Genomic DNA, 57,671 nt, shown 5'->3' on the forward strand with positions numbered 1-57,671 from the left:
TTGAGTGGCTGGTGGTAGATGACAATGAACGTTCGGTGCTGGCTTTCGTGCGTCGTGACAAGGTCGGCAATGAAATCATCGTGGTCAGTAACTTTACGCCTGTGCCCCGCCACGGCTATCGCTTCGGTATCAATCAGCCAGGCAAATGGCGTGAGATCCTCAATACCGACTCGATGCATTACCACGGCAGCAATACCGGTAACGGCGGTGCGGTGCACAGCGATGAAATCGCCAGCCATGGTCGTCAGCACTCACTGAGCCTCACGTTACCGCCGTTGGCAACGATTTGGCTGGTCCGGGAGGGGTAATGACGCAACTGGCAACCGGCAACGCCACCCCCCATGGTGCAACGTATGACGGCCATGGTGTCAATTTCACACTCTTCTCGGCCCACGCTGAACGCGTTGAATTATGCGTATTCGATGAGCAAGGGTGCGAACTTCGCTATGACCTGCCGGGGCGTAGCGGTGATGTCTGGCATGGCTATCTGGCCAACGCCCGGCCCGGTCTGCGCTATGGCTATCGTGTTCATGGCCCATGGCAACCGCAGCAGGGCCACCGGTTTAATCCGGCCAAGCTGCTGCTTGACCCTTGCGCCCGTCGGGTGGATGGCGAGTTAAAAGATAACCCGCTGCTGCACGGTGGGCTAAATGAACCGGATCATCATGATAATGCCACCATCGCGCTGAAGGGCGTGGTGGTGTCCGATCATTATGACTGGGAGGATGATGCCCCGCCGCGCACGCCGTGGGGCAATACCGTGATTTACGAAGCGCATGTCAAAGGGTTGACGTATTTGCATCCTGAGCTGCCGGAAGAGATTCGCGGAACCTACAAAGCGCTGGGCCATCCAGTGATGATCGATTACTTCAAGCGCCTCGGCATTACCGCGCTGGAGCTGCTGCCGGTGGCGCATTTTGCCAGCGAACCACGGCTTCAACGGCTGGGGCTGTCGAACTATTGGGGCTACAACCCGGTAGCGATGTTCGCGCTGCATCCGGCCTATGCCTGTTCGCCGGAGAGTGCGCTTGATGAGTTTCGCGACGCGGTAAAAGCGCTGCACAAAGCGGGGATTGAGGTCATTCTCGATATCGTTTTGAACCACAGCGCCGAGCTGGATCTCGAAGGCCCCGTCTTCTCGCTGCGCGGAATTGATAACCGTAGCTATTATTGGATCAGGGACGATGGTGATTACTACAACTGGACCGGTTGTGGGAACACCCTCAATCTGAGCCATCCCGGCGTTGTGGAATACGCATGTGAATGCCTGCGCTACTGGGTTGAAACCTGCCATGTGGATGGTTTTCGTTTTGATTTGGCTTCCGTCATGGGGCGTACACCTGCGTTTCGTCAGGATGCGCCGCTGTTTACCGCGATCCAAAACTGTCCGCAGCTCTCACGCGTTAAGCTGATTGCGGAACCGTGGGATATTGGTGAAGGCGGCTATCAGGTGGGGAATTTCCCTCCGCCGTTTGCCGAGTGGAATGACCATTTCCGCGATGCGACCCGACGCTTCTGGCTCCAGCGTAATCTCTCGTTGGGTGAGTTTGCCGGGCGTTTTGCCGCATCAAGCGACGTGTTTAAACGCAATGGTCGCAAACCCAGCGCGACGGTCAATCTGGTGACTGCGCACGACGGTTTTACGCTACGCGACTGTGTGTGCTTCACAAATAAGCACAATGAAGCGAATGGTGAGGAAAATCGCGACGGCACTAGCAATAACTACAGCGACAATCATGGTAAAGAAGGATTAGGCGGCACGCTGGACCTGATTGAGCGGCGGCGCGACAGCATTCATGCGCTGTTAACCACGCTGTTGCTCTCCCAGGGGACGCCGATGTTGCTGGCGGGCGATGAGCATGGTCATAGCCAGCACGGCAACAATAACGCTTACTGCCAGGATAACGTCCTAACCTGGCTGGACTGGCAGCAGGCAAACAGCGGACTAACCACATTTACCGCAGCCCTGATCCATCTTCGTCAGCAAATTCCTGCATTAACGGGTGATCGCTGGTGGGAAGAGGGCGATGGCAATGTTCGTTGGCTGAATAAGTACGCACAACCCTTAAGTGCGGATGAGTGGCAAAACGGCCCGAGGCAGATGCAAATCCTGCTTTCAGACCGTTTTCTGATTGCAATAAATGCCACGCTTGAGGTGACAGATATCGTTTTACCTGAAGGGGGATGGTGCGCCGTTCCCCCATTTGCCGGAGAGGATAATCCGGTGCTTACGGCTGTCTGGCAGGGACCTGCGCACGGACTGTGTGTGTTCCAGAGAAGATAAAAAAGGAGTTAGTCATGGTGAGTTTAGAGAAGAACGATCGTGTAATGTTGGCGCGCCAGCTGCCATTAAAATCTGTTGCCCTGATCCTGGCCGGTGGCCGCGGTACCCGCTTAAAAGATTTAACCAACAAACGTGCCAAACCTGCTGTGCACTTTGGCGGTAAGTTCCGCATTATCGATTTTGCCTTATCCAACTGTATTAACTCCGGGATCCGCCGTATTGGCGTGATCACTCAGTACCAGTCCCACACGCTGGTGCAGCATATTCAGCGCGGCTGGTCGTTCTTTAGCGAAGAGATGAACGAGTTCGTCGATCTGCTACCTGCCCAGCAGAGAATGCAGGGTGAAAACTGGTATCGCGGCACGGCGGATGCGGTGACCCAAAACCTGGACATCATTCGACGCTATAAAGCGGAATATGTGGTGATCCTCGCGGGCGATCATATCTACAAGCAGGACTACTCACGCATGCTGATCGACCACGTCGAGAAAGGCGCGCGTTGCACCGTGGCCTGTATGCCAGTGCCTATTGAAGAGGCCAGCGCGTTTGGCGTGATGGACGTGGACGACACCGATAAAATTATCGAGTTCGTTGAAAAACCCGCCAACCCGCCAGCGATGCCTGGCGACCCGACCAAATCTCTTGCCAGTATGGGGATCTACGTTTTCAACGCCGATTATCTGTATGAATTGCTGGCAGAAGATGACCTTGATGAAAACTCCAGTCACGATTTCGGTAAAGACATTATCCCGAAAATCACCGAAGCTGGCATGGCGTATGCGCATCCATTCCCGTTGTCCTGCGTGCAGTCTGACCCGGAATCCGAGCCGTACTGGCGTGACGTGGGTACGCTGGAGGCCTACTGGAAGGCGAACCTCGATCTGGCTTCGGTGACGCCTGAACTGGACATGTACGACCAGGACTGGCCAATCCGTACGCACATGGAATCGCTGCCACCGGCGAAATTTGTTCAGGACCGTTCCGGCAGCCACGGAATGACGCTGAACTCGCTGGTTTCTGGCGGATGCATAATTTCAGGTTCGGTGGTGGTGCAGTCCGTTCTGTTCCCGCGAGTGCGGGTGAATTCATTCTGTAACATTGATTCGGCAGTGTTGTTACCTGAAGTGTGGGTGGGACGTTCGTGCCGCTTACGTCGTTGCATTATCGACCGCGCCTGCGTTATTCCCGAAGGCATGGTGATTGGTGAAAACGCGGAAGAAGATGCGCGTCGTTTCTACCGTTCAGAGGAAGGTATTGTGCTGGTCACGCGTGAAATGCTACGCAAACTGCAGATCAAACAGGAGCGATAATGCAGGTTTTACACGTTTGTTCAGAGATGTTCCCCCTGTTAAAAACCGGGGGACTGGCGGATGTTATTGGGGCGTTACCCGCAGCGCAAATAGCGGACGGCGTGGATGCCCGCGTGCTGCTCCCGGCGTTTCCTGATATTCGTCGCGGCATTCCCGATGCGCAGGTAGTGACGCGTCGGGATACCTTCGCCGGACGTATCACGCTGCTGTTCGGGCATTTCAACGGCGTGGGTATTTACCTGATTGACGCGCCGCATCTCTATGACCGCCCCGGTAGCCCGTATCACGACACTAACCTGTTTGCTTATACCGATAACGTGCAGCGTTTTGCATTGCTGGGCTGGGTTGGCTGTGAAATGGCCTGTGGCCTTGACCCATTCTGGCGCCCGGATGTGGTGCATGCGCACGACTGGCATGCGGGTCTGGCTCCGGCGTATCTGGCGGCGCGCGGCCATCCGGCGAAATCGGTGTTCACCGTCCACAACCTGGCGTATCAAGGCATGTTTTATGCAAAGCATATGGATGACATCCAATTGCCATGGTCGTTCTTTAATGTGCACGGACTGGAGTTTAACGGGCAGATTTCGTTTCTGAAGGCAGGGTTGTACTACGCCGACCACATTACGGCGGTCAGTCCGACCTACGCGCGGGAAATTACCGAGCCGCAGTTTGCCTACGGCATGGAAGGTCTGTTGCAGCAACGTCATCGCGAAGGGCGCCTTTCCGGCGTGCTGAACGGCGTTGATGAAAAAATCTGGAGCCCGGAAACCGATCTCCTGCTGGCATCGCGATATACGCGCGACACGCTGGAGGAGAAGGCAGAAAACAAACGTCAGCTTCAGATAGCGATGGGACTTAAGGTCAACGATAAAGTACCGCTGTTTGCTGTGGTGAGCCGTCTGACCAGTCAAAAAGGGCTGGATCTGGTGCTGGAAGCGCTGCCGGGGTTGTTAGAGCAGGGTGGACAGCTGGCATTGCTAGGCGCGGGCGATCCGGTATTACAGGAAGGATTCCTCGCCGCAGCGGCGGAACATCCAGGACAGGTGGGTGTGCAGATCGGCTATCACGAAGCCTTCTCGCACCGCATCATGGGTGGGGCCGATGTGATATTGGTTCCCAGCCGTTTTGAGCCGTGTGGCTTAACGCAGTTGTATGGACTGAAGTACGGCACGCTGCCGCTGGTGCGGCGCACCGGTGGGCTGGCTGATACAGTCGCTGACAGTTCGCTGGAAAACCTGGCGGACGGTATCGCCAGTGGGTTTGTATTTGAAGATAGTAATGCCTGGTCGCTGTTACGCGCGATCCGGCGTGCTTTCGTATTGTGGTCCCGGCCTTCGCTTTGGCGGTTTGTACAACGTCAGGCCATGACCATGGATTTTAGCTGGCAAGTCGCGGCGAAGTCATACCGTGAGCTTTACTATCGCTTGAAATAGATATCCAGGAATCACCTATATGAATGCTCCATTTACTTATGCATCGCCCACACTCAGCGTAGAGGCACTTAAGCATTCTATTGCCTATAAGCTGATGTTCACGATTGGTAAGGACCCGGTCATTGCCAATAAACATGAGTGGCTGAACGCCACGTTGTTCGCGGTGCGCGACCGTCTCGTGGAGCGCTGGCTGCGTTCTAACCGTGCGCAATTATCTCAGGAAACTCGTCAGGTCTATTACCTGTCTATGGAGTTTCTGATTGGCCGCACGCTTTCCAATGCACTGTTATCGCTGGGCATTTATGACGATGTCAAAAATGCGCTGGAAGGAATGGGGTTGGATCTTGAAGATCTGATCGACGAAGAAAACGACCCGGGTCTTGGCAATGGCGGTCTCGGGCGCCTGGCGGCCTGCTTTCTGGACTCTCTGGCAACGCTGGGATTGCCGGGACGCGGCTACGGTATTCGTTATGACTACGGCATGTTCAAGCAGAACATTGTTGATGGCCGCCAGAAAGAGTCGCCGGACTACTGGCTGGAATACGGTAACCCGTGGGAATTCAAACGCCACAACACGCGCTACAAAGTGCGTTTTGGCGGGCGTATTCAGCAGGAAGGTAAGAAAACGCGCTGGATAGAAACCGAAGAGATCCTCGCGGTCGCCTACGACCAGATTATCCCCGGCTACGACACCGACGCCACCAACACGCTGCGTCTGTGGAATGCCCAGGCCAGTAGCGAGATTAATCTCGGTAAATTTAACCAGGGCGACTACTTTGCGGCGGTGGAAGATAAAAACCACTCCGAGAACGTCTCCCGCGTACTGTACCCGGACGACTCCACCTATTCAGGACGTGAACTGCGGCTGCGCCAGGAGTATTTCCTGGTCTCCTCCACGGTGCAGGACATTCTGAGCCGTCATTACCAGTTGCACAAAACCTACGACAACCTGGCGGATAAAATTGCCATTCACCTCAACGACACCCATCCGGTGCTGTCGATCCCAGAGCTAATGCGTTTGCTGATCGATGAGCATAAGTTCAGCTGGGACGATGCGTTTGAGGTCTGCTGCCAGGTCTTCTCGTATACCAACCACACTTTGATGAGCGAAGCGCTGGAGACCTGGCCTGTCGATATGCTGGGCAAAATTTTGCCGCGCCATCTGCAAATCATCTTTGAAATCAACGACTACTTCCTGAAAACGTTACAGGAACAGTATCCGAACGATACCGCTCTGCTGGGGCGGACGTCGATTATCGATGAATCTAACGGCCGTCGTGTGCGTATGGCATGGCTGGCGGTGGTGGTGAGCCACAAGGTTAACGGCGTTTCCGAGCTGCACTCCAACCTGATGGTGCAGTCACTGTTTGCTGATTTTGCGAAGATTTTCCCGACTCGTTTTTGCAACGTCACCAATGGCGTGACGCCGCGTCGCTGGCTGGCGCTGGCCAACCCGTCGCTCTCTGAAGTGCTGGATGAGAACATTGGACGCACCTGGCGAACCGATCTCAGCCAGCTCAGTGAGCTTGAGCAGCACTGCGATTACCCGCTGGTAAATCAGGCGGTGCGCCGCGCGAAGCTGGAGAATAAAAAGCGTCTGGCCACGCTTATTGCCCAGCAGCTGAACGTGGTGGTGAACCCGAAATCGCTGTTTGATGTGCAGATAAAGCGTATTCACGAATACAAACGTCAGTTGATGAACGTGCTGCATGTGATTACCCGCTACAACCGCATTAAGGCCGATCCTGACGCTGAGTGGGTACCGCGTGTGAATATCTTCGCAGGTAAAGCGGCTTCTGCTTATTACATGGCGAAACACATCATTCACCTGATCAACGACGTCGCGAAAGTGATCAACAACGATCCGCAAATTGGCGACAAGCTGAAAGTGGTGTTTATCCCCAACTACAGCGTCAGCCTGGCGCAGGTGATTATTCCTGCTGCCGATCTGTCTGAGCAGATTTCTCTGGCCGGGACCGAAGCCTCCGGTACCAGTAATATGAAATTTGCTCTTAACGGCGCGCTGACCATCGGGACGCTGGACGGTGCCAACGTTGAGATGCTGGAGCATGTGGGCGCAGAAAATATCTTTATCTTTGGTAATACGGCGGAAGAGGTCGAGGCTTTACGCAGCCAGGGCTACAAGCCGCGTGAGTATTATGAGAAAGACGAAGAGCTGCACCAGGTGCTGACGCAGATTGGCAGCGGGGTGTTCAGCCCTGAGGAGCCGGGACGCTATCGTGACCTGGTGGATTCGCTGATTAACTTTGGCGACCACTATCAGGTTCTGGCGGATTATCGCAGCTACGTTGATTGCCAGGATAAGGTTGATGAACTGTATCGTCACCCGGAAGAGTGGACCACCAAGTCGATGATTAATATCGCCAACATGGGGTACTTCTCGTCGGACAGGACGATCAAAGAGTACGCCGAAAACATCTGGCATATTGATTCGGTGCGGTTGTAATAAGGGATAGGACTACCTGTAGGCCGGATAAGGCGCTAGCCGCCATCCGGCAAAAGGCCCGATAGCGATGACGCTTACCGGGCCTACAGGGCGCTCGTTGCCGGGGGCGCTTCGCTTGCCCGGCCTACGTTCGTGTACTTGCTTACGACGCCAGCGACAGCTGGTGTTTCTCGATATACTCCGCCAGCCACTGGGTCATGCGTGACTGCTGCTCAGCGTTCAGCCACATACCTTCTTTCGTGCGACGCCACAGCGCATCTTCCGCGCGACGAACCCATTCGTGATCGACCAGATATTTCAGCTCGGCCTCATAAAACTCATGGCCAAAGTCTTCACCTAACTCGGCAAGCGAGGTGGCTTCGCCGATGACCCATTCGGTGTTGCTGCCGTAGGTGCGAGAATAATGGCGTGCCAGCGACTCGGTCAGGAACGGGTATCGACGGCGCAGTTTGGCTGCGTAATCTTCGCGATCGCCGCCAATGTCGCCGCCAGGCAGAATGCACTCTTTCGTCCACGCCGGACCAATTCCCTGATAGTACGATGCCAGTTTTTCCATCGCGTGCTCAGCCAGCTTACGATAGGTGGTCAGCTTACCGCCAAAGACCGACAGCAGCGGCGCTTTGCCGTTTTCGTCGTGGATATCCAGCGTGTAATCACGGGTGATCGCCTGCGGTGAGTCAGACTCGTCATCGCACAGCGGACGCACGCCCGAGTAAGTCCAGACGATATCATCACGACCCAGTTGTTTCTTAAAGTGCGCGTTGTAGACCTTCAGCAGGTAATTGATTTCGCTTTCATCAATTTTCACTGCTTTCGGATCGCCTTTGTATTCAACGTCTGTCGTCCCGATGATCGAGAATTCGTCCATCCATGGGATAACAAACACGATACGCTTATCTTCGTTCTGCAGAATATAAGCTTGCTTCTGGGTATGTACGCGCGGCACTACGATGTGGCTGCCTTTAATCAGGCGAATGCCGTACGGCGATGGCAGGTGCATACCGTCGTCGAAGAACTCTTTCACCCACGGACCGGTGGCGTTGACCAGGCCACGCGCCTGCCAGGTGTATTTTTTGCCGGTATCGATATCTTCAGCTTCAACAATCCACAGACCGTTTTCACGGCGAGCAGAAGTGGCGCGAGTGCGGGTTAATACTTCTCCGCCTTTGCGTACGACCATTTGGGCGTTTGCCAAAACCAGTCGCGCATCGTCTACCCAGCAGTCAGAATATTCGAAACCGCGCACAATCTCAGGTTTCATTACGGAATCTGCGCCAAAACGCAAACCGGTAGAACCTGGCAAACTGGTGCGTTTGCCCAGATGATCGTACATAAACAAACCAATGCGGATCATCCACGCCGGACGCAGGTGCGGGCGGTGGGGCAGACGAAAGCGCATCGGGAAGGCGATATGCGGTGCCATTTTCAACAGCACTTCACGTTCGGCCAGCGCTTCGCTTACCAGACGAAATTCGTAGTGTTCCAGGTAGCGCAGGCCACCGTGGATGAGTTTGGAGCTAGCGGAAGAGGTGGCGCAGGCTAAATCCTGCGCTTCCAGCATCAGCACGGATAAACCGCGTCCAGCGGCATCTGCCGCGATACCGGCACCGTTGATGCCTCCACCTATCACAATCAGATCTTTGGTTTCCATGCTGGCCTCTCGCACTTTCGTTATAGCTCATTAATGTTCGTTATCGAGCATAATAGCAAAGAATCGCGCCATTGGTAACATCGGATAAACAATTTACAGTGATACATATAACATTATGGCGTTTAACTGCCGTCGGGACGTACACTAAGCAGTAACATGTCCGAAAAGCGTCACCTGCCATATAAAGAAGAGAGAGCAATGGATCAGTTTGAATGTATTAATGTCGAAGAAGCGCATCAGAAGCTGCATCAGGGTAGCGCGGTGTTAGTGGATATCCGTGATCCGCAAAGCTATGCCATGGGTCATGCCCCGCAGGCGTTTCATCTGACGAACGACACGCTGGGGTCATTTATGCGCGAGCATGATTTCGACACCGCCGTGTTGGTGATGTGTTATCACGGCAACAGCAGTAAAGGCGCGGCGCAATATCTTCTTCAGCAGGGCTATGACGCGGTTTACAGCGTTGACGGCGGCTTCGACGCCTGGCATCGACATTTTCCGGCAGAAGTGGCATACGGTTCGTAAGGCTATACCCAAATTAATTCGAGTTGCATCGCGACGGCGACGCAGCGAATCTCCGGGAGCGTACGAACAGTACGTGACCGGAGTGAGCGAGGAAAGCCAACAAAGATGCAGCTCGAAGTAAGAAGGGTATATATACTGTCCTCTTTTGTGTGGATGAAGCGACAGCAACCATGTTGATGATTACCTCTTTTGCTAACCCCCGCGTGGCGCAGGCATTTGTTGATTATATGGCGACACAAGGCGTTATCCTGACGATTCAACAACATCAGCAAACGGATGTCTGGCTGGCGGATGAGTCCCAGGCCGAGCGCGTGCATGCTGAACTGGCGCGATTTCTGGAGAATCCGGGCGATCCGCGCTACCTCGCGGCAAGCTGGCAGTCGGGTCAGACCGACAGCGGTCTGCACTACCAACGTTATCCGTTCCTGGCCACATTGCGCGAACGCGCAGGTCCGGTAACCTGGTTGGTGATGGCCGCGTGTGTGCTGGTGTTTATTGCGATGAACGTGCTGGGCGACCAGGCGGTGATGCTCTGGTTGGCATGGCCGTTTGATCCTTCGCTGAAATTTGAATTCTGGCGTTATTTCACCCACGCTTTTATGCACTTCTCGCTGATGCATATTCTGTTCAACCTGTTGTGGTGGTGGTATCTCGGCGGTGCGGTTGAAAAGCGTCTGGGCAGTGGAAAACTGATTGTAATTACCGTGATCAGCGCCCTGTTGAGCGGCTATGTTCAGCAGAAATTTAGCGGCCCGTGGTTTGGTGGACTGTCTGGCGTGGTATATGCGCTGATGGGCTACGTGTGGTTGCGCGGCGAGCGCGATCCGCAAAGCGGTATTTTCCTGCAGCGTGGTTTGATTATCTTTGCTTTGATCTGGATTGTTGCCGGCTGGTTTGATCTATTCGGCATGTCGATGGCGAATGGCGCTCATATCGCCGGATTGGCCGTGGGTCTGGCAATGGCGTTTGCCGATACTATAAATGTACGAAAACGAACTTGACTCAAGTTTTGTGGTGCCGGAAGGCGGTGTGCGTTTGGACCAATTTGTAGGCCGGATAAGCGTCAGCGCATCCGGCAAAATTTCAGGGAACCATAATGAAGCAAACACAACGACATGACGCGATCATCGAGCTGGTAAAAAAACAGGGATACGTCAGTACTGAAGAGCTGGTGGAGCATTTCTCCGTCAGCCCGCAGACGATTCGCCGCGATCTTAACGATCTGGCCGATCAGAACATGATTTTGCGCCATCACGGCGGCGCGGCGCTGCCATCCAGCTCGGTCAACACCCCGTGGCATGACCGTAAAGCGACGCAGACTGCGGAAAAAGAGCGCATTGCCCGCAAAGTTGCCACGCAAATCCCGAACGGCTCAACGCTGTTTATTGATATCGGAACTACGCCGGAAGCGGTGGCTCACGCGCTGCTTAATCACAGCAATTTACGCATTGTGACCAACAACCTCAATGTGGCGAACACGCTGATGGCGAAAGAGGATTTCCGCATAATACTCGCCGGTGGTGAACTGCGTAGCCGCGACGGCGGTATTATGGGCGAAGCGACCCTCGACTTTATTTCTCAGTTCCGTCTGGACTTCGGCATCTTAGGGATCAGCGGCATCGACAGCGACGGTTCCCTGCTGGAGTTTGATTATCACGAAGTTCGCACCAAGCGCGCGATCATTGAGAATTCACGGCATGTGATGCTGGTGGTGGACCACTCGAAGTTTGGGCGTAACGCGATGGTTAATATGGGCAGCATCAGCATGGTGGATGCGGTGTATACCGACACGCTGCCGCCTGCTGGTGTGATGCAGGTGATTGCTGACCATCATATCCAGTTAGAGCTGTGCTAAGGTAATTCCAGGCCTGATAAGCGTTGCGTATCAGGCATTAACTAAACGCCGTACCCCATCATCTTCAGCAGCTTCTGCGCATGTTGCACCGCATCCTGGCGATGTGCGACACCGAGCTTTTGGTACAAATTGCGGATGTGCGTCTTGATGGTCGTTGCCGCGACGGCCAGCTCTCCGGCGATCTGCTCGTTGCTGTAGCCCGAATAAATCAGTCCCAGAACCTGCCATTCGCGCTGGGTCAGCGGGCTGGTGCGGATAAGCTCCGGCACTTCCGGGTGAGTAAGCAGACGCTCAACGAACCCTTCATCGAAGTGGGCAAATTTATGGCGGTGGTGCTGGTTAATCTCACGCAAAATGCGCTGGGCGCGGTGCTGATCGAGTTCCGGTAAGGTATTGAGCTGAATCAGCTGACGCAGTTGTTGCGCCATGGCCTCGCCTTCGATAACAAAGTGGCTGATGAATCCGGTGCGGTTCGCCAGCTGTAGGGCGTCGAGTAACACACGCTGGGCGTCATTTTTGTGCCCTGCCTGCCAGTAGAGCTGATTAAGCAGCAACAGGTTACGGTTCAGATCGCTCATCAGGCGCAGATTGCGCGCATTTTCATTCAACTCTTCCAGCACAATCTCAGCCGGTTCAAACTCGCCGAGCAGGATTTGCGCGCGAGCGATGTTGCGCCACTGGCTTTGCAGGAAGTGGTTATTGGCGAATTCTGGTTTTGGCGTGTGGCGCAGCCAGTTGGCGGCCGAGTTTTTGTCGCCCACCATTTGCCAGTAAATCACCCGCACCTTATCGGCGTTGGAGATCCAGTCGCTGTGATAGTGACCGTTACCCAGCAGGTTTTCCAGGCGGTTGAGCAGGCTGCGAGCGTTATCGAGATCGCCCCGTGCCAGTGAACACTGAACCAGCAGCGCCAGACACTGTAGCTGTTGCTGCGGCTGGAAAGTGGAAAGCAGTTCAATACCGCTACGGGCAGAGGCTTCTGATTCGTCCAGACGCGCCCATGCCCACAGTAGTTGTGCGCGAATACGTACCAGGAATTCGTGCATCGGCAGCTGTTCCAGGTGCTGCTCTTTGATCAGCTGGAATGCTTTTTCCTGAGTTTCCCAGGCGGCCTGTAAAAAGCCCTGGGCAAACAAAATTTCGCTTTGCTGGATAAGACTCCACAGCGCGTAATGCCAGACGTCATGATGACGCGCCATTTGCTCGGTTTGCTGCATTAACGCCAGAGAGCGCGTGAGATCGCCCTTACAGTGCAGGACTTCGCCGTGCACCGAGGTGGCGACGATCCGGCTATAGAACCAGGCGATGGGTAACTCATCCAGGGCCAGTTTCGCCAGGCGTTCGGCTTCGTCAGGGTTGCCGTCGTTAATCGCTACCTGCGCCCGTAAAGCGTTGAATTCGGCGTGCAGTGTCGGCTCCATGTCGCCTTTCATTTCCTGCTCTGCGCGCGCCAGCAAGGTGTTAACCTCTCCGTAGCGGTGCTGGCTTTGCATCAGCCAGGCTTGCAACAGAACCAGACGCGGATTTTCCAGCAGACTTTCCCACGGCAGGGCTTTCAGCGACTCTTCCAGTAACGTCAGCTCGCTATGGTTAAACAGTCCCCACGCATGATTAAGCAGGATATCGCGTAGCATATGGGCGTCGCCGGCTGCCAGCGCGTGGTGGATAGCTTCGCTGGGGAAGCCTTGCGCCATCCAGCTTTCGGCGGCGGCGCGGTGTATTTCGGGCAGTTCGTTCGCCAGCTCCCATTGGCAGCGCTGGCGTAAAAAGCTGCCAAACAGCGGGTGATAGCTGAACCACTCGCCAACGTCATCCATCCGCTGCAGGAATAACCCCTGGCGCTCAATTTCTTCCAGCCGCATCTGGCCGTTTTCTTCCCCGGTAACGCGGACGATTAGCGCATCGTTCATGGAACGCAGAATGGCGCTTTTCAGCAGGAAGTGACGGGTGCCGAGGTCGACGCTGTCCAGCACTTCATCAACCAGATAATCGGACAAATGGCTGGCGTTGATCCCCGCGAGGCGTCGTGCTGACTGGTGCGCGGAATGATTGTTCTGGCGGGCGGAAAGGGCGATCAGTTGTAACGCCGTGGCCCAGCCAGCAACGTCATCGCACATCCGGCTGCTTTCTGCCGCTTCAATGGGAGAGGACAAACGGCGGTCGAAAAATTGTTTGGCTTCCTGATGGTTAAAGGCCAGCTGTTGGCTGCCTATCTCCAGCAGTTGATCGCGCACCCGCAGGTTGGCAATACCCAGTTGCGGCAGATTGCGCGACAGCACGACCAGCGTGAGGTTCTCAGGCTGGTGACGCAGGAAGAAACGCATCGCTTCGTGAATGGCCGGGTTAGAGATCAGATGATAATCATCTACTACCAGGTAGAGCGGGCGGTGCCACTCGGCCAGTTCGATAAATAGCTGGGCAAACAGTGACGTCAGGCTGGCGTACTGACGTTTTTGCACCATTGCTTCACTGGTGGTGCAGTGTCCACCTGTTGCCTGTTGGATAGCGGCGATCAGATAACTGGCAAAGCGCTCTTGCTGATTATCGCCCTCATCCAGAGAATACCAGCCTAAATCATTTTTCCCTGCCGCCCATTGTGAAACCAGCGTCGTTTTTCCATAACCAGCAGGACTTGTTATCAGGGCAAGCCTGAAATTGTTCGCGCCGGAAAGTTTAGCCAACAGGCGCTCACGAACCACCGTATGGTCGAGTCGAACCGGACGACTTAATTTAGACGGAATCAACATAAGTTAGTCACTTCACTGTGTGAAAATAGGGAAGAATGATTTTTTTTGCGCTTCGTAATTAATAGATATAAGGTCGGCCAGATTGGTGTTTTATGCAAGCTAAGCGGACTTTTTGTGTGTCTGATTTTGCACTATGTCACAAATCTATACATCTATTGCAATAAATGCTTTAAAGAGTCGCAACAGGCGTGGCGACTGGATCCGTTGTAATTTTGACTGTGTCGAAAAATCCCTCTCTTTTTATATGGTTACTCAAATAGCTAATGAATATCACCGAATTTTGTGGCCGACTTAAAAGTTTTATGTGAATTATCTTATCGGGCACAGATATTTCAGGTTAGAAACTATTTCCCTATTTACACATTGTTTCTCATCGTCATATCGCTATTTGATATTGTCGATTAATCCTTTGTTACTAATGCGTCATTCGAAGAGCGTTATGCGGGGTTTGCGCGAATTTACGGGCAATTACCTCCCCTTTAAGTGGCGGCGATCACACTTTTATGCTCATCCCCGCTCCTCCTCCCTCCCTAATCCGTGCCAGGATGAGGAATGTCAACAACGAGCCAGGCAAACTAGCGATAACGTTGTTTTATTACCTAAGGATCTGGAACCCCTATGTCACAGCCTACTTTCAACAAAGATCAATTTCAGGCTGCCCTGACGCGTCAGTGGCAGCGCTTCGGTTTACTGTCGGCTCAAGAAATGACGTCGCGCCAGTGGTGGCAGGCAGTGAGTGGGGCGTTGGCTGAGTTACTCAGCGCCCAGCCTGCGGCAAAACCGGCAAAAAATCAGCGTCACGTTAACTACATCTCGATGGAGTTTTTGATTGGTCGCCTGACCGGCAACAATTTACTCAACCTCGGCTGGTATCAGGTGGTGAGCGATGAGCTGAAAGCGCATGACGTCAACCTGACAGACCTGCTGGAAGAAGAGATCGATCCGGCGTTGGGTAACGGTGGATTGGGACGCCTGGCGGCTTGCTTCCTTGATTCGATGGCGACAGTCGGCCAGTCGGCGACGGGCTATGGCCTCAACTACCAGTACGGCCTGTTCCGTCAGTCGTTTGCCGATGGCCAACAGATGGAAGCCCCGGATGACTGGCATCGTGGCAGCTACCCGTGGTTCCGTCACAACGAGGCGCTGGATGTGCAGGTTGGGATTGGTGGCAAGGTCACCAAAGAAGGGCACTGGGAGCCAGGGTTTACCATCACCGGCCAGGCATGGGATCTGCCGGTTCTCGGCTACCGTAACGGCGTAGCGCAACCGCTGCGTCTGTGGCAGGCCAGCCATGCGCACCCGTTTAACCTGACCAAATTTAATGACGGCGATTTCCTGCGCGCAGAGCAGCAGGGCATCGACGCTGAAAAACTGACGAAAGTGCTGTACCCGAACGATAACCACACCGCGGGTAAAAAGCTGCGCCTGATGCAGCAGTACTTCCAGTGCGCCTGCTCCGTAGCCGACATTCTGCGCCGCCATCATCTGGCAGGGCGTAACCTGCACGAACTGGCTGATTACGAAGTCATTCAACTTAACGATACTCACCCGACTATCGCGATCCCTGAACTGCTGCGCGTGCTGATTGATGAGCACCAGATGAGCTGGGACGATGCGTGGGCGATTACCAGCAAGACCTTCGCTTACACCAACCACACCCTGATGCCGGAAGCGTTAGAGTGCTGGGATGAGAAACTGGTGAAAGCACTCCTGCCGCGCCACATGCAAATCATCAAAGAGATTAACGACCGCTTTAAGACGTTGGTTGATAAAACCTGGCCGGGTGATGCTGAAGTCTGGGCGAAGCTGGCAGTGGTGCACAGTAAACAGGTGCGTATGGCCAACATGTGCGTGGTCAGCGGTTTTGCGGTCAACGGTGTGGCGGCGCTGCACTCCGATCTGGTAGTGAAAGATCTGTTCCCGGAATATCACCAGCTCTGGCCGAACAAATTCCATAACGTCACCAACGGGATTACTCCGCGTCGCTGGATTAAGCAATGCAACCCGGCGCTTGCCGCACTGCTGGATAAATCGCTGAAAAAAGAGTGGGCTAACGATCTCGATCAGCTGATCAATCTGGAAAAATACGCCGACGACGCGAAGTTCCGCCAGCAGTATCGTGACATCAAACTGGCGAACAAAGAGCGCCTGGTGAAGTTTATTAAAGCGCGTACCGGTATTGAAATAACGACTAACGCTATCTTTGATATTCAGATTAAACGTCTGCATGAGTACAAGCGCCAGCACCTGAATCTGCTGCATATTCTGGCGTTGTACAAAGAAATCCGTGAGAACCCGCAGGCAGATCGCGTGCCGCGCGTATTCCTGTTTGGCGCAAAAGCTGCTCCGGGTTACTACCTGGCGAAAAATATCATCTTCGCCATCAACCAGGTTGCACAAACCATCAATAACGACCCGAAAGTCGGCGACAAGCTGAAGGTCGTCTTCTTGCCGGATTATTGTGTCTCGGCGGCGGAAATGCTGATTCCGGCGGCGGATATCTCTGAACAGATTTCAACCGCAGGGAAAGAGGCTTCCGGCACCGGTAACATGAAGCTGGCGCTGAACGGTGCGTTAACCGTAGGTACGCTGGATGGCGCAAACGTCGAAATCGCCGAGAAGGTGGGGGACGAAAATATCTTCATCTTTGGTCATACCGTGGAAGAGGTGAAGGCGCTCAAAGCCAAAGGCTACGATCCGGTGAAATGGCGTAAGAAAGATAAAGTGCTGGATGCTGTCCTGAAAGAGCTGGAAAGCGGGAAATACAGCGATGGCGACAAACATGCCTTCGACCAGATGTTGCACAGTATTGGCAAGCAGGGCGGTGACCCGTATCTGGTGATGGCGGACTTCGCGGCCTACGTTGAAGCTCAGAAGCAGGTTGACGTGTTGTATCGTGACCAGGAAGCCTGGACCCGGGCGGCGATTCTGAATACCGCGCGTTGCGGCATGTTCAGTTCGGATCGCTCCATCCGCGATTATCAGGCTCGTATCTGGCAGGCGAAACGTTAAGGGATCGCGATGGAAAGCAAACGTCTGGATAATGCCGCGCTGGCGGCGGGGATCAGCCCCAATTACATTAATGCCCACGGTAAACCGCAGTCTATTGGCGCCGAAACCAAGCGGCGTTTGCTTGATGCCATGCATCGCACCTCCGCCGCCGTTCAGGTGGCGGTGACGCCGGTGCCGAATGTCATGGTTTATACCGCTGGTAAGAAAATGCCGCTGGCGGTTGAGGGAAGCGGGGAGTTTAACTGGCTGCTGACTACCGAAGAGGGCGTGCAGCACAAAGGGCATGCCGTCGGCGGTAAATCTTTTAACCTTCCGGCGAAGCTGCCGGAGGGGTATCACACGTTGACCCTGACCCAGGGCGAGCTGCGTTCCCATTGTCGTATCATCGTGGCACCAAAGCGCTGCTATGAACCGCAGGCGTTGTTAGCCGGGCAGAAGCTATGGGGTGCATGTGTTCAGCTCTACACCTTGCGATCGGAAAAGAACTGGGGGATTGGCGACTTCGGCGATCTCCGCACCATGCTGGTGGATGTAGCGCAACGCGGCGGCGCGTTTATCGGGCTTAATCCGATTCACGCGCTGTATCCGGCGAATCCGGAGAGCGCCAGCCCGTACAGCCCGTCGTCACGTCGCTGGTTGAACGTTATTTATATTGATGTAAACGCCGTAGATGATTTCCGTCTGAGTAAAGAGGCGCAGGCGTGGTGGCAGAAACCCGCGACTCAGCAAGCTCTGCAACGCGCCCGCGATGCCGAGTGGGTTGATTATTCTGCTGTTACCGCACTGAAGATGACGGCGCTACGTATGGCGTGGAAAAGCTTCTCTGCGCGTGATGATGAGCAGATGGCGGCATTTCGCCAGTTTGTGGCTCAGGAAGGGGATAGCCTCTACTGGCAGGCGGCCTTTGATGCGCTGCATGCGCATCAGGTGAAAGAGGACGCATTGCGCTGGGGCTGGCCGGTGTGGCCAGAAGCTTTCCAGTCAGTGGACTCGCCAGAGGTAAAACGCTTCTGCGAAGAACATCGTGATGACGTAGATTTCTACCTGTGGTTACAGTGGCTGGCGTATACCCAGTTTGCTGACTGCTGGAAAACCAGCCAGGGCTTTGCAATGCCGATAGGGCTGTATCGCGACCTGGCCGTTGGCGTGGCCGAAGGCGGGGCGGAAACCTGGTGTGACCGCGAGTTGTATTGCCTGAAAGCTTCAGTTGGCGCACCGCCGGATATTCTCGGTCCGCTTGGGCAAAACTGGGGACTGCCGCCGATGGATCCGCACATCATCGCGGCACGTGCTTACGAACCGTTTATCGAACTGCTGCGCGCCAATATGCAGAACTGCGGCGCGTTGCGTATCGACCATGTCATGTCGATGCTGCGTCTGTGGTGGATCCCTTACGGTGAAACTGCCGATCACGGTGCCTACGTGCATTATCCGGTCGACGATCTGCTGTCAATTCTGGCGCTGGAGAGTAAACGTCATCACTGCATGGTGATTGGTGAAGATCTGGGTACCGTGCCGGTGGAGATCGTCAGCAAGCTGCGTGACAGTGGCGTCTACTCCTACAAAGTGCTTTATTTTGAGAATGACCATGAGAAAAACTTCCGTGCGCCGAAAGCGTACCCGGAACAATCAATGGCAGTCGCGGCGACGCATGACCTTCCTACGCTTAAAGGTTATTGGGATAGCGGCGATCTGACGCTGGGTAAAGCACTGGGCCTGTATCCGGATGAAGTCGTGCTGCGCGGGTTGTATCAGGACCGGGAACTGGCGAAACAGGGGCTGCTGGACGCGCTGCACAAATACGGCTGCCTGCCAAAACGTGCCGGTCACAAGGCTTCCCTGATGTCGATGACGCCGATTCTGAATCGCGGCATGCAACGCTATATCGCTGACAGCAACAGTGCGTTGCTGGGCCTGCAACCGGAAGACTGGCTGGATATGGCTGAGCCGGTCAACATTCCGGGGACCAGCGATCAGTACAAAAACTGGCGGCGTAAGCTCACCGCCACGCTGGAACAGATGTTTGCTGATGAAGGCGTGAATAAGCTGATTAAGGATTTGGATAAGCGGCGAAAAGCGGCCGCGAAGAAGAAGTAAAAAAGCCGGGGAATTCCCCGGCTTTCTTATGGTGATGGCTCGTAGTACGTAGGCCTGATAAGCGTAGCGCCATCAGGCACAGTTTTATCAGACCACCATACCCAGCAGCAGACACCCTACCAGACCGCAGACGGAGATAATGGTTTCCAGCATTGACCATGACTTGATGGTTTCACCGATGGTCAGGTTGAAATACTCCTTGAACAGCCAGAACCCAGGATCGTTCACGTGGGAGAAGATGACGGAACCGGAGCCAACCGCAATAACCATCAGCTCAGGGCTTACGCCGGTCGTTGCAATCAGCGGTGCCACAATCCCACCTGCAGTAATCGCTGCAACGGTTGCGGAACCCAGTGCGATACGCAGTACTGCAGCGATAGACCATGCCATCAGCAGCGGAGAAACGTTAGAGCCGTGCATCATTGAGGCGATGTATTTGTCCACGCCGCTATCAACCAGGACCTGTTTAAAGGCACCGCCACCACCGATGATCAACAGCATCATCGCGATGATTTTGATTGAGGACACCAGCGTGTCGTTAATCTGATCCATCGAACGTCCGCGGTTCAGACCAAAAGTGAACATCGCAATCAGCACCGCAATCAGCGTTGCCATGACCGGGTCACCGAGGAATTCTGCAACCGTCAGGAAAGCATGGCCTTTCGGCAGAATCATCTCCGCCACGGCGCGCATTGCCATCAGGATAACCGGGACCAGAGAGGTCCAGACGCTGACGCCAAAGCCTGGCATCTCTTCTTCAGTGAAGGTTTTTGCGCTGTACAGACCTTCCGGGATTGGCTTATCGATGCCTTTCAGGAAACGTGCGTATACCGGACCGGCGAGAATAACGGTCGGGATTGCCAGAATCGTACCAAACAGCAGAGTTTTACCCATATCTGCGTGGAAAATGGTGGCAATAGCGGTTGGACCCGGGTGCGGTGGCAGGAAGCCGTGAGTAACGGACAGCGCAGCCGCCATCGGCACACCAACGTACAGCAGCGGGATGTTAGCAGCGGCAGCAATGGTGAATACCAGCGGCAGCATCAGCACGAAGCCAACTTCGTAGAACAGGGCAAAACCGACGGTGAAGCCGGTTAATACCACCGCCCACTGAATGTGTTTTTTGCCGAATTTAGCAATCAGAGTGGTTGCGATGCGCTGTGCGCCACCGCAGTCCGCCAGCATTTTGCCCAGCATGGCGCCAAAACCCATAATCAGGGCGAGGCTGCCAAGGGTTCCGCCGACGCCGGCTTTAATCGAACCGATGACTTTATCCAGTGGCATCCCTTGCATCAATCCGACAGCAAGCGCCACCAGGACGAGAGCGATGAAGCCGTTCATTTTGAAACGGATCATCAGGAGGAGTAACAAGATTACACCGATAGCAACGATGACTAATGGCATGATTTACCTGGCCTTTACTTTGTTATGGGTAACGTCAGTGTTTAGATGACAAATTCCGATTGTCCCGACCGGGAACAGAGTATTCTCAGCACCAATGCTGGTTGCCTTCAAAACTAATCAGTTTAACTGGCTATTATGTGTGTGTTAGGTGCTGATACGAATGATACGGGTAACATGCTGCGCTTGAAAATCACCTGGACAGGCAAAATTTAAAATATGAGAGGCTGGTCAAATTATGCGGGGGATTGTTGCAGGATAAATGCGAAAAAATGTTGGGACGTAAGCCGGAGTCAGCGATTACGCTACCACCCGGCATTAATGCCCGATAGCGACGCGGGGGCGTCTTATCGGGCCTACGGATACTCTACAGGTTCAGGCGTTAGTAGTAAGAGTGCTCGCCGCGCTGGTGTTCGGTTAAATCGCGAACGCCTTTCAGTTCAGGGAATTCAGCCAGCAGCTGCTTCTCGATACCTTCTTTCAGCGTTACATCTACCATTGAACAGCCGTTACAGCCGCCGCCAAACTGCAGAATGGCGTAGCCTTCATCGGTGATTTCCATCAGAGAGACACGACCACCGTGGCCAGCCAGCTGTGGGTTGATCTGCGATTGCAGCATGTACTCCACGCGTTCCATCAGCGGCGCATCATCGGCAACTTTACGCATTTTGGCGTTTGGTGCTTTCAGGGTCAGTTGGGAGCCTAACTGGTCGGTAACGAAATCGATTTCTGCATCTTCCAGATACGGTGCGCTCAGTTCATCAACATATGCGGTCAGCAGGTCAAATTTAATGGCGGTGTCGGTTGCTTCCACGGCGTCCGGCGGACAATAAGAAACGCCGCATTCAGCGTTAGGCGTGCCGGGATTAATCACAAATACGCGGATTTGTGTCCCTTCTTCCTGATTTGCCAGCAGTTTGGCAAAGTGCGCTTGTGCAGCATCGGAAATATGGATCATAGTAATGGCCTAATAGTTGACTATTTTACTTGGTTATAATACGCCCATCATCGAGGCTCTACAAGGTTCGACACAGGCACCATACCTGGACAGTCGCCGCGCCGTTGCGTAAAAGCAGCTGCGCGATTTCCGCGACGGTACTTCCGGTAGTGACGACATCATCCACAATAACCATATGGAGTCCCTGCACCGGCAATTCAAGGCGAAAGGCATTTTTCAGGTTTTGTTTACGTAATCGGGCGCTGAGATGGTGCTGTGTGGCGGTTGCCCGAACTCGTGAGATGGTCCGGCTGTCCCAGTCGCAACCCAGCCAGCGCGCCAGCGGACGGCACAATAAATCGCTCTGATTAAACCCTCTGCGCCAGTGTCGGCGTTGCCATAGCGGGACGCTGACCAGCCTGTCCGGTAGAGGAAGATAGCAGACACGCCGAACTTGTAATACCTCCAGCAATAGCAAACGCGAAAGAGCTGAGGCTGTTTCGCTGCGTCGTGAAAACTTGAGCTGGCGGATAAGCCCGCTCAACGGCGGAACATAGTCGCTGACGGTAACCAGTCTCTGCCACGGCGGCGGTTTTTGCAGGCAGCGCCCACAGGGAATGACGGTATGAGCGGCAGGGAGTCCACATTGAGGGCACAGGCTGGCGTGTTGACGCGTTGCCCGCGTACAGACTGAGCAGATCCCCCAATGCCCTAACGTCAGGGGCATTCGGCATAGCCAGCACAATCCCGGTACTGTTAGCATAGATGCATCCTTTCAGGCTAAAAGAGAACAATAACTGATGAATGACATCTGGTGGCAGACCCAGGGTTCGGGAAATTGCCATCTTGTGCTGCTGCACGGATGGGGACTGAATGCGCAAGTGTGGCATTGCATAAGCGAGGAACTGAGCTCGCATTTTACGCTGCATCTTGTCGACTTACCGGGATTTGGTCGTAGCCAGGGTTTCGGTGCAATGTCACTGGAAGAGATGGCTGAGCGGGTATTGAAACAGGCACCGGAGAAAGCTATTTGGCTCGGCTGGAGTCTGGGTGGGCTGGTTGCGAGTCAGGTAGCGTTAACGCATCCTGAGCGTGTTCAGGCGTTGGTGACCGTCGCGTCTTCCCCTTGCTTTAGCGCGCGGGATGAGTGGCCGGGAATCAAGCCAGAGGTGCTGGCAGGTTTCCAGCAGCAGCTGAGCGAAGATTTCCAGCGTACGGTGGAGCGTTTTCTGGCGTTGCAAACGATGGGCACAGAAACTGCGCGTCAGGATGCGCGAGCGTTGAAGAAAACGGTGCTGGCTTTACCCATGCCGGACGTCGAGGTGCTCAATGGCGGGCTGGAGATCCTGAAAACGGTCGATCTGCGAGAACCGCTGTGCGCGGTGGCAATGCCTTTCCTGCGGTTGTACGGCTATCTTGACGGGCTGGTTCCGCGCAAAGTCGTCCCGATGCTGGATGCACTGTGGCCGCAGAGCGAGTCTTTGGTGTTTGCCAAAGCGGCGCATGCGCCGTTTATCTCGCATCCAGCCGAGTTTTGCGCAGCGCTGCTGGCGTTAAAACAGCGGCTATAAATCCGTTGCGTTGCCCGGTGGTGCCATGCTCGCCGGGCCTGAGATTAATGGCTGCGCGTAGCCAGATCCTCAGCGGTCAGGCCAGTAATTCTGAAGATGGTTAGTGGGTCTATACCATCAGCCTGCATAGTTGATGCAATACGTAATGCTTCCTCTCGTTTGCCTTGTTGCAGACCCGTTTGTAACCCTTCTTGCAACCCTTCTTGCAACCCTTTCCTATGGCCTTCCTGAAGACCATTAAGGTGCCCTTCCTGTCGTAATCTTTCGGCGATAGTCATCAACTTGTCCTTATGTTGGGGTAAACGTTCGGCGACTTCATGAAGAAACTCGCCAAAATGTGTGGTGTTACCGGCCTGCATTAAATAATTAAACAAGGCTTTCAACTGGTTGTCATTAGCGTGTCCTTTAACAAGCAGGATGGCCAGTTTTTCTACCAGCCCCATCAAATCGCGTTTACGAATATGCTTTTGGATGAGCTCCAACAGCGCCACCCGGCGATGCTGCATAATCTCGTCATCGGGCACAACAGTGATATCGATCAGTGGAAACGCGGTGCTATACCTGAGAAAAAAGATGACGAGACTCTACTTCCCAGGTTACCAGTAATCATCCACGAATTAATAACGATGCGTGGCTGGCTGGAGGATAGATCTTTTTTGCTGAAATAATGAAATCTGTGTGGAATCCATTACGCAAAAAAGCCGGATATCAGCGTAAACGCGTTATCCGGCCTGGATGTTTGCATCATTTGTAGGCCGGATAAGCGTAGCGCCATCCGGCAAAGAGCATCTGATTAGCGTAAAGCCCACCACTCGCGCAGGCAGGCTTTACCTTCTGGGCAACTTTTGCAGCTTCCGGAAAGACACCCGTCGGCATCTTCCTGAATCCGCACCGCTTTGCCCATCTTTTCTAACTGATTCAGCATGGCGTCAATCATGGGCTGCGGGGTATGCAGCGTGTGGCTAATTTGTGTCGCCTCCATGCGCCCCCGCAAAGCCAGTAAATCACGAACCTGAATAAGCGATGCCATTGTCGATAACCTTAGTGGCAATCGCCAGTCGTGCTGGAACAGCAGGAACTCGCCGTTCTGTTGGTTGCCAGCAGTGCGAGGTCCACGCGGCTGCGAGCTCGACGCAGAAGGCCCAGCAACACGATGTTAAACAGGATGACCGCTAAAATGCACACCAGGCTGTAGGTCGGGTGTTCTTTGTAGCTGACCGTCTGATAAAACAGCGTCGACAGAGAGTAGGCGATATTCAGGCCCCACAGAATCGAGAAGCTCATCCAGCCACGGCTGGATTCACGTGCGATAGCGCCCATCACTGAAATGCATGGTACATACAGCAGAACAAAGATCAGATAGCTGTACGCGGCGGCGGCGCTGCCAAATTTCTCGCCCATCACGCCCATTGCACCGGTAGCCATTTCACCGTCGCCCTTGCTGGCTTCGATAGGGTTAGCCAGTACGCTCAGGCTGAAAGTGTCTTTCAGGCTTTGCCAGGTTTCATCTACCGCGCCGAGCAGCTCGTCACCGAGGTGGAAATCTGCCGGGTTGAACTCTTCTTCCTGAATGTTTTCTGCGGTATAGAGCGTGTTCAGCGTACCGACAACCACTTCTTTCGCCATCGCGCCGGTGAACAGACCTACGGTTGCCTGCCAGTTATCTTCGTGAACACCAATCGGCTTAAAGACTGGGGTAATGACGCGGCTAACTGAAGCCAGAGCAGAGTCGTTGATGTTGTCGACGATTTTTCCGCTCAGTGAGAAGCTGTTAAACGCGCTGAGGAAAATGCTGACGATGATGATGACTTTACCTGCACGCAGAACGAAGCCTTTCAGACGTTGCCAGGTTTGAATGATCAGACTCTTAATGTGCGGTACGTGATATACCGGCAGCTCCATCACGAACGGCGTTGCTTCGCCACGCATGATGGTGTGTTTGAGCATCAGGCCGGTCAACACCGCCATAACGATACCCAGCACGTACAGCGAGAAGACCGCCAGCGCGCCGTTCTGACCAAAGAACGCGGCGGCAAAGACGGCGAAAATCGCCAGACGTGCGCCACAGGACATAAACGGCGCCATCATGATGGTCATCAGACGCTCACGCGGGGCGTCCAGCGTACGCGCGCCCATCACTGACGGTACGTTACAACCAAAGCCGACGATCAGCGGGACAAATGATTTCCCCGGCAGTCCCAGCGCCTGCATTAGACGGTCCATCACAAATGCGGCGCGCGCCATGTAGCCGGAGTCTTCAAGGAAAGAGAGGAACAGATACATCATGCCGATTTGCGGTACCAGCGGCAGCACGGTGTTAATCCCGCCGCCAAGGCCCTGGGCCAGGAAGATAGTCAGCCAGTCCGGGAAATGCAGCGTATAGCCAATCCACTGAATACCATGGATAAAGAGCGCCACGGAGCCAACATCAAACAACGGCTGCAGCGCGCCGCCAATGTTGATGGCAAGCAGGAACATCAGGTACATCACGAACAGGAAAATCGGCAGACCGAGGAAGCGGTTGAGGATAATTTTATCTACCGCTGTGGTGAAACGGCTCGGCTCTGCCGTCAGGGTATTACTGACGGTATCGCAGATAGCGGCAATGCACTGGTAACGTGCATCGGCAATATGTAGCGCCGGGTCGTCCATTGTCTCACTCAGGCGAGCAACAGCGGCATCAAGGTTTTGTGCTGCATCACCGGCGTAAGCACGGCTGTAGATATCGCCTTCGAGCATCTGCAGGCCTAGCCAGCGGCGCTGTTTGAGCGGCATATCTTTGGCCATTGCGTCGGCGAGGGAATCAGCTTCTTGCAGCAGCGGCTGGGCATAATGGACCAGCTCAACGGTGTCGTTTTCTTTGTAGCGATCGATCGCCAGCTTCAGTGCTTCAATGCCGCGCGCACGAGTGGAAACCAGTGGAACCACCGGACAGCCAAGACGAGCGGAGAGGGCGTCGATATCGATACGGATTTGCTGTTTCTCAGCAATATCCAGCATGTTCAGTGCAACGATACAGGGAATACCCAGCTCAAGCAGTTGCAACGTCAGGTAGAGGTTGCGTTCAAGGTTTGAAGCATCGACCACGTTGATCAACAGATCCGCGTCGCCGCTTAAAATATAGTGGCAGGCAATCTGCTCATCGAGAGATGTTTGGGATGAGATTGTCGTCAGCGAATAAGTGCCGGGTAAATCGACCAGTGTGACCTGGTGGTCCGTCGTGGCGAAATGGCCTTCTTTACGCTCAACGGTAACGCCAGCCCAGTTGCCTACACGCTGGCGCGCGCCGGTGAGCTGGTTGAATAAAGTTGTCTTGCCGGAATTAGGATTACCAATTAAACCAATGGTTAGTTTTTTCATTTTTATAGACTCACTGTATTAACAGGAAACCGCTTCCACTTCTAATAACGCCAAATCCTTCTTACGCAATACCAGACTTACGCGACGCGTTTCGATATGGATAGGATCGCCGAGCGGGGCGACGCGTACCACGTTGAAGGATGAGCCGGGTAGCATGCCAAGTGACAACAGTTTCTGACGATAAGCCGGGCTGATTTCACGGGCAAAACCGGTAATTTTCCACGCACTGTCAGGAGTGAATTGCATAGGGACCTACTTATATCTCGCTAACTGGATGATTACCTCATGGGGCGACAGGGCGGCATGAGACCAGATGATTAGCCAACGTAAGGGAAGAGTAAATAATCAACAAATCAATGATAATGAGAATGGTTTCTATCATCAATAGAATAAATGTGACGGAATGTACAATTGGATAATAATTTGAGCCAATTTTGATATTCCTCAATATTTATTCTGGTTGGAAACGAGTGATTCGCGGAAGTAATTATTGGGGATCTTAATGTTTAATTAAGGTTTCATCTGTTAATGAAGTGATAAATATATTGTGGTGCAAAGCGGGGCATAGATTAAATATGCCGGATGGCGACGCTCATGCGTCTTATCCGGCCTGCAAATTAATTGCGATAACCTGGCCGGACAGGGCGTTTACACCACCATCCGGCACAGGGTTTAAACTTAGCGTTTTTTACCCATCGCCGCCGCCAACGCATCCATCATCGCACTGTTGCCTGTAGGCTGTGCGTCACGGCCACGCGGTTTCGCCGCTTTTGGTGCCGGGCGATTGCCCTGAGCGCGATCGTTATTCCCGCCGCCGCGACGCGCATTGGTTTCACCCGGCTGCTCGTCCAGACGCATGGTCAGCGCGATACGCTTACGTTGCAGGTCCACTTCCAGCACTTTCACCTTCACAATGTCGCCTGCTTTCACCACGGTGTGTGGATCTTCGACGAACTTATTCGACAGCGAAGAGATATGCACCAGACCATCCTGATGAACGCCGATATCAACAAACGCGCCGAAGTTGGTAACGTTGGTGACAGCACCTTCCAGAATCATTCCCGGCAGTAGGTCGTTCATGGTTTCGACGCCATCAGCAAACTGTGCGGTTTTAAATTCAGGACGCGGATCGCGGCCCGGCTTTTCCAGCTCTTTGATGATGTCGGTGACGGTCGGCACCCCGAAGCGTTCGTCGGTAAAATCAGCGGGTTTCAGATTGCGCAATTCGCTGCTGTTACCCATCAGATCACGCAACGATTGCTCGGTGGCGGCCAGAATGCGTTCCACAACCGGATAAGCTTCCGGGTGGACGGTAGAGGCATCCAGCGGGTTATCGCCGTGGTTGATACGCAGGAAGCCCGCGCACTGTTCAAAGGCTTTAGGTCCAAGACGGCTGACTTTTAACAGTTGCTGACGGTTCTGGAATTGACCGTTCTCATCACGCCAGGCAACGATATTCTGCGCCATCATGCGCGTCAGACCAGCAACACGGGTCAGCAGCGGTACGGAGGCGGTATTCAGATCGACGCCGACGGCGTTCACGCAGTCTTCCACCACCGCATCCAGCTTACGCGCCAACTGAGTCTGGCTTACGTCGTGCTGATACTGGCCCACGCCGATAGATTTCGGATCGATTTTCACCAGCTCAGCCAGCGGATCCTGCAGACGACGGGCGATAGACACCGCGCCACGCAGAGATACGTCGAGGTCCGGGAACTCCAGCGCCGCCAGTTCGGATGCGGAGTAAACCGACGCGCCGGCTTCACTGACGATCACTTTCTGCGCGGTCACTTGCGGGAACTGCTTTTGCACGTCGAGGAAGAAACGCTCGGTTTCGCGCGACGCCGTACCGTTACCAATCGCCACCAGTTCAACGTTGTGTTTTTCACACAGCGCCGCAACGGCAACGGCGGCTTTGGCGGCCTGACCGGTATGCGGATAAATGGTGTCGGTCGCGACCAGCTTACCGGTACCGTCAACAACTGCCACTTTTACACCGGTACGCAGACCTGGATCGAGGCCCATGGTAGCGCGCAGCCCGGCCGGAGCGGCCATCAGCAGGTCATGCAGGTTACGGGCAAAGACGTTGATAGCTTCATCTTCCGCACGTTCGCGCACGGTACCCATCAGCTCCGTTTCAAGGTGCATCAGCACTTTGATGCGCCAGGTCCAGCTAACCACGCCTTTACGCCAGCTGTCTGCTGGGGCGTTGTTCAGGCGCAGCCCCAGATGATCGCGGATAATCTGCTCGCCGTGGCTCTCTTTTGGTGGCTCATCGAATTGCGGATCGGCATTCAGTGAAAGCTGTAACACGCCTTCGTTACGACCACGGAACATGGCCAGCGCACGGTGGGATGGTACGGTAGAAATCGGTTCGTGGTGATCGAAGTAGTCGCGGAACTTAGCGCCTTCCTCTTCTTTACCGCTTACCACGGTGGCGACCAGGTGGGCGTTTTTCCACAGATAATCACGTACTTTTGCCAGCAGAGCAGCATCTTCAGCGAAGCGCTCCATTAGAATGTAGCGCGCGCCGTCGAGGGCGGCTTTGGTATCCGCCACGCCGTTTTCGGCGTTGAGATATTTTGCGGCTTCCGTTTCCGGGTCGTGAGACGGTTCGTTCCACAGCAGGTCTGCCAGCGGCTCCAGTCCAGCCTCAATGGCGATCTGCCCACGGGTGCGGCGCTTTGGTTTATACGGCAGATAGAGATCTTCGAGTTCGGTCTTACTTAACGTGCCGTTGATCGCTTTCGCCAGATCGTCAGTCAGTTTGCCTTGCTCGCCGATAGATTTCAGGATTGCCTGACGGCGGTCTTCCAGTTCACGCAGATATCCCAGACGGGTTTCCAGATTACGCAGTTGCGTATCGTCCAGACCGCCGGTGATTTCCTTACGATATCGTGCGATAAACGGCACGGTGTTCCCTTCGTCAAGCAGGCGAACGGCAGCTTCTACCTGTTCAGCACGAGCCTGAATTTCACCTGCGATAATGCGGCAGAAAGAATCATTCATCATGGATAGCTTCGTCTATAGGATAAAAAATCAGGGGATAGTTATACGGATTGACTGGCAAAAATGCCAGCCATCTGCCGGGGCTTCGGATTGTTCCGGTCTCACTTCACGTATTCAATCTCATTCACGTACCAGCTGGCTTCGCCACCTGGGGTGTTTACTACTGCGAGATCGCCGACCTCTTTTTTCAATAGCGCCCGCGCCATTGGTGAGTCGATTGAGATGTAATCCTTACGACCGAAGATCTCATCGTAGCCAACAATACGGAATTTGCGGATGTCGCCATCGTCATTTTCAATCTCAACCCATGCGCCAAAGAAGACTTTGCCTTCCTGCTGCGGGGAATAATCGACGATTTTTAGATTCTCCATGCACTTGGTCAAATAACGGACGCGGCGGTCGATCTCACGCAGGCGCTTTTTATTATACTGGTAGTCGGCATTTTCGCTGCGGTCACCCAGACTTGCAGCCCAGGTAACTTTTTTGGTGACTTCCGGGCGCTCTTCACGCCAGAGATAATTCAGCTCTTGTTTAAGTTTTTCATACCCTTCACGGGTTATCAGGGGCGTTTTCATCTTATTGTTTTACCTTCGACTCTGTGATGATGCGCACAATTAGTATTACGTGAGCATATCAACAGAATAAATAATGTATTGCGAGAAACATTGTATACTTAAGCTGCTGTTTAATATGCTTTGTAACAATTTAGCCTGGAATTCATACCAGAATTCGCTGGTGACTCACGTTAGCTTTCTTAAGAATATACACTTAATTGTTGCGAACCTTTGGGAGTAATAACAATGCAAGAGAACTATAAGATTCTGGTGGTCGATGACGACATGCGCTTGCGTGCGCTTCTGGAGCGTTATCTGACCGAGCAGGGCTTCCAGGTTCGAAGCGTCGCAAACGCTGAGCAGATGGATCGTCTGCTGACCCGTGAGTCCTTTCACCTGATGGTGCTGGATTTAATGCTGCCTGGAGAAGATGGCCTGTCTATTTGCCGTCGCCTGCGCAGCCAGAGCAACCCGATGCCGATCATTATGGTCACAGCGAAGGGTGAAGAAGTTGACCGTATCGTAGGGCTGGAAATCGGTGCCGACGATTACATCCCGAAACCGTTTAACCCGCGTGAGCTGCTGGCTCGTATTCGCGCAGTCCTGCGTCGTCAGGCGAATGAACTGCCGGGCGCACCTTCTCAGGAAGAAGCGGTTATCGCTTTTGGTAAGTTCAAGCTGAACCTCGGTACGCGTGAAATGTTCCGCGAAGATGAGCCGATGCCGCTCACTAGCGGGGAATTTGCAGTACTGAAAGCGCTGGTAAGCCACCCGCGCGAGCCGCTGTCGCGAGACAAGCTGATGAACCTCGCCCGTGGTCGTGAATATTCTGCGATGGAACGTTCTATCGACGTCCAGATCTCCCGTCTGCGCCGCATGGTGGAAGAAGATCCGGCTCATCCACGCTACATTCAGACCGTATGGGGTCTGGGCTACGTCTTTGTTCCGGACGGTTCTAAAGCATGAGGCGAATGCGCTTCTCGCCACGAAGTTCGTTTGCCCGCACGTTATTGCTCATCGTCACCTTGCTGTTTGCCAGCCTGGTGACGACATACCTGGTAGTGCTGAACTTCGCGATTCTGCCGAGCCTCCAGCAGTTTAATAAGGTCCTGGCGTACGAAGTTCGTATGCTGATGACCGATAAACTGCAGCTGGAGGACGGTACGCAACTGGTGGTGCCGCCCGCATTCCGCCGGGAAATTTATCGTGAGCTGGGTATTTCCCTCTATTCCAACGAGGCCGCTGAAGAAGCCGGACTGCGTTGGGCGCAACACTATGAATTCTTAAGCCATCAGATGGCGCAGCAACTGGGTGGCCCAACGGAAGTCCGCGTTGAGGTAAACAAAAGCTCGCCGGTCGTGTGGTTGAAAACCTGGCTGTCGCCCAATATCTGGGTACGCGTGCCGCTTACGGAAATTCATCAGGGCGACTTCTCACCGCTGTTCCGCTATACGCTGGCGATTATGCTGTTGGCTATCGGTGGGGCCTGGTTGTTTATCCGTATCCAGAACCGGCCATTGGTGGATCTTGAACATGCGGCGCTGCAGGTGGGGAAAGGTATCATTCCGCCGCCGTTGCGTGAGTATGGCGCTTCAGAGGTGCGCTCCGTAACCCGAGCCTTTAACCATATGGCCGCGGGTGTGAAGCAGCTGGCCGATGACCGTACGCTGTTAATGGCGGGCGTGAGCCACGATTTACGTACCCCGCTGACGCGTATTCGTCTGGCGACGGAAATGATGGGCGAAGAGGACGGTTATCTTGCGGAGTCCATCAATAAGGACATCGAAGAGTGTAACGCCATCATCGAGCAGTTCATCGATTACCTGCGTACCGGTCAGGAGATGCCAATGGAGATGGCAGATCTGAACTCGGTGTTGGGTGAAGTGGTTGCGGCAGAAAGCGGCTACGAACGTGAAATCGAAACTGCACTGCTGCCGGGCAGCATTCAGGTGAAGATGCACCCGCTGTCGATCAAGCGTGCGGTTGCCAATATGGTGGTTAACGCCGCCCGCTACGGCAACGGCTGGATTAAGGTCAGTAGCGGAATGGAGCAGCATCGCGCCTGGTTCCAGGTAGAAGATGATGGTCCGGGCATCAAGCCGGAGCAGCGTAAACACCTGTTCCAGCCGTTTGTCCGCGGAGACAGCGCGCGCAGTACCAGCGGTACGGGCCTGGGGCTGGCGATTGTGCAGCGTATTATTGATAACCATAACGGTATGCTGGAGATTGGTACCAGTGAACGCGGTGGGTTGTCGATTCGTGCATGGCTTCCGGTTCCCTTCACTCGCGCGCCGGGCAACATGAAAGACGCATAACAAAGGGAGGCAAAATGCCTCCCTTTTTGTTGCTGTAGGCCGGATAAGGCGAAACCGCCATCCGGCACTTTTCGTTACAGCTTCGGTCCGGCGCTAACCAGCGCTTCACCTGCAGGGGTGTCGGTATATTTCTCGAAGTTCTCGATAAACAGTTTCGCCAGTGCGTTGGCTTTTTCCTGCCACTGCTCCGGAGATGCGTAGGTATTACGCGGATCGAGAATGCGAGTGTCCACACCCGGCAGCTCGGTCGGGATAGCCAGGTCAAACATCGGCAGACGGAACGTTTCCGCGTCATCCAGCGAACCGTTCAGGATGGCGTCGATAATCGCACGGGTATCTTTGATAGAGATACGCTTGCCGGTACCGTTCCAGCCGGTGTTAACCAGATACGCCTGTGCACCTGCCGCCTGCATACGTTTCACCAGTACTTCTGCGTACTGCGTTGGGTGCAGAGACAGGAATGCTGCGCCGAAACAGGCAGAGAAGGTCGGGGTCGGTTCGGTGACGCCGCGTTCGGTACCGGCCAGTTTGGCGGTGAAGCCAGACAGGAAGTGGTACTGCGTTTGGTCTGCCGTCAGGCGAGAAACCGGCGGCAGCACGCCAAATGCGTCGGCGGTCAGGAAGATCACTTTGGTAGCATGGCCCGCTTTTGACACCGGCTTAACGATATTATCGATGTGATAAATCGGGTAGGAAACGCGGGTGTTCTCAGTTTTTGAACCATCATCGAAATCGATGGAACCATCTTCGCGCACGGTGACGTTTTCCAGCAGCGCGTCACGACGGATCGCGTTGTAGATTTCCGGCTCGGCATCTTTAGACAGTTTGATGGTCTTCGCGTAGCAACCGCCTTCGAAGTTAAACACGCCGTCGTCATCCCAGCCGTGTTCGTCATCGCCAATCAGGCGACGTTTCGGGTCGGTGGACAGCGTGGTTTTACCGGTGCCGGACAGGCCAAAGAAGACTGCCACATCGCCTTTTTCCCCAACGTTTGCTGAGCAGTGCATGGAGGCAATGCCTTTCAGCGGCAGCAGGTAGTTCATTACGGAGAACATACCTTTCTTCATTTCGCCGCCGTACCAAGTGCCACCAATCAACTGGATACGCTCAGTCAGGTTGAAAGCCACGAAGTTTTCGGAGTTCAGACCCTGCTCTTTCCACTGCGGGTTGGTGCATTTAGCGCCGTTCATCACGATGAAATCAGGTTTGAAATCAACCAGCTCTTCGTCGCTTGGGCGGATGAACATGTTTTTGACAAAATGCGCCTGCCAGGCAACTTCGGTAATGAAGCGCACGGAAAGACGGGTATCGGCGTTAGCGCCGCAGAAAGCATCAATGATAAACAGGCGCTTGCCGGAAAGTTGCTGGGTGACTAATCCTTTCAGATGCTGCCAGGTTTCCGGAGAGAGCGGTTTGTTGTCGTTCTTACCTTTACCTTTGTCGGACCACCACAACGTGTCGCGCGTGGTGTCGTCACGGACAATGTACTTATCCTTTGGCGAACGTCCGGTAAAGATACCGGTATCAACGGCAACGGCGCCCAGATTCGTTAACACGCCACGTTCATAACCTTCCAGGTTTGGATCAAGTTCTTCCTGGAAAAGCGTGTCGTAGTCTGGATTGTAAACGATATCCTGAACGTCATTGATACCATAAGCCTTGAGATCTTGCGGGGTTAAACTGTTGTTCACACGCATTTCACTGCTCCTTAGCCAATATGTATTACCTGGAATAGTAAGGTTTTTTAGGGATTGTTAACCGCGACAAGGCTCATAGATTTACGCATCCGGGAAAATCACGGGCGACCGAATGCGCTGCGACTCCTGTCACAAAGAGGCAGATATTATGGCAGGAAACCCTTTTTTGTTGTGGAAAATGTTCTTAAAACGTTAATGGAGAGTGTTTTGGGCGGAAATCTTGTGAGTGTAATCGCATTCATGTAAGAAATGAGCGTGGGTTATACATAAACAATATCGATTCACTTCCCGTCGTCGTAGTCCGAAATCGTTCTACCAATGCTCAAAATTGTGAAGTTGATGCGATAATTAGCTTTTCCCTTCATTCTGGAAACTGACATGGATAGTGCTGAAATTTCACGTACGACGCGTTGGGGCATGATATTTATCGGCCTGTTGCAGGGGATATTATGCTACCTGCTGATGACATATCTGGTACCCCATAACGACGGCTGGCTGTTCTATGGCCTGCCTGCGACGATTGCGATCACCTCGGCCCTTTTGCTTACTGTTGTTTCTTTCAAACAACGCGCGCTGTGGTACTGGATGGCGCTGATCTTTGTTGTCGTGCTGGCGATGAGTGTCTGGCTAAAGTGGCAAGTCGAGGACAGTGATAAGTGGCGGCAACATGAAGTTTTTATGTTCTACGGTTGGCGCTTACTGCTGATGGCGATGCTAGCTTTGCCCTGGATTCAGTACTCGCTTCATGTCTCTCGTGAGCAGGCGCGTTACCCGCATTTTTATCGGCAATTGTGGCTTAATGCGTTGACGTTGCTGATTGTCTTTGTCGCCAACGGTTTGTTCTGGCTGGTGCTCCTGCTATGGAGCGAGATGTTTAAGCTGGTCGGTATTCCCTTCTTCAGCACGCTCTTCTTTGATACCGACTGGTTTGGCTATGTGGCCTTTGGTCTGATTACCGCACTGGCAGTGGTACTGGCCCGTACACAGTCGCGTCTGGTCACGGCGGTACAAAAATTACTGACGTTTATCGCCACCGGTCTGTTACCTCTGGTCGCGCTGTTGGCGCTGATGTTCATACTGACCTTACCCTTCACCGGGCTGGAGGCTATTTCGCAACGCGTGTCTGCGGCTGGGTTGATGTCAACGCTGACGCTGCTCCTGTTGCTGTTGATAGCTATCGTGCGTGAACCGCAAAAAGAGGCGTTACCCTATCCTGGCGCGTTACGCTACCTGATCAAATGCTCTCTGATTGTCGCGCCCATCTATATGCTGATTGCCGGTTGGTCACTGTGGGTGCGAATACAGCAGTACGGTTGGACGCCTGAGCGCGTTTATGGCGTGCTGGTGGTCGTGGTGCTGCTGGTATGGTCGTTTGGCTATCTGGCCAGCATTTTGCGCCGCGGGCGCAATCCGCTTGAGCTTCAGGGGCCGGTCATTCTTGGCGTTTCGTTGCTGGCGTTGGGGCTGTTGGTTCTGCTGTCATCGCCGGTTATTGATGCCTGGCGCATCAGCGTTAACAGCCATATGGGGTTGTATCACAGCGGGAAAATTAAACCGGATCAAGTCAGCCTGTATATGTTGGATCACAGCGGAAAACCGGGGCGCGCAGCGTTGGAAGCATTACAAAAAGATGTGGCGTTTAATCAAGACAGTAAACGCAGACGCGACTTGAATTCTCTGCTGCAAGGGCGCCGGGATCCGGTTAAAGAGCTAACCGCAACACAGTTAGTATCGAAGGTTGTGATGGCTCCGGGGAGCCAGAAGCCAGACGATGCGTTCTGGGCGTTTGTCAAAACACAAGGGTATCGCATCACCTCTTGTGCTGAGCAGAATGCGTGCGTACTGGTGAGTCAGGACCTCAATGCGGATGGTCATCCTGAGCAGGTGTTATATGCCTTTGGCGATGGGGAGAGTCTGGTCTTCGGCATGCAGAAAAACAAATGGGATTTGTTAGCGGTCGCCACGCTACCTGAAGGATTCACTAAGGATAAATTGCTGCAGGCGGTAGCGAATCAGCAACTGGGCTCAACCCCCAGAATCTGGCGGGATATCACTATTGATGGCAAAAGACTGCCGATGACTTATTACACCGAGTGAGTGTGTTGCCGACATCGTTTTTGCCGGATGGCAGCGTGAACGTCTTATCAGGCCTACGACAGTTTTTCCGTAGGCCTGATAAGCGCCGTGCCATCAGGCAAGACAGTGATTAATGCACCTGGGGATCGGCAGGGGAGGCATTGCTGCGGATCTCAGCAATATCCATGGCGTTAAACAGATAGTGACTACCGCAGTAATCGCAGTGCATATCGATCTCGCCTTCTTCCGCCAGAATGCTGTCCACTTCTTCGTCCGGCAACGTTTTCAGTGCGCCTGCGCAGCGTTCGCGTGAACAGGTGCATTTGAACTCAACGTCCTGCGGATCGTAGAGAGTAACTTCTTCTTCGTGGTACAGGCGCCACAGCACTTCGTTGGCCGGCAGCGTCAGCAGCTCTTCGGCTTTGATGGTTTCAGTCAGGGCTGTCAGGTGATCGAAATCATCTGCCTGCGCGTTTTGCGCCGGCATTACCTGCAGCAGCATTCCGCCAGCAGCGGGTTTGCCATCAACGTCGCCAGTGCGGATGAACAGGCGTGTCGGCAGCTGTTCAGAACGCATGAAGTAATCTTCCAGACACGCTGCCAGCGTGTCACCTTCCAGACCGACCACGCCTTGATAACGCTCGCCTTCTTCCGGGGTAATGGTGATCACCAGGTAACCGTTGCCCACCAGCGTTTTCAGATCGGCATCTTCAGGAATATCACCCTGCATGCGGGCCACGCCGCGCATCTGCTGATTGTTGTTGCCGTTGATGACGGCCAGGCTCAGCGGACCATCACCCTGCAACTGCACAGTGATATCACCGGCAAATTTCAGCGTGGCGGTGAGCAGGCTGGTGGCAACCAGTAGCTCAGCCAGTACGTTTTTGACCGGTTGCGGGTAAGTATGATTTTCGAGGATCTGTTGCAGGGTTTCCGAAACGGTCACCAGTTCGCCGCGCACGGCAAAGTTTTCAAACAGATAACGATGTAATTGGTCATGTTGCGGCATAATCATCTCTCTTGCAGGTGACAGTCACTCGCTGTCGCCGTGTTTAAATCGTAACAGGTCGCGGCGCTCTTTCTTGTCCGGTCGTCTGTCCGGGTGCGGCATGGTTAACGCGTTAAGTTTACGCGCCAGCGCCACTTTTTCGCGTTTTTCCACGCTTTCCGCGGTTTCTTCATACAGCGTAACGGCTTCCGTTGCCGGGCGACGCTGCTCGGTAATGGCCTTGATAATGACCGTTCGCTCGTCATTTCCCTGGCGCAGGGTGAGGGTGGCGTTCAGCTCGACAATCTTGCTTGGCTTACTGCGCTGGCCGTTGTAGTGCACCTTACCGCCTTCAACCATTTCGCGGGCTAGCGCACGCGTTTTGTAAAAGCGTGCAGCCCACAGCCATTTATCCAGCCTGACTTCAGCAGAGGGCTTTTCTTTCATGGCGTCTCCTTCACATCAGTGAGGGGATCAGTCGGCGGTAGTCATTCAGTGACGGATGGCGTGCGTACTGTTTTTCGGCGATGCCGGAGTCGGGATTGGTCACGCCGAGGCAGTAACGAATACCGTACAGAGCAGCGGCGTCGAGAATGGGTTCGCTGTCGTCAATAAACAGCGTCTTCTCTGCACTCATTCCCGTTTCTTCAGCCACAGCGTGCCATAACCGCTGATCCTCTTTGGGATAACCAAATGTGTGGGTGGAAAGTAATAAATCAAGGTGTGAGGCCAGACCGGTATGCTCAAGCTTCACCGCCAGATTATGCGGATGTGCGTTGGTGAGCAAAATACGGCGCTTGCCGCTGGCTTTTAAGGCATCAAGAAACGGTACGGTATCTTCACGCAAAACGGCGCGCGGTCCCTGTTCCGTGGTCATGGCACAAATATCCAGATCCAGGCACTCGCTCCAGTAATCCAGGCAATACCAGTTTAGCGTATGCTGCACGGCATGATACTGCTGACGAATATAGTCCTGAGCTTCCTGAGGAGAGATACCCTGCTTCGCGCCATAGGTTTCCGGCACCAATTTTTGCCAGAAATAGTTATCGAATGCCAGGTCGAGCAGCGTGCCGTCCATATCTAACAACACGGTGTCGACATCCTGCCAGGCAATATTGATATGCATGGAAACTCCCCAGAAGAAAACATGATGCGCGACAGGGTAGCATATCCTGTCGCGCGAGCGTGTTATCGAATCAGGCTTTCCGGGTTGTCAATCAGTGTTGGATTGAGACAACTTTCGTAGTAGCTCTGAATTTCCGCGATGCGGGTGCGGTGACGCTGGTAGCGTCTGAATGCCTGTATGCTGTTGTAGATAGCGCATCCGAGCATGGAGAACATCAGCAGCGTCGTGCCAAGGTAGCGCCATAATCCTGAACGATCCGGAATACGATGCAGGCCAATGTGCTGGGTGCCATTGGCGTCAGTCGAAATATTGGTGACGATCCCCTCCGCGCGAAATGGTGTCTGCATTAGCATCTGCGCCAGGCGCTGGAAGGCGTTCCACTGTTCCTGGGGAGGATAGTCATATAGCGAGGTCGTCGGCCACGGCTGATCGACCAGATCGCTGCCTTCGTCGCTGATAATCAGGAAACCGCCAGGGGCAGGGCTATTCAGCGCCTGGGCTGCTCGCGCAGTCTCGCGTGAAATAAACGGCGCCGTAGAGGTATTCACCAGATTATCCAACGACTCTGCGCTTACCGGACGTAGCAGCACGTTCACGCCATCCAGTTTGCCTGCGTTCGCTCGCTTCACCAGCGCGGCCCAGTCTTTACTGTTACCGAGGTTAACCAGCGCATTTTTTAAGCGCATACATTCATCTTTGGCTGCACACAGATCGGCCGTTTTAAGGACAATCTCACCAAAATCGTCCAGTAACACCATGCCGGACTTTTGGATTGCCGAGCGTAGCGATGCGCTGACGCGAGAGTCATCGTCAGGTTTGGGATGCAGCTGACGGCTCACGGCCTGCGTGAGCGCGGTAGCCTTATTCACCAGGTCAGACTCAGGCAGCGGTAATGCGCGCGCATCATTCCAGATAATTTGCGAGCAATCGAAAGGCATAAACGGCGTGGCAGGCTGCGCATTCCAGCTCCCTTGGGTATGAATGTTACACATACCCGTACCACTCAGGTGCAGCGTGTCACCCACGCGAACGCCCGCGTTTTCGAGCTGTTTAACGCTGGTGGCTTCGATAGTTTGCGCGCCCTTCATCCAGGAGAGCGTGACCTTTATTGGCATATCCAGCGGGATCCAAAACAGCAGCATCAGCAGTACCAGCAACGAGCCGCCTGCGATGACGGCGTTGCGCAGCCAGTGCTGTAACGGGAAGTTTTTCACTTCATCGTGCAGAGATAAAAAACGCCCCTGGCGGGCAACGTGGCGATCGAGATAAATATCGATATCCGTTTGCTGGCCAAGGTCTTGGGCGATGTAAGGTTGCCAGTGAGCTGGGTAGATCAGATCAATAATACCCAGCGAGATATTATTAATTTGTTCCTGGTCGTTTTCGCCAAACAATCCCCAGCGACGCGGCGTACCGCGCAGACAATGAATTTCCCGCAGGGCGCTTTTAGACGGCGGGGCGAACAATCCCCACAGACCCGCAGCTAACAGCAACACCGCGCCACCGACTGCCCACGGAACAAACGTGTTCGGGATAACCAAACAGAAAAAGAACAGCAGGAATGATGCGGTTATCAGCAACGCCTCGCGCAATCCCGAAGGGCGGCTGAGCGCATATTCTTCATGGGTTTCCTGGCGAATATTCAGCAGTTCAATCTGCTCACTTTCTTCACCACGAATGGACGCCTGGGTAGAAGCGGTGTGCTGTAACGCATAACCTCGCGCTTCCTGCATATATTCCTGCAGCGTATGGCCGTTCAACGAGATAACCAGCGGTATCGTATTGGTGTGGATTATCTCAACGCTGTTTTCGTCGTTGATGTATTGTTCCCAGAAAGGGGGAAGATGTACCTCAACGGAATCAAGATAGTAGCGCCATTTGTTAGGATCGTCGGTGGTAATGCCGTAACGTGTAATCGAACGAGTAAGCACGATGACGCTATTACTTTGGGCATTCAACGTTAATGAGACCGGCGCAGCACTGGCTCCCGTGGGACCGGGTACTTGCTGAATTTGACTAAGGCTTTCGAGATAGTTTTCGACTGCGCTGCGTTCTTCAGGTGTGAGTTTACGTTTCGAGGCGTCTGAGAAGACGCTGCTCAAGGGTAAATTTTTCTGCCTGGATTTTGATTTGAGTAGCCATCCTGCAAGCAATGAGCAGGCCAGCAAAGCAGCTAAAAAAATCAGAATGGTGCTCATGCTTTCCCCATCTTACTTAGTCTGTCAGGCGTGGTCAGTCGCACCCTGTTCAATATTCGTGATTCTGTGGTTGGCTATCGGCAAGTGTGGAGTCGAACTTGAGCATCTTTAAATACAGCCCAGTAAATGCGAATCATAGCAAAATCACCAAAAATGGAATATCAGCAAATTCCTGGAGTTATTTCAACCTATTGACTTTTAATTTGAAATAGGGATTAACTTTTAGTACGTTACATAAATGTAAATAAACGGCAATTCACATTGCCGAAACCGTGCGGTATATCGCACAATAACCCCAGATTTCACAGCAAAGATCCTCACAATGAGCAAATCATTACAGAAACCCACGATTTTGAAAGTGGAAACCGTCGCCCAATCCCGGCTTTTTAAGGTCGAAAGCGTGGACCTTGAGTTCAGCAATGGCGTACGCCGCGTTTATGAACGCATGCGTCCATCCACGCGTGAAGCGGTAATGATTGTGCCGATTGTTGACGACCACCTGATCCTTATTCGCGAATACGCGGTCGGGACCGAGTCCTACGAACTGGGTTTTTCTAAGGGATTAATCGATCCTGGCGAAAGCGTGTTTGAGGCGGCGAATCGGGAGCTGAAAGAAGAGGTGGGGTTTGGCGCAAAAGATCTGACGTTTTTAAAGAAACTCAGCATGGCGCCATCTTATTTCTCCAGTAAGATGAACATCGTGGTGGCAGAGGACTTATATCCTGAATCGCTGGAGGGTGATGAACCTGAGCCATTACCGCAGGTGCGCTGGCCGCTGGCGCATTTGATGGACTTGCTGGAAGATCCTGATTTTCATGAAGCACGTAATGTCAGTGCGCTGTTCCTCGTACGCGAATGGCTGAAAGGGCAGGGGCGGCTTTAATTACGATTGCCAACTGATACCTTATCCAGCCTACAAAATTCCGGAAGATCAAATAATTGTACCGAAATTGTAGGCCGGATAAGCGAAGCGCCATCCGGCAATCGATCAGAACAGTTCGTGTGTCTCACCATTATCAATAATGGTTGTTCCCACCTCATGCACCGCTTGTTGCGTCGGCTGTGTGCCTTCAATGAAGTACTCTGCGCGGCTATTGCCACCGCTCGCCAGTTGTCCTGTGCTGCGATCGATATTGACCGTCACGATACCCGGCGGCGGCGTCAGCGGCTGTTCAGGCACACCTTCCAGCACGGATTTCATGTAAGCATCCCATGCAGGCTGCGCACTCTTCGCACCGCCTTCGTAGCCGGAGATTTGGTCTTTGATCGCGCCGGAAGCCGTTGTATGACCAAGGTTGCGGCGATGGTCATCAAAGCCGATCCATACCGACGTTACTACCCCTGGTCCGTAACCGGAGAACCACGCATCTTTAGAGCTGTTGGTGGTCCCGGTTTTCCCGCCGATATCATGACGCTGTAAATCGCGACCTGCACGCCAACCGGTTCCCATCCAGCCTGGTTCACCAAAGATATTGGTGTTCAGCGCGCTTTTAATCAGGAAGGCCAGCGGTGTGTTGATCACGTGCGGAGCGTACTCTTGTGTTCCGCTTTGCGCGACCAGTGCCTGGTTAGCCTGCTCAAGTTGCGGCATAGGCACGGCGGCATTCTGCTGTTCCTGCGAGACGGCGACATCTTCTACGTTACTGTTTTCCAGCACGTTAGATTTCTGGGTATCGCCGTAAATCACCGGAATATCGCATTCCGGGCAGGCAATTTTCGGCTTCGCTTCGAAGATAACGCCGCCCATATCGCTTTCAATCTTACTGATGAAATACGGATCGACCAGGAAGCCGCCATTAGACATCACTGCATAACCGCGTGCCACCTGCAACGGTGTGAACGAAGCAGAACCCAGCGCCAGCGACTCGGTATGCACAATGTTCTGTGCCGGGAAGCCGAAACGTTGCAGATACTCTGCCGCGTAATCCACGCCCATGGCGCGCATGGCGCGTACCATGACTACGTTTTTCGACTGACCCAGCCCCTGACGTAAGCGGATAGGACCGGCGTACTGCGGCGGGGAGTTCTTCGGCTGCCAGTCGGAACCAGCACCGGCATCCCAGCGGGAGATCGGCACGTCGTTGAGCATGCTCGCCAGCGTCAGACCTTTATCCATCGCGGCGGTATACAGGAATGGCTTGATGTTGGAGCCCACCTGGCGTAACGCCTGGGTTGCACGGTTAAACTTGCTCTGGTTGAAGTCAAAACCACCAACCAGCGCCAGCACCGCGCCGTTTTGCGGATTGATGGAGACCAGGGCTGAGTTGACGTCCGGCACTTGCGCCAGCCACCAGGCATCTCCCACCTGGCGTACCCAGATTTGCTGGCCAGTCTGTACTACGTCAGTCACTTTACGCGGCGTTGGGCCTTGTTGAGTATCCGAACGGTAAGGACGCGCCCAGCGCATACCATCCATCCGTAATGACACTGATGTACCATCCGCCAGCGCGGCAATGGCTTCCTGTGGATTGGCGCTGGTAACAACCGCCGGCAGCAGGGGGCCATAAGTCGGCAGCGCTTTCAGCGTATCGGTAATTTTCTTGCTGTCCCAACTGCTTTCGCCCACTTTCCACAGCACGTTCGACGGGCCGCGGTAGCCGTGGCGCATGTCGTAATCCATCACGTTGTTACGTACTGCCTGCTGAGCTGCCTGCTGTACTTTGCGCGTAATGGTGGTGGTGATGCGATACCCGTCTTCGTAGGCTTTCTCGCCATAACGGTTATACATCTCCTGGCGCACCATTTCAGACAGATACGGTGCAGAGAAAGCGATTTCCGGCGCGTGGTAGTTAGCGTCAATGGCCTCGCCGCGCGCCTGATCGTACTGGGCCTGCGTGATGTAGTTTTCGCTCAACATACGCGACAGTACAACGTTACGTCGCGCGGTTGCACGGTCCATCGAATAGAGCGGGTTGAAGGTTGACGGCGCTTTTGGCAGACCGGCAATCACCGCAATTTCACTTAAGCTGAGTTGATCCACTGTCTTACCGAAATAGACCTGCGCGGCAGCACCCACGCCATAGGCGCGATACCCCAGATAGATCTTGTTCAGATACAGTTCGAGGATCTCATCTTTACTCAGCAGTTGTTCAATGCGGATCGCCAGGAACACTTCTTTGATCTTACGCATCAGCGTACGTTCCGGGCTCAGGAAGAAGTTTCTCGCCAACTGTTGGGTAATGGTACTCGCCCCTTGCGAAGCGTGACCAGAGAACAATGCGACGCTGGCCGCACGGAAGATCCCCACCGGGTCTACCCCATGGTGCTCATAAAAGCGGCTGTCTTCTGTGGCGATAAAGGCTTTAACCATTACCGGCGGCATCTGATCCAGTGTGACCGGGATTCGACGTTTCTCGCCATATTGCGCGATTAGCTCGCCGTCAGCGCTGTAAACCTGCATCGGGATCTGTAAACGCACATCTTTGAGCGTCGCGACGTCAGGTAATTGCGGCTCGATATAGCGATAAAGGCCATAAATCGAGCCTGCTCCCAGCAGGATGCAACATACTGCAAGGATTAATAAATACTTTATGAACTTCACTGGAGATTTCCCATTTAGTGGCATTTGGGCAGTTTATAAACAAACGCGCGGTAGTATAAAGGCAAGCCAGACGCATTGATATACCCGTTAAAGCGACGGGTGATAAGGAGATCATCAGCAATGGCTTTCAATATCTGGAAAATTGGTCTGCATATTCAGCAACATGAAGCGCTGGCTGTCGCTATCGTTCGCGAAGCATCAGGTTGGTATCTGCAACGCTGGTGGCGTATACCGCTGACGCCTCAGGTTATCGTCGATGGCCACATTCGCGAGCCTGAACAGCTGGTCGCCGCGCTACTGCCGTGGAGCCGGGAGCTCCCTCGCCGACACCATATTCATCTCTCTTTTCCCGCCAACAGGACGTTACAAAAAAAGTTTCCTCGTCCGACAATGACGTTACGCGAGCCAGAGCAAACCGCATGGTTGTCCGGTTCGATGGCGCGTGAACTCGATATGGCGCCGGATGCGCTGCATTTTGATTATAGCGAAGACACGTTGAGCCCGGCGTTTAACGTCACTGCTGCGCAAAGCAAAGAGATTTCAGCGCTTCTGACGCTTATCCAAACCCTGAAGGTGCAGGTTACGGCGATTACACCGGATGCCAGCGCGTTACAGCGATTTATTCCCTTCTTGCCAGAGCATCAGCAGTGTCTGGTATGGCGTGATGACGCCCAGTGGTTATGGGCGACCCGTTCGGCATGGGGACGTAAATCAACGGGCGATATTGGCAGTATCGATGAGCTTGCCACGACATTATCTCTGCCCACGACAGCCATTGCGCAATGCTCCCCTGGCGGCTTCGACCCTTTGAGCGCCGTGTCTGTACGCCAGCCGCCCATTCCAACGCAAAGCCATCACTTCGCCATTGCGCTGGGACTCGCTATGGGAGGCGCGTACTGATGATAGCGACCATTAATCTTCTGCCCTGGCGTCAGACTCGGCGTTACGCTTGCCTGCGCTTCTGGGGCATCTTATTTAGCGCTTCGCTACTGCTTAGTATTGGCGTGTTGTTGCGCTATTACAGCGTGTTGAGTGTAGAAAATCGGGCTGAATTGTTGCTGGCAGATGCCGAAAAGACGCGTGTCGAGGCCTTAATGGCGCTAAAGCCGCGTATGCAGCAGCGCCAGCAACGATGGCAACAGGTGCAGGCACGGAACAAACAGCGTGAGCAGACACGAAGCTGGCAGTCGGTATTGCAAGAGCTGGCGGAATTCCTGCCTGAGCAGGCGTGGTTAACAAAAATGGCCTGGCAGCAGGACACGCTGGAACTGACGGGAAACACGCTGAACTTTGCCACGCTGAAGGCGCTGGAGGCGCAATTACGCCAGCAGCCATTGTTTCAGTTGAGCAGCCCCGGTGAAACGCAGCAGGATGCGCAGGGACGCTGGCAATTCCACTATCGACTGACACGGAGCGGTGCGCATGATAACGATCTGTGATGTCTGGTTAGCGCAGTCGCCGCGCTTTCGACTCATCTGCTGGTGCGGCTGGATGTTAGGGCTACTCATACTGGTGACGTTATGTCTTTATCCCGTCGCGCGGGAGCGGACGATGCAACGCGAGACTCTGGTCCAACAACGGGCAGCTATTCAGATGCAATGGCGAGATGTCTATCTGCTGTCGGCATCACCAGCAGAGCCGGAAGAGAAACTGACCCTGTTCTCCCCGCTGCTGTTTCAGACTTCACTTACTCGTCTTATCCACTGGCAACCCTCCGCGCAAGGCGGAGAGATGGCGCTGATATCGGCCTGGGATGCTATCCCGCAGACGTTTGTCCAGTTGGCGGATCAGGGGATGAACGTCAGCCGATTTTCGCTTAGCGCAGAAGACACGGAGTTGCTGCTAACGCTACAGCTGGAGCGTCTGAATGACGGTTGAACGCTGGCTGTTGGCATGTATGAGCGTACTGATGCTCACCGGTATGCGTAATCCCTTCCTGCCGCCGGAGGACCGCTGCCAAATTGCTGAGATGTCGACATGGCGCTTTCAGGGCATGGTGAGCCAGGGCACGCGACCCATCGGCATCGTTCAGGATAGCCAGAAAAAATGGCGGCGGGTTAAGCCAAATGACGTCCTGAAAAACGGTTGGACGATTACGCAGATAACGGCCCAGAACATAACCCTCGACACAGAAAAAAACTGCGAACCGCCGCGATGGCAGTGGCAACGACAAGGAGCGGTAAATGAAGCGATGGATAGCGTGGATAGTAATAGCGCTGGCGGTCGGGATAACGAGCGCGCTGGCGACGAAACCGCAAAACGTGACGCTGGTGCTCGATGATGTGCCGGTTACGCAGGTATTGCAGGCGCTGGCTGAACAGGAACAGAAAAACCTGGTGGTTTCGCCAGATGTCAGCGGTGTGCTGTCGTTGCATTTGACGGATGTCCCCTGGAAGCAGGCATTGCAGACGGTGGTAAAAAGTGCCGGGCTGGTATTACGCCAGGAGGGCAATATCCTGCATGTGCATTCTGTTCAATGGCAGAGTGAAAATGCGGCCCGCCAGGACAATGAACAGGCGCGGATTCAGGCCAGTTTGCCGCTGGAGCAGCGCAGCATTATTTTGCACTATGCCGATGCTGCCGAGCTGGCAAAAGCAGGAGGAAAGCTGCTCAGTGCCAAGGGAAGCATGACGGTGGATAAACGGACCAACCGCTTACTGCTGCGTGATAATAGCGTTGCGCTTAACACCCTGGAAAAGTGGGTATCGCAAATGGATTTGCCGGTTGCCCAGGTCGAACTGGCGGCGCATATCGTCACCATAAATGAAAAAAGTTTGCGCGAGCTGGGGGTGAAGTGGTCGCTGGCTGACGCACAACAATCGGGGGCGGTTGGGAATGTTACAACGCTTGCCAGCGATCTCTCTGTAGCCACCGCCACATCCCGCGTGGGATTTAACATTGGCCGCATTAACGGTCGTTTACTGGAACTGGAGTTGTCTGCGCTGGAGCAAAAACAGCAGTTGGATATCATCGCCAGTCCACGATTACTGGCATCTCACCTGCAACCTGCCAGTATTAAGCAGGGCAGTGAGATCCCTTATCAGGTCTCCAGCGGTGAAAGCGGTGCGACATCCGTCGAGTTCAAGGAAGCGGTACTGGGGATGGAGGTAACACCAACGGTATTGCAGAAAGGGAGAATCAGGCTGAAACTGCATATCAGCCAGAATGTTCCCGGACAGGTTCTACAGCAGGCAGATGGCGAAGTGCTGGCTATCGACAAGCAGGAGATTGAAACGCAGGTCGAGGTAAAAAACGGCGAGACGATTGCGCTTGGCGGGATTTTTTCACATAAGAATAAATCCGCAGCCGACAGCGTGCCGCTATTAGGCGACATTCCCTGGCTTGGCTCTCTTTTTCGCCATGATGGTAAAGAAGATGAACGGCGCGAATTAGTGGTCTTTATTACGCCCAGACTGGTTTCAACGGAATAACTTATGCATGAAAAGCCATTGTTTTTGCACTGAACACGTTTCAGGGATTTGACGTGAGGGTGTATTTAGCATACAAGGAGTACCGATTTGAGCGTCGGTACTTTTCTTTACTTATGCGGCAATGAATACGCTTTGCCTTTCCGGTGGTGTGCCATAGGCTTATTGGGTGTCATTTGGCTGCGCGATACGTCGCCAGGTCTGATGTTTGCAGGGTAGCATGCCTGCCACGACCAGAAATGCGTTAGGTTTGGTGATTTATTCAGTTGCCAAACCCGCTTGAGTATTGAGATAATTTTCAGTCTGACTCTCGCAATATCTTATGAGGTTTCAGTTCATGTCCTGCTGCGCTGGGTGTCTGCGAAGCGGGTTTACCATTAACGAATAGTCTTAGTAGTACCGAAAAAATGGCAGAGAAACGCAATATCTTTCTGGTTGGGCCTATGGGTGCCGGAAAAAGCACTATTGGGCGCCAGTTAGCTCAACAACTCAATATGGAATTTTACGATTCTGATCAAGAGATTGAGAAACGAACCGGAGCTGATGTGGGCTGGGTCTTCGATGTAGAAGGTGAAGACGGCTTCCGTGATCGCGAAGAAAAAGTCATCAACGAGTTGACGGAAAAACAGGGTATTGTGCTGGCAACTGGCGGTGGCTCTGTAAAATCACGTGAAACACGTAACCGTCTTTCCGCGCGTGGCGTCGTGGTCTATCTTGAAACGACAATTGAAAAACAACTTGCACGTACTCAACGTGACAAGAAACGCCCGCTGCTGCAGGTAGAATCACCGCCTCGTGAAGTTCTGGAAGCGTTGGCTGACGAACGCAATCCTTTGTACGAAGAGATTGCTGACGTGACCATTCGCACCGACGATCAGAGCGCAAAAGTCGTAGCAAACCAGATTATTCATATGTTGGAAAGCAACTAATTCTGGCTGAATACACACTCGTCTGCGGGTACAAGTAACTAAGGTGGATGTCGCGTAATGGAGAGGATCACAGTCACTCTCGGGGAACGTAGTTACCCTATCACCATCGCGGCTGGTTTGTTCAATGAGCCAGCTTCATTCTTACCGCTGAAATCGGGCGATCAGGTTATGTTGGTGACCAACGAAACCCTGGCTCCCCTTTATCTCGATAAGGTTCGCGGCGTACTTGAACAGGCGGGTGTTAACGTTGATAGCGTTATCCTTCCCGATGGCGAGCAGTATAAAAGCCTGACGGTTCTGGATACGGTTTTCACCGCGTTACTGCAAAAACCGCACGGTCGTGATACCACGTTAGTTGCCCTTGGCGGCGGCGTGATTGGCGATCTGACCGGTTTTGCGGCAGCCAGCTATCAACGTGGTGTTCGTTTTATTCAAGTCCCGACAACCCTGTTGTCGCAGGTCGACTCCTCCGTTGGCGGCAAAACCGCCGTAAACCATCCCCTCGGTAAAAACATGATTGGCGCGTTTTACCAACCGGCCTCCGTGGTGGTGGATCTCGATTGCCTGAAAACGCTTCCTGCGCGTGAGCTGGCATCGGGGCTGGCGGAAGTGATCAAATACGGCATCATTCTTGACGGTGAATTTTTCAGCTGGCTGGAAGACAATCTGGATGCGTTACTGCGTCTGGATGGTCCGGCAATGGCGTACTGTATCCGTCGTTGTTGTGAGCTGAAAGCAGAAGTTGTCGCAGCAGACGAGCGTGAAATGGGCTTACGTGCTTTACTGAATCTGGGACACACGTTTGGCCATGCGATCGAAGCTGAAATGGGTTATGGCAATTGGTTACATGGTGAAGCAGTCGCAGCAGGTATGGTAATGGCTGCCCGTACGTCAGAACGTTTGGGTCAGTTCACCTCCGCTGATACGCAGCGCATCATTACGCTGTTACAGCGAGCAGGCTTACCGGTGAATGGGCCGCGTGAAATGTCCACCGAGGCTTATCTGCCGCACATGCTGCGAGATAAAAAAGTGTTAGCGGGAGAGATTCGTTTGGTGCTTCCGCGAGCGATAGGGAAGAGTGAAGTGCGCGGCGGAGTGTCGCACGAGGTGGTTCTTAACGCTATTGCTGATTGCCAGCAGGCGTAACAACAAGAAAGGTCAGGCTTACGTTGCGAAACGTAGGTCTTTTAGCTTCAGGTTATGTGCAAAGTCGTAAGCATTAACCTTTGAGTGGGGTGTTAAATGGATGAATTCAAACCAGAAGACGAGCTGAAACCCGATCCCAGCGATCGTCGTACTGGTCGTTCTCGTCAATCGTCTGAACGCGATAATGAGCCGCAAATCAATTTTGATGATGTTGATCTGGATGCTGACGATCGCCGTCCTGCGCGCGCACGCAAAGAGCGTGATGAAGAGCAGGACATTGAAGAAGAGTATGAATCTGATGACGATGCAGTGGATGAAGAGCGTGTAGAACGTCGTCCGCGCAAGCGTAAGAAAGCCGTCAGCAAACCTGCCTCCCGCCAGTATATGATGATGGGCGTGGGTGTTCTGGTACTGCTGCTGCTGATTATCGGCATTGGTTCTGCGCTGAAAGCCCCCTCATCTTCTTCCAATGAGCAGGCAGCATCTGGCGAGAAGAGCATCGATCTCTCTGGCAGCAATGCAACGGATCAGGCGAGTGCAACGACACCTGCAACGGGCGCTGAGCAGACCGCTGGCAATACCCAGCAGGATGTTTCCCTGCCACCGATTTCCTCTACCCCGACTCAAGGTCAGGCACCTGCGGCAACTGAAGGGCAGCAGCGTGTTGAAGTGCAGGGCGATTTGAACAACGCTCTGACGCAACCGCAAGGTCAGGAACAGGTTAACAACGTTGTGGTTAACTCTACGCTGCCGACTGAACCTGCGACCGTTGCGCCGATGCGTAATGGTAATGCTGCGCGCCAGACGGCGAAAACGGAAACGACTGAGCGTCCTGCTGCTACGCGCCAGGAACGTAAACAGGCCGTTATTGAGCCGAAGAGCAAACCGCAAACTACGGTGAAAGCGACGCCGACAGAGCCGAAACCTGTTGCCCAGGCAAAACCAACCGTAACTGCTACCGCGCCGACCACCACAACTAAAGCACCTGTGGTAACCGCTACGCCGAAAGCAACCACAACTGCGCCAGCACAGACTGCAACGCCTGCGCCAACGGCGACAGCAACAACGCCTGTTGCTGGCGGAGCGAAAAGTGCAGGTAATGTTGGAGCGTTAAAATCTGCGCCGTCCAGCCATTACACGCTGCAGCTCAGCAGTTCTTCTAACTACGACAACCTGAACGGTTGGGCGAAGAAAGAAAACCTGAAGAACTACGTGGTGTACCAGACGACGCGTAACGGTCAACCGTGGTATGTTCTGGTGACAGGTGTGTATGCGTCTAAAGAAGATGCGAAACGTGCAGTGTCTACGTTACCCGCTGATATTCAGGCGAAAAACCCGTGGGCAAAACCGCTGCATCAGGTTCAGGCCGATTTGAAGTAAGATAGGATATGTTCTGCAATGGTTTGATGTTTCGCCCAATTGCGGGACAAAGACTAAAGCGCAGGATGCTGTCGGAGCTTTCTCCACAGCCGGAGAAGGTGTAATTAGTTAGTCAGCATGAAAAAAAATCGCGCTTTTTTGAAATGGGCAGGGGGGAAATACCCCCTGCTTGATGATATCAAACGGCATTTACCTCAGGGTGAGTGCCTGATTGAACCTTTCGTGGGTGCCGGGTCGGTGTTTCTCAACACCGACTTTTCTCGTTATATTCTTGCCGATATCAACAGCGACCTTATCAGTCTCTATAACATCGTGAAGACGCGTACCGATGAGTATGTGCAGGCTTCGCGTGAGCTGTTTATGCCTGAAACCAACCAGGCTGAGGTGTACTATCGGTTCAGAGAAGAATTTAATGCCAGCGAGGATCCGTTCCGCAGAGCAGTACTGTTCTTGTATCTGAACCGCTTTGGTTACAACGGATTGTGCCGTTATAACCTGCGCGGCGAGTTTAACGTCCCGTTTGGGCGTTATAAAAAACCTTACTTCCCGGAAGCCGAGTTGTACCATTTTGCTGAGAAAGCGCAGAATGCGGAGTTCCATTGCCTCTCCTATGAAGAGTGCATGAACCGTGCGGATAGCAACTCTGTGGTCTATTGTGACCCGCCTTATGCACCGCTTTCGGCGACGGCAAATTTCACTGCGTATCACACCAACAGCTTTAGCCCGAAAGAGCAGGCGCATTTGGCCGAGATGGCAGAAAAGCTGGTCAGTAAGCAGATCCCGGTGTTAATTTCGAACCACGATACGCCCGATACCCGTGAATGGTACCGAGCGGCGAAACATTTTCAGGTCAAAGTGCGGCGCAGCATAAGCAGCAATGGCGGCACGCGTAAAAAGGTGAACGAACTGCTGGCACTGTATAAACCAGGAGTCGTAACGCCTGCGAAGAAATAAATCTCAAGGAGAAGCGGATGAAACAGTATTTGATCGCCCCCTCAATTCTGTCGGCTGATTTTGCCCGCCTGGGTGAGGACACCGCGAGAGCGCTGACTGCCGGTGCCGATGTCGTGCACTTCGACGTCATGGACAATCACTATGTACCGAACCTGACCATCGGACCGATGGTACTGAAATCGCTGCGTAAATATGGCATCACCGCCCCGATTGATGTTCACCTGATGGTGAAACCGGTCGATCGTATTGTCCCGGACTTCGCCGCCGCTGGCGCCAGCATCATTACTTTTCATCCGGAAGCCTCCGAGCATGTCGATCGCACTTTACAGCTGATCAAAGAGCATGGCTGTAAAGCGGGTCTGGTGTTCAACCCGGCAACACCGCTGAGCTATCTGGACTACGTCATGGATAAGCTCGATGTGATCCTGCTGATGTCCGTTAACCCAGGCTTTGGCGGACAGTCCTTCATCCCACAAACGCTGGATAAGCTGCGCGAAGTGCGTCGTCGTATTGATGAATCTGGCTACGATATCCGCCTCGAAGTGGACGGTGGCGTCAAAGTGAATAACATTGGTGAAATTGCCGCGGCAGGCGCAGATATGTTTGTCGCAGGCTCCGCCATTTTCGACCAACCAGACTACAAAAAAGTCATTGATGAAATGCGCAATGAACTGGCGAAGGTAAGTCATGGATAAGTTTCAGGATATTCGGGGCGCTGCATTTGACCTCGACGGCACGCTGGTCGACAGCGCGCCGGGATTAGCCGCAGCGGTGGACATGGCGCTATATGCGCTGGAACTGCCGGTTGCCGGAGAAGAACGCGTTATCACCTGGATTGGTAATGGTGCAGATGTACTGATGGAACGCGCGCTAACGTGGTCCCGTCAGGAGCGCGCAACATTACGTAAAACGATGGGTAAACCGCCCGTTGATGATGATATTCCCGCCGAGGAGCAGGTACGTATTTTGCGTAAGCTGTTCGACAGATACTACGGCGATGTCGCAGAAGAGGGGACATTCCTGTTCCCTGATGTTGCCGACACGCTGGGCGCGCTGCATGCGAAAGGATTGCCGCTGGGTCTGGTGACCAACAAACCGACCCCGTTTGTTGCGCCATTGCTCGAAGCATTAGATATTGCCAAGTACTTTAGCGTGGTCATCGGTGGTGACGACGTGCAGAATAAAAAACCGCATCCGGATCCGCTGCTGCTGGTGGCAAGTAAGCTTGGCATCAAGCCTGAGCAAATGCTCTTCGTAGGGGATTCACGCAATGATATTCAGGCGGCAAAAGCTGCTGGCTGTCCGTCCGTTGGCCTGACCTATGGCTACAACTACGGCGAGTCAATCGCGCTGAGCCAGCCCGACGTTATTTACGACCGTATTAATGAACTACTGCCCGCTCTCGGGCTTCCGCATAGCGAAAATCAGGAATCAAAAAATGACTAAGCCCATCGTTTTTAGTGGCGCACAGCCCTCAGGTGAATTGACCATTGGCAACTATATGGGTGCGCTGCGTCAGTGGGTGAGCATGCAGGATGATTATCATTGCATCTACTGCATCGTTGACCAACATGCCATCACCGTTCGTCAGGATGCTCAGCAGCTGCGTAAAGCAACGCTCGATACGCTGGCGCTGTATCTGGCATGCGGTATCGATCCTGAAAAAAGCACCATTTTTGTGCAGTCTCACGTACCGGAGCATGCACAGTTAGGTTGGGCGCTGAACTGCTACACCTACTTCGGCGAACTGAGCCGTATGACCCAGTTCAAAGACAAATCCGCGCGCTATGCGGAGAACATCAACGCCGGTCTGTTTGATTATCCGGTACTGATGGCGGCAGACATCCTGTTGTATCAGACCAACCAGGTACCGGTTGGCGAAGATCAGAAACAGCATCTGGAACTGAGCCGCGATATCGCCCAGCGCTTCAACGCTCTGTATGGCGACATCTTCAAAGTGCCTGAGCCGTTCATTCCTAAATCCGGCGCGCGCGTGATGTCGCTGCTGGAGCCGACGAAGAAAATGTCCAAGTCGGATGACAACCGCAACAACGTGATCGGCCTGCTGGAAGATCCGAAATCTGTGGTTAAGAAAATCAAACGCGCGATGACCGACTCTGAAGAACCGCCTGTTGTACGCTACGACGTGCAGAACAAAGCGGGTGTTTCCAACCTGCTGGATATCCTCTCTGCGGTCACCGGTAAGAGCATTCCGGAGCTGGAACAGCACTTCGAAGGCAAAATGTATGGTCATCTGAAAGGTGAAGTCGCAGAGGCCGTTTCCGGTATGCTGACCGAGCTTCAGGAACGCTATCACCGTTTCCGTAACGATGAAGCTTTCCTGCAGAAAGTGATGAAAGAAGGTGCGGAAAAAGCCAGCGCCCGCGCATCTGTTACGCTGAAGGCCGTTTACGAAGCGATTGGTTTTGTCGCCAAGCCGTAATGCTCCCTGCAATACTGAAGAAACCGGGTTACGCCCGGTTTTTTTTCGCCTTTCGGGGACGTTTCGCGAAGCGAGTCCGTCGTTGGGCGATTATGCGATTCGAATCAATCCAAACCGAAGTGGAGAAGAAACGGTGCTGCGTATTTTGCGCGAGAGCGTGAGTGCGATAACATGTGATGAGCACCTAATCTATAAATGCAAAAACCGGGAAGTTCCCGGTTTTTTTGTATCTGCGCAATCGCTTCTATTACTGATTCGCAGCCGGGCCACAGCCACCAATAATTTTTGAAATCGAAATTGCTGGATGCAGGAAATAATCGTAGCTGCAGTTATTTTTTGTGTTTTCGATATGACCAGTGCACGCGGTCAGCGTAGCCAGAACACCAGCAACTAAGGTGATTTTTGCAAATTTCAGCATGTTAAAATCCTTGTAAGATATCTATTTTTAAATGGATGAAATCCATTTTTCGGCGGTTAAGATATCAACTAACATAAACTTTAAGTAGTCCAGAAAAGGACATATCTTTTTTTATATAAAACATAAGATTGGTGAATTTGATTTATATAAAGATAGTCTGGTATTAATAAGTAATACCAGACTGCTGGATTTAATTAATTAGCGAAATGTTTTTCTGAAATTCAACATAAAGCCTTTATCATTGATGTTGTCCTCTTTCCACTGGTAAGCGTCCAGATTCAGGCTGGCGTCTTTGGCGCTGTATTTCACACCGACCGTCGCCAGACCGTTGATGCCTCCGCCTTTTTGGTCGTCGTCTACACTAAAGGACTGGCCTGCGGCACCTTGCAGTGACGCGGTACGCTGGCTTTTGCTGTAGCTCAGGTTCGGACCACCTTCCAGTGTGGCGCTGGCGCTCCAGCCATTTTCAGCGGTATAGTCGAACTTCATTCCGACAATGGAATCCACAGCGGTTTCGCTGCCAGCGTTCATCGACAGGTTGAAATCACCCGCACTACGCTCTTTATAGCTGCCTTCCAGCGTATGGCGGAATTTCACCCCGGCGTACGGCGTGACTTTCAACGTATCGTTGAGCATGGTGAAGGTTTTCGCCCCTTCGCTGCGGAACTCAAGATACTGCTGACGTGCGTTGGAATCCGCCACCTTGTTGGTGTCGCCATAAGAGACAGAACGGCTGCTGTCGAGGTTGTGCACGTCATAACGCAGGCTGTTCTTCCACGCCAGACCTTCATTAAACGCCATGCTGTGCTTCAGACCAAAGAACTGGCTGTAGCCACCGGTCAGGCCGTTGTCGCCCGCGGTCTTCGAACCGTCACCATCCAGACGGGCGATACCGTATTCCAGCGTCAGATTCTGGTTCTCACTCAAATCCAGTTTCTGGCGCAATGCCAGCATGTCGTACTGGGTGTCGTTACCCAGCTCGGCGCGTGGATCTCCTTTTGCCACCACGTTGAACGCCAGACCATCTTTAATCTGTGGCGCGGCGTCAGCCAGCATACTGAAGCGGTTGCTGAGCACCCGGGCTTCACGGAATACGGTATGCGCTTGGCTGCCGCTCACCTGCTTCAGAGCGCTGTTCAGTTCAGCGGTGCTGCCAACGTTAAGACTGGTATACAGCTCGTTGTTGGTGTAGCCCGCATCCAGGGCGCTTGCCACATCGGATACGCTGCTGTCGGTTGCGACATCCGCGTAGGCGTTTTTGGTCATGGTGACGTCCACGTTGCCGTCGGCGTCTTGGCTGCCCTGGGCGTTCCACACCACCGAAGTGGATGTGATGGCGGCAGCATCGGTCAGGTTGTTGCCTTCCACGACGTTATCGAAGGTGACGGTGGTATCGGCGGTGCCTGCGGTGAAACCGGTGTTGATGCCCACGCCGTCCATGCTGGCGTTGCTGACTTTCAGTTGGCCCGCGCTGCCGTCAGCGCTGGTGCCGACCACGTAGCCGTTCAGGTTGTTGGTGGCGGAAGAGGAGGAGGAGCTGCCGCTGGAGACGGTGGGATCCGGCACGTCCGGCAGGATGTAGTCGGCATAATGCACTTCGGTCGAATTGCCATTATTACCGTTAGTCCCTTCCACGTTAACGTTGTCGCCCTGTTTGATCAGTCCGGAACCCGTCACGTCATCGGCAATCACCACCGTGCCGTTATTGACCACATGACCCGCCCCCGCAACGCTGAAGGCGTAAGAATTACTGGCATAGATATTAATGGTGCCGTTGTTCTCAATGACAGCGTCAGCCGTGGCGTTAGCGTCCAGCGCCATTGCCGTCATGCCGGTGTCGGTAGTGCCTTTTGTCCCGAGGTTGATGGTGCCGTTGTTCACCAGTTGCGCGTTGTGGCTGCCGTACATACCGTAAGCGTTGTTGCCGCTGATATTCATGGTGCCATCGTTTTCGGCAACGTAGTTACTGTGGGTAAAGCTGATGGCTTTGCCGTTATCCACATCGTAGTTAATCACCCCAGCCTGTTGATTCCAGAAAAAGGCATCACTGCTGCCGGCATTCGCTGCGCTTGCCATCACGGATTTAGCCGTGGCATCGACGACTCCGGCGTTTATAAAGGCCGCAGTGCCGCTCTGAACGTTCAGCCCGGCGCTTCCCTTAGCGTCACTGATTTTGATATGCCCGGTGTTATAGAGCCGACTGTTGTCACGGAAATTAACATCATTTTCCGCGTTATCAATAATTAGCTCACCGCTATTGTTGAACACGGAGTTACCGTTAATATCCAATGTGCTTTGATATGCACCTTCCCCTACGTAACCGAGATACCAGGTACCGCTATTATTCACTACCGCGTTATTATTCAGCTTAGCACTACGCTGTACTATACCGTCGGGCAGATTATTCAGGGTGCCGCCATTCATTGTAATCGCTTTGTTTACCGTACCGTCATTATTGAATATACCGCTGTTAACAGTGACGGCATTAACCGTACCTTCATTGTTCAGCGTACCGTCGGTTATTTGAATGGCGCTGTTGATTATGCCGGATGCAGTATTTGTGAGCGCACTGTCCCTCTCTTTAAGGTAAAGTGCGTTATTATTCACCGTTCCACTATTGGTGACATCACCCATGATGAGCGCATTTTTGTAGAGATCTACCGCTTCACCGACGTTGGCGATGGCCTCATCATCATAGACCAGAGAGATATAGTCATCCGTTGGGTTATATGACTCGCTATTCTGGCAGTCATCGCCAATGCAGACTGTACCGTAGTTCACGACGGTACTGCTGGCGTCAGCATAGAAAGGTTGCCCAT

The 57,671-nt window shown here is 53.5% G+C and carries 45 protein-coding genes and 2 pseudogenes (2 of these 47 cut by a window edge); 28 read left to right on the forward strand and 19 right to left on the reverse strand.

Going from position 1 to position 57,671, the window contains the following annotated elements; genetic code table 11:
- The 5 genes in view from glgB to glgP are tightly spaced (at most 19 nt apart) and all read left to right on the forward strand, a layout consistent with a single transcriptional unit that may run on beyond the window.
- Window positions 1-308, forward strand: the end of a protein-coding gene (gene glgB / locus OGY06_RS17235) for a 1,4-alpha-glucan branching enzyme (RefSeq protein ID WP_003827616.1). 1,876 nt of this gene lie to the left of the window's left edge; the window shows 308 of its 2,184 coding nt (coding positions 1,877-2,184); its start codon lies beyond the left edge, outside the window; its stop codon occupies window positions 306-308.
- Window positions 308-2,284 (forward strand): glycogen debranching protein GlgX, encoded by a 1,977-nt coding sequence (gene glgX / locus OGY06_RS17240; RefSeq protein WP_126956389.1) that lies wholly within the window; start codon window positions 308-310, stop codon window positions 2,282-2,284. Before glgB ends, glgX begins: the two co-directional genes overlap by 1 nt.
- A 14-nt stretch (window positions 2,285-2,298) precedes the next feature.
- Complete coding sequence (gene glgC, locus OGY06_RS17245; RefSeq protein ID WP_003827621.1) at window positions 2,299-3,594, forward strand: glucose-1-phosphate adenylyltransferase; 1,296 nt, start codon at window positions 2,299-2,301, stop codon at window positions 3,592-3,594.
- Window positions 3,594-5,027, forward strand: coding sequence for a glycogen synthase GlgA (gene glgA / locus OGY06_RS17250; protein ID WP_191222068.1), 1,434 nt, complete (start codon window positions 3,594-3,596; stop codon window positions 5,025-5,027). The genes glgC and glgA overlap by 1 nt, the downstream gene beginning before the upstream one ends.
- Window positions 5,028-5,046: 19 nt before the next feature.
- Window positions 5,047-7,494, forward strand: coding sequence for a glycogen phosphorylase (gene glgP, locus OGY06_RS17255; protein WP_003827624.1), 2,448 nt, complete (start codon window positions 5,047-5,049; stop codon window positions 7,492-7,494).
- A gap of 142 nt (window positions 7,495-7,636) precedes the next feature.
- On the opposite strand, the gene glpD is transcribed toward glgP, so the two are convergent.
- Window positions 7,637-9,145 (reverse strand): glycerol-3-phosphate dehydrogenase, encoded by a 1,509-nt coding sequence (gene glpD / locus OGY06_RS17260; RefSeq protein ID WP_003827626.1) that lies wholly within the window; start codon window positions 9,143-9,145, stop codon window positions 7,637-7,639.
- Between the two features lie 198 nt (window positions 9,146-9,343).
- On the opposite strand from glpD, the gene glpE reads away from it, so the two are divergent.
- The 3 genes from glpE to OGY06_RS17275 all read left to right on the forward strand — a co-directional run bounded on the left by glpE (window position 9,344) and on the right by OGY06_RS17275 (window position 11,525).
- Complete coding sequence (gene glpE, locus OGY06_RS17265; RefSeq protein ID WP_003827629.1) at window positions 9,344-9,670, forward strand: thiosulfate sulfurtransferase GlpE; 327 nt, start codon at window positions 9,344-9,346, stop codon at window positions 9,668-9,670.
- A gap of 170 nt (window positions 9,671-9,840) precedes the next feature.
- Window positions 9,841-10,671 (forward strand): rhomboid family intramembrane serine protease GlpG, encoded by an 831-nt coding sequence (glpG, locus tag OGY06_RS17270; protein ID WP_003827632.1) that lies wholly within the window; start codon window positions 9,841-9,843, stop codon window positions 10,669-10,671.
- Between the two features lie 95 nt (window positions 10,672-10,766).
- A complete protein-coding gene (locus OGY06_RS17275; protein ID WP_003023499.1) occupies window positions 10,767-11,525 on the forward strand; it encodes a DeoR/GlpR family transcriptional regulator in 759 nt (252 codons plus the stop codon).
- A gap of 41 nt (window positions 11,526-11,566) precedes the next feature.
- Here OGY06_RS17275 and malT read toward each other — a convergent pair whose 3' ends face one another.
- The gene (gene malT / locus OGY06_RS17280) at window positions 11,567-14,272 is read right to left on the reverse strand and encodes an HTH-type transcriptional regulator MalT (RefSeq protein WP_286605770.1); all 2,706 of its coding nucleotides are present in this window, start codon (window positions 14,270-14,272) and stop codon (window positions 11,567-11,569) included.
- 618 nt (window positions 14,273-14,890) lie between these two features.
- Here malT and malP point away from each other — a divergent pair.
- Together malP and malQ are read left to right on the forward strand one after the other, a co-directional pair.
- The gene (gene malP, locus OGY06_RS17285) at window positions 14,891-17,284 is read left to right on the forward strand and encodes a maltodextrin phosphorylase (protein ID WP_149335479.1); all 2,394 of its coding nucleotides are present in this window, start codon (window positions 14,891-14,893) and stop codon (window positions 17,282-17,284) included.
- Window positions 17,285-17,293: 9 nt separating this feature from the next.
- Window positions 17,294-19,381: a 4-alpha-glucanotransferase gene (gene malQ, locus OGY06_RS17290; RefSeq protein WP_286605772.1), complete on the forward strand. Its 2,088-nt coding sequence runs from the start codon at window positions 17,294-17,296 to the stop codon at window positions 19,379-19,381.
- Window positions 19,382-19,468: 87 nt separating this feature from the next.
- Here the strand turns inward: malQ and gntT are convergent, their stop codons facing one another.
- From gntT to gntX, 3 genes are all read right to left on the reverse strand, one after another.
- Window positions 19,469-20,785: a gluconate transporter gene (gene gntT, locus OGY06_RS17295; protein WP_003023507.1), complete on the reverse strand. Its 1,317-nt coding sequence runs from the start codon at window positions 20,783-20,785 to the stop codon at window positions 19,469-19,471.
- Window positions 20,786-21,164: 379 nt separating this feature from the next.
- A complete protein-coding gene (gene nfuA / locus OGY06_RS17300) occupies window positions 21,165-21,740 on the reverse strand; it encodes a Fe-S biogenesis protein NfuA (protein ID WP_003023509.1) in 576 nt (191 codons plus the stop codon).
- A gap of 58 nt (window positions 21,741-21,798) precedes the next feature.
- Complete coding sequence (gene gntX, locus OGY06_RS17305; RefSeq protein WP_286605774.1) at window positions 21,799-22,482, reverse strand: DNA utilization protein GntX; 684 nt, start codon at window positions 22,480-22,482, stop codon at window positions 21,799-21,801.
- A gap of 37 nt (window positions 22,483-22,519) precedes the next feature.
- Between gntX and bioH the strand changes: the two genes are divergently transcribed.
- Complete coding sequence (bioH, locus tag OGY06_RS17310; RefSeq protein ID WP_003827648.1) at window positions 22,520-23,290, forward strand: pimeloyl-ACP methyl ester esterase BioH; 771 nt, start codon at window positions 22,520-22,522, stop codon at window positions 23,288-23,290.
- 44 nt (window positions 23,291-23,334) lie between these two features.
- Here bioH and OGY06_RS17315 read toward each other — a convergent pair.
- The 6 genes and pseudogenes from OGY06_RS17315 to greB all read right to left on the reverse strand — a co-directional run.
- A pseudogene (locus OGY06_RS17315) lies at window positions 23,335-23,850 on the reverse strand (Rpn family recombination-promoting nuclease/putative transposase); the annotation flags it as partial.
- Between the two features lie 233 nt (window positions 23,851-24,083).
- Window positions 24,084-24,320 (reverse strand): [Fe-S]-dependent transcriptional repressor FeoC, encoded by a 237-nt coding sequence (feoC, locus tag OGY06_RS17320; protein ID WP_003023516.1) that lies wholly within the window; start codon window positions 24,318-24,320, stop codon window positions 24,084-24,086.
- An 11-nt stretch (window positions 24,321-24,331) separates the two neighbouring features.
- On the reverse strand, window positions 24,332-26,650 hold the full coding sequence (gene feoB, locus OGY06_RS17325; protein WP_003827652.1) for a Fe(2+) transporter permease subunit FeoB: 2,319 nt from the start codon (window positions 26,648-26,650) through the stop codon (window positions 24,332-24,334).
- An 18-nt stretch (window positions 26,651-26,668) separates the two neighbouring features.
- Window positions 26,669-26,896: a ferrous iron transporter A gene (gene feoA / locus OGY06_RS17330; protein ID WP_003023519.1), complete on the reverse strand. Its 228-nt coding sequence runs from the start codon at window positions 26,894-26,896 to the stop codon at window positions 26,669-26,671.
- Window positions 26,897-27,328: 432 nt separating this feature from the next.
- Window positions 27,329-29,662, reverse strand: a complete 2,334-nt coding sequence (locus tag OGY06_RS17335) for a Tex family protein (RefSeq protein ID WP_003827655.1) — start codon at window positions 29,660-29,662, stop codon at window positions 27,329-27,331.
- A 98-nt stretch (window positions 29,663-29,760) separates the two neighbouring features.
- Window positions 29,761-30,234 (reverse strand): transcription elongation factor GreB, encoded by a 474-nt coding sequence (gene greB / locus OGY06_RS17340; RefSeq protein ID WP_003023524.1) that lies wholly within the window; start codon window positions 30,232-30,234, stop codon window positions 29,761-29,763.
- 225 nt (window positions 30,235-30,459) lie between these two features.
- Between greB and ompR the strand changes: the two genes are divergently transcribed.
- Window positions 30,460-31,179 carry an osmolarity response regulator transcription factor OmpR gene (gene ompR, locus OGY06_RS17345; RefSeq protein ID WP_001157751.1) on the forward strand — a complete coding sequence of 240 codons (720 nt, stop codon included), beginning with the start codon at window positions 30,460-30,462 and terminating at the stop codon, window positions 31,177-31,179.
- On the forward strand, window positions 31,176-32,528 hold the full coding sequence (gene envZ / locus OGY06_RS17350) for a two-component system sensor histidine kinase EnvZ (protein WP_286605776.1): 1,353 nt from the start codon (window positions 31,176-31,178) through the stop codon (window positions 32,526-32,528). The genes ompR and envZ overlap by 4 nt, the downstream gene beginning before the upstream one ends.
- Before the next feature lie 74 nt (window positions 32,529-32,602).
- Here envZ and pckA read toward each other — a convergent pair whose 3' ends face one another.
- A complete protein-coding gene (gene pckA, locus OGY06_RS17355) occupies window positions 32,603-34,225 on the reverse strand; it encodes a phosphoenolpyruvate carboxykinase (ATP) (RefSeq protein WP_003023529.1) in 1,623 nt (540 codons plus the stop codon).
- A 378-nt stretch (window positions 34,226-34,603) separates the two neighbouring features.
- On the opposite strand from pckA, the gene OGY06_RS17360 reads away from it, so the two are divergent.
- Window positions 34,604-36,322, forward strand: a complete 1,719-nt coding sequence (locus OGY06_RS17360) for a DUF4153 domain-containing protein (protein WP_267395498.1) — start codon at window positions 34,604-34,606, stop codon at window positions 36,320-36,322.
- Between the two features lie 109 nt (window positions 36,323-36,431).
- Here OGY06_RS17360 and hslO read toward each other — a convergent pair whose 3' ends face one another.
- The 4 genes from hslO to igaA all read right to left on the reverse strand — a co-directional run bounded on the left by hslO (window position 36,432) and on the right by igaA (window position 40,613).
- Window positions 36,432-37,310, reverse strand: a complete 879-nt coding sequence (gene hslO / locus OGY06_RS17365) for an Hsp33 family molecular chaperone HslO (protein ID WP_003023531.1) — start codon at window positions 37,308-37,310, stop codon at window positions 36,432-36,434.
- Between the two features lie 24 nt (window positions 37,311-37,334).
- On the reverse strand, window positions 37,335-37,736 hold the full coding sequence (gene hslR, locus OGY06_RS17370) for a ribosome-associated heat shock protein Hsp15 (protein ID WP_016157639.1): 402 nt from the start codon (window positions 37,734-37,736) through the stop codon (window positions 37,335-37,337).
- A gap of 10 nt (window positions 37,737-37,746) precedes the next feature.
- Window positions 37,747-38,415, reverse strand: coding sequence for a GMP/IMP nucleotidase (yrfG, locus tag OGY06_RS17375; protein WP_003023533.1), 669 nt, complete (start codon window positions 38,413-38,415; stop codon window positions 37,747-37,749).
- A 62-nt stretch (window positions 38,416-38,477) separates the two neighbouring features.
- Entirely contained in the window at window positions 38,478-40,613 is a 2,136-nt protein-coding gene (gene igaA, locus OGY06_RS17380; RefSeq protein ID WP_191222075.1) for an intracellular growth attenuator protein IgaA, read from the reverse strand.
- Between the two features lie 322 nt (window positions 40,614-40,935).
- On the opposite strand from igaA, the gene nudE reads away from it, so the two are divergent.
- Complete coding sequence (gene nudE / locus OGY06_RS17385; protein ID WP_003827667.1) at window positions 40,936-41,496, forward strand: ADP compounds hydrolase NudE; 561 nt, start codon at window positions 40,936-40,938, stop codon at window positions 41,494-41,496.
- Between the two features lie 105 nt (window positions 41,497-41,601).
- Here the strand turns inward: nudE and mrcA are convergent, their stop codons facing one another.
- The gene (mrcA, locus tag OGY06_RS17390; RefSeq protein ID WP_286605782.1) at window positions 41,602-44,154 is read right to left on the reverse strand and encodes a peptidoglycan glycosyltransferase/peptidoglycan DD-transpeptidase MrcA; all 2,553 of its coding nucleotides are present in this window, start codon (window positions 44,152-44,154) and stop codon (window positions 41,602-41,604) included.
- Between the two features lie 120 nt (window positions 44,155-44,274).
- On the opposite strand from mrcA, the gene OGY06_RS17395 reads away from it, so the two are divergent.
- The 13 genes and pseudogenes from OGY06_RS17395 to OGY06_RS17455 all read left to right on the forward strand — a co-directional run.
- Complete coding sequence (locus tag OGY06_RS17395) at window positions 44,275-45,054, forward strand: type IV pilus biogenesis protein PilM (protein WP_003827671.1); 780 nt, start codon at window positions 44,275-44,277, stop codon at window positions 45,052-45,054.
- Window positions 45,054-45,593 carry a PilN domain-containing protein gene (locus tag OGY06_RS17400; protein WP_286605784.1) on the forward strand — a complete coding sequence of 180 codons (540 nt, stop codon included), beginning with the start codon at window positions 45,054-45,056 and terminating at the stop codon, window positions 45,591-45,593. The genes OGY06_RS17395 and OGY06_RS17400 overlap by 1 nt, the downstream gene beginning before the upstream one ends.
- Window positions 45,577-46,032 carry a HofO family protein gene (locus OGY06_RS17405; RefSeq protein ID WP_286605786.1) on the forward strand — a complete coding sequence of 152 codons (456 nt, stop codon included), beginning with the start codon at window positions 45,577-45,579 and terminating at the stop codon, window positions 46,030-46,032. Before OGY06_RS17400 ends, OGY06_RS17405 begins: the two co-directional genes overlap by 17 nt.
- Window positions 46,022-46,435 carry a HofP DNA utilization family protein gene (locus OGY06_RS17410; RefSeq protein WP_032934159.1) on the forward strand — a complete coding sequence of 138 codons (414 nt, stop codon included), beginning with the start codon at window positions 46,022-46,024 and terminating at the stop codon, window positions 46,433-46,435. Before OGY06_RS17405 ends, OGY06_RS17410 begins: the two co-directional genes overlap by 11 nt.
- Complete coding sequence (gene hofQ, locus OGY06_RS17415) at window positions 46,338-47,585, forward strand: DNA uptake porin HofQ (RefSeq protein ID WP_286605788.1); 1,248 nt, start codon at window positions 46,338-46,340, stop codon at window positions 47,583-47,585. Before OGY06_RS17410 ends, hofQ begins: the two co-directional genes overlap by 98 nt.
- Window positions 47,586-47,989: 404 nt before the next feature.
- Window positions 47,990-48,511, forward strand: a complete 522-nt coding sequence (aroK, locus tag OGY06_RS17420) for a shikimate kinase AroK (protein ID WP_003023552.1) — start codon at window positions 47,990-47,992, stop codon at window positions 48,509-48,511.
- A 57-nt stretch (window positions 48,512-48,568) separates the two neighbouring features.
- On the forward strand, window positions 48,569-49,657 hold the full coding sequence (aroB, locus tag OGY06_RS17425; protein ID WP_003827681.1) for a 3-dehydroquinate synthase: 1,089 nt from the start codon (window positions 48,569-48,571) through the stop codon (window positions 49,655-49,657).
- 96 nt (window positions 49,658-49,753) lie between these two features.
- Complete coding sequence (gene damX, locus OGY06_RS17430; RefSeq protein ID WP_286605790.1) at window positions 49,754-51,037, forward strand: cell division protein DamX; 1,284 nt, start codon at window positions 49,754-49,756, stop codon at window positions 51,035-51,037.
- 117 nt (window positions 51,038-51,154) lie between these two features.
- Window positions 51,155-51,991: an adenine-specific DNA-methyltransferase gene (gene dam / locus OGY06_RS17435; RefSeq protein WP_003827684.1), complete on the forward strand. Its 837-nt coding sequence runs from the start codon at window positions 51,155-51,157 to the stop codon at window positions 51,989-51,991.
- A gap of 17 nt (window positions 51,992-52,008) precedes the next feature.
- On the forward strand, window positions 52,009-52,686 hold the full coding sequence (gene rpe / locus OGY06_RS17440) for a ribulose-phosphate 3-epimerase (protein WP_003023561.1): 678 nt from the start codon (window positions 52,009-52,011) through the stop codon (window positions 52,684-52,686).
- Window positions 52,679-53,437 (forward strand): phosphoglycolate phosphatase, encoded by a 759-nt coding sequence (gph, locus tag OGY06_RS17445; protein ID WP_003827686.1) that lies wholly within the window; start codon window positions 52,679-52,681, stop codon window positions 53,435-53,437. The genes rpe and gph overlap by 8 nt, the downstream gene beginning before the upstream one ends.
- Window positions 53,430-54,434: a tryptophan--tRNA ligase gene (trpS, locus tag OGY06_RS17450; RefSeq protein WP_003827687.1), complete on the forward strand. Its 1,005-nt coding sequence runs from the start codon at window positions 53,430-53,432 to the stop codon at window positions 54,432-54,434. The genes gph and trpS overlap by 8 nt, the downstream gene beginning before the upstream one ends.
- Window positions 54,435-54,468: 34 nt before the next feature.
- Window positions 54,469-54,603 (forward strand): annotated as a pseudogene (locus OGY06_RS17455) (aminotransferase); the annotation flags it as partial.
- A 78-nt stretch (window positions 54,604-54,681) separates the two neighbouring features.
- On the opposite strand, the gene OGY06_RS17460 reads toward OGY06_RS17455, so the two are convergent.
- On the reverse strand, window positions 54,682-54,852 hold the full coding sequence (locus tag OGY06_RS17460) for a YhfL family protein (RefSeq protein WP_003827690.1): 171 nt from the start codon (window positions 54,850-54,852) through the stop codon (window positions 54,682-54,684).
- A 198-nt stretch (window positions 54,853-55,050) separates the two neighbouring features.
- Window positions 55,051-57,671: the 3' portion of a pectate lyase-fold domain-containing protein gene (locus OGY06_RS17465; protein WP_286605792.1), read on the reverse strand. 3,061 nt of this gene lie beyond the right edge of the window; only the last 2,621 of its 5,682 coding nucleotides appear in the window; the start codon falls outside the window, past its right edge; its stop codon occupies window positions 55,051-55,053.

Source organism: Citrobacter sp. Cpo147, from assembly GCF_030332405.1.
GTDB lineage: Bacteria > Pseudomonadota > Gammaproteobacteria > Enterobacterales > Enterobacteriaceae > Citrobacter > Citrobacter portucalensis.

What these genes read in the sequence shown, in the direction of transcription:
- pckA (WP_003023529.1), bottom strand. Translation starts at nt 34,225, where the DNA reads ATGCGTGTGAACAACAGTTTAACCCCGCAAGATCTCAAGGCTTATGGT.
- malQ (WP_286605772.1), top strand. Translation starts at nt 17,294, where the DNA reads ATGGAAAGCAAACGTCTGGATAATGCCGCGCTGGCGGCGGGGATCAGC.
- glgC (WP_003827621.1), top strand. Translation starts at nt 2,299, where the DNA reads ATGGTGAGTTTAGAGAAGAACGATCGTGTAATGTTGGCGCGCCAGCTG.
- aroB (WP_003827681.1), top strand. Translation starts at nt 48,569, where the DNA reads ATGGAGAGGATCACAGTCACTCTCGGGGAACGTAGTTACCCTATCACC.
- hslR (WP_016157639.1), bottom strand. Translation starts at nt 37,736, where the DNA reads ATGAAAGAAAAGCCCTCTGCTGAAGTCAGGCTGGATAAATGGCTGTGG.
- glpD (WP_003827626.1), bottom strand. Translation starts at nt 9,145, where the DNA reads ATGGAAACCAAAGATCTGATTGTGATAGGTGGAGGCATCAACGGTGCC.
- malT (WP_286605770.1), bottom strand. Translation starts at nt 14,272, where the DNA reads ATGTTGATTCCGTCTAAATTAAGTCGTCCGGTTCGACTCGACCATACG.
- glpG (WP_003827632.1), top strand. Translation starts at nt 9,841, where the DNA reads ATGTTGATGATTACCTCTTTTGCTAACCCCCGCGTGGCGCAGGCATTT.
- glgX (WP_126956389.1), top strand. Translation starts at nt 308, where the DNA reads ATGACGCAACTGGCAACCGGCAACGCCACCCCCCATGGTGCAACGTAT.
- hslO (WP_003023531.1), bottom strand. Translation starts at nt 37,310, where the DNA reads ATGCCGCAACATGACCAATTACATCGTTATCTGTTTGAAAACTTTGCC.
- glpE (WP_003827629.1), top strand. Translation starts at nt 9,344, where the DNA reads ATGGATCAGTTTGAATGTATTAATGTCGAAGAAGCGCATCAGAAGCTG.
- dam (WP_003827684.1), top strand. Translation starts at nt 51,155, where the DNA reads ATGAAAAAAAATCGCGCTTTTTTGAAATGGGCAGGGGGGAAATACCCC.
- OGY06_RS17395 (WP_003827671.1), top strand. Translation starts at nt 44,275, where the DNA reads ATGGCTTTCAATATCTGGAAAATTGGTCTGCATATTCAGCAACATGAA.
- envZ (WP_286605776.1), top strand. Translation starts at nt 31,176, where the DNA reads ATGAGGCGAATGCGCTTCTCGCCACGAAGTTCGTTTGCCCGCACGTTA.
- OGY06_RS17460 (WP_003827690.1), bottom strand. Translation starts at nt 54,852, where the DNA reads ATGCTGAAATTTGCAAAAATCACCTTAGTTGCTGGTGTTCTGGCTACG.
- gph (WP_003827686.1), top strand. Translation starts at nt 52,679, where the DNA reads ATGGATAAGTTTCAGGATATTCGGGGCGCTGCATTTGACCTCGACGGC.
- trpS (WP_003827687.1), top strand. Translation starts at nt 53,430, where the DNA reads ATGACTAAGCCCATCGTTTTTAGTGGCGCACAGCCCTCAGGTGAATTG.
- hofQ (WP_286605788.1), top strand. Translation starts at nt 46,338, where the DNA reads ATGAAGCGATGGATAGCGTGGATAGTAATAGCGCTGGCGGTCGGGATA.
- glgP (WP_003827624.1), top strand. Translation starts at nt 5,047, where the DNA reads ATGAATGCTCCATTTACTTATGCATCGCCCACACTCAGCGTAGAGGCA.
- OGY06_RS17275 (WP_003023499.1), top strand. Translation starts at nt 10,767, where the DNA reads ATGAAGCAAACACAACGACATGACGCGATCATCGAGCTGGTAAAAAAA.
- nudE (WP_003827667.1), top strand. Translation starts at nt 40,936, where the DNA reads ATGAGCAAATCATTACAGAAACCCACGATTTTGAAAGTGGAAACCGTC.
- yrfG (WP_003023533.1), bottom strand. Translation starts at nt 38,415, where the DNA reads ATGCATATCAATATTGCCTGGCAGGATGTCGACACCGTGTTGTTAGAT.
- bioH (WP_003827648.1), top strand. Translation starts at nt 22,520, where the DNA reads ATGAATGACATCTGGTGGCAGACCCAGGGTTCGGGAAATTGCCATCTT.
- igaA (WP_191222075.1), bottom strand. Translation starts at nt 40,613, where the DNA reads ATGAGCACCATTCTGATTTTTTTAGCTGCTTTGCTGGCCTGCTCATTG.
- glgA (WP_191222068.1), top strand. Translation starts at nt 3,594, where the DNA reads ATGCAGGTTTTACACGTTTGTTCAGAGATGTTCCCCCTGTTAAAAACC.
- OGY06_RS17360 (WP_267395498.1), top strand. Translation starts at nt 34,604, where the DNA reads ATGGATAGTGCTGAAATTTCACGTACGACGCGTTGGGGCATGATATTT.
- feoB (WP_003827652.1), bottom strand. Translation starts at nt 26,650, where the DNA reads ATGAAAAAACTAACCATTGGTTTAATTGGTAATCCTAATTCCGGCAAG.
- malP (WP_149335479.1), top strand. Translation starts at nt 14,891, where the DNA reads ATGTCACAGCCTACTTTCAACAAAGATCAATTTCAGGCTGCCCTGACG.
- greB (WP_003023524.1), bottom strand. Translation starts at nt 30,234, where the DNA reads ATGAAAACGCCCCTGATAACCCGTGAAGGGTATGAAAAACTTAAACAA.
- aroK (WP_003023552.1), top strand. Translation starts at nt 47,990, where the DNA reads ATGGCAGAGAAACGCAATATCTTTCTGGTTGGGCCTATGGGTGCCGGA.
- gntX (WP_286605774.1), bottom strand. Translation starts at nt 22,482, where the DNA reads ATGCTAACAGTACCGGGATTGTGCTGGCTATGCCGAATGCCCCTGACG.
- rpe (WP_003023561.1), top strand. Translation starts at nt 52,009, where the DNA reads ATGAAACAGTATTTGATCGCCCCCTCAATTCTGTCGGCTGATTTTGCC.
- OGY06_RS17335 (WP_003827655.1), bottom strand. Translation starts at nt 29,662, where the DNA reads ATGATGAATGATTCTTTCTGCCGCATTATCGCAGGTGAAATTCAGGCT.
- gntT (WP_003023507.1), bottom strand. Translation starts at nt 20,785, where the DNA reads ATGCCATTAGTCATCGTTGCTATCGGTGTAATCTTGTTACTCCTCCTG.
- OGY06_RS17405 (WP_286605786.1), top strand. Translation starts at nt 45,577, where the DNA reads ATGATAACGATCTGTGATGTCTGGTTAGCGCAGTCGCCGCGCTTTCGA.
- OGY06_RS17400 (WP_286605784.1), top strand. Translation starts at nt 45,054, where the DNA reads ATGATAGCGACCATTAATCTTCTGCCCTGGCGTCAGACTCGGCGTTAC.
- feoC (WP_003023516.1), bottom strand. Translation starts at nt 24,320, where the DNA reads ATGGCATCGCTTATTCAGGTTCGTGATTTACTGGCTTTGCGGGGGCGC.
- damX (WP_286605790.1), top strand. Translation starts at nt 49,754, where the DNA reads ATGGATGAATTCAAACCAGAAGACGAGCTGAAACCCGATCCCAGCGAT.
- feoA (WP_003023519.1), bottom strand. Translation starts at nt 26,896, where the DNA reads ATGCAATTCACTCCTGACAGTGCGTGGAAAATTACCGGTTTTGCCCGT.
- ompR (WP_001157751.1), top strand. Translation starts at nt 30,460, where the DNA reads ATGCAAGAGAACTATAAGATTCTGGTGGTCGATGACGACATGCGCTTG.
- nfuA (WP_003023509.1), bottom strand. Translation starts at nt 21,740, where the DNA reads ATGATCCATATTTCCGATGCTGCACAAGCGCACTTTGCCAAACTGCTG.
- OGY06_RS17410 (WP_032934159.1), top strand. Translation starts at nt 46,022, where the DNA reads ATGACGGTTGAACGCTGGCTGTTGGCATGTATGAGCGTACTGATGCTC.